Genomic DNA, 56,788 nt, shown 5'->3' with positions numbered 1-56,788 from the left:
GTCCATGGCCGGGCGGACGAGCGCCCGGTGGTAGCGCTGTTCGTCGCGGCCGCTGATGCGCAGGCGGCCGTCGAGGAAGAGGGCGAGCGGACGGCCGTCCCTGCCGCCGGTGAGGACGACCTCCTGGACGTCGGTCTGCAGCGCGACCTGTACGTCCTTGCCGTACACGGCGCGCCGGGCCGCACGCTCGAAGTCGTCGACGTGTGCGGCGGCGGTGGCCAGGAGGCCGAGGACGGCGAGATTGGCGGCCAGCAGCAGCCGGCGGTCGCGGCGGGTCAGGTCGTGGCGGAACAGTCCGAGGACGAGGGCGCCGCCGACCAGGGCGTTGACCGTGCCGGTGAGCAGGGCGCCGGTCAGCTGGCCGAGCCAGGGCAGCAGGAGGAAGGGGAAGGCCAGGCCGCCGACCAGCGCGCCCACGTAGTCAGCCGCGAAGAGGTCGGCGACCGTGCCGACGGCGTCCTGGCGGCGGATGCGCTGGATCAGCTCCATCAGCAGCGGGACCTCGGCACCGATGAGCAGGCCGATGGCCAGGGAGAACGCGACGAGGAGGTAGCGGGAGCCGCTCGCCCACATGCCGCCCCAGTCGCCGGTCCAGGCGAACGCCGCGTACAGCGCGAGGGCGCTGCAGCCGCCGACCAGGGCGAGGGCGGCCTCGATGGCGCCGAAGCCGAGGGCGGCGCGAGGGCAGAGGCGTTTGGCGGCGAGGGAGCCGATGCCCATGGCGAACACCATGACCGACAGGACCACGGAGGCCTGGGTGACCGAGTCCCCGATCAAGTACGAGGCCAGGGCGACGAGTTCCAGCTCGTACACGAGTCCGCAGGCGGCGCAGACGAAGACGCCGGCGAGGACGAGGAAGCGGCCGACTCCCGGGCGGACCGGTAACCACGCCTGGGCGCCCGGGCCTCGGTCGCCGCGCCAGGGGGGAGGGGCGCCAGGGGGTGCGGGGGCGTGCGGCTCGATCACTCCTGGCACGCTACCGTCACGGTCGCGCTCCGTCGGGTCACCCACACGGGTGGTCTACGACGCCGCGCCGGGGGCCGGATAGCGCGGGAGTTCGGGTGGTGGGTCCGGTGGGCGCCATGTTCGACCGTCGCGCGCACCCGGCGTCCACCGGACCCACCCCACCCCTCGCCGCCCCCACCGGCACCCTCGCTCACGCGCTCACGCGCTCACGCGGTCACGCGGTCACGCGGTCACCGGCACCCGGACGCCCACCCTCGTTCGTGTCGCGACCAGTTGTCCGTCCTGGGGATACGCGTGCCACGTACGCCAGTGCACCTGCCCCTCGTACCGCTGCGCGAGCATCGCCGTGAAGGCGTGCGGGCTGCCGGGGAAGACCCCCGCCAGACCGTGCGGGTGGTCGGAGACGAGGGCCAGCAGTTCCTGGGCGCGGCCGGCGAAGGAACCCGGTGACAGCACCTCGACGCGGGCGGCGAATTCGTACTCCCAGTCGTCCACCCGCTTGGCCACGCCGAGCGGAAGGGGTGTGCTGGACCCCGGAATGCAGGCGACCGTCTCCGAGCAGTGACTGCCCCGCTCCTCCTCCAGAAGCACCTGGTGGGACGCGCCGAGCAGCCGCAACTGCAGCTTCGCGCCGGTGAGTTCGAGATCGAGCGTGGCGAGCGCGGGCAGCGGCTCGCGGCCCAGGGCCCAGGCGAGGTCTGCCGCGCGCGTGTCGGTGTAGGCGGTGTTCAGGGTCGTGAGCATGGGTCGGCTCCGCAGCGACGCAACGATGAAGAGGAGTGGGTCCGGCGCACCCCGGTCCGCACCGGGAATCGTGGCCCGGTCAGCCAGGTCGGGTGAGGACGACGTCCCAGTCGGTCCGGTCAGCCGCGTCAGGCCTGCCGGGAGGGACGTCCGGGGGCTGCGTTGGCGATTTATAGGGAATCATGAACTGTGGTGCAACCACAGCGTTTTTACCCAAGTTGGCGTGCTTTCCATCCCCCCGAGGGCAGCCCAGCTCAACTGTTCAACCAGGCGTACGCCCCGTCGGTCGACACACTCCCCACGCGCCCACCGAGCCAGGCGCGCGAACACGGGGGCGCGCCCGTCGGACAACCGGGCCCACCCGGCGTACCCAGGCGTGAACAGAAGTGCTACCCGCGCGCGGGCCCACGATCAGCGTGAAGCACACCGGGCCGCCTGCCCCGTCCGCGCGGTCCTACACACGAGCGCCCGCCGGGAAGTCCGGCGGGCGCTCGTGTCGTGGAGCTCAGCTGCCCCGTGTCGGCTGCCTCCACTGCCCCCCTGTCAGCTGCCTCCCCCGCATCCGCCCCCGCCACCGCCACCGCAGGAGGACCCCCCGCCACAGGACGAGCTGCTGCTACCGCACGACGAGGAGCTGCTGCCGCACGACGAGCCCCCGGACGACGAACCCCGGTCGTCGTTCGAGGAGGAGTGGGACGAGCCACTGTCCCCGACGCCGGCCGCCCCCAGCACCCACCAGCTGTTGTCACTGCTGCTCGACGAGCCGCTGTCGCCGCGGCCGCCGTTGCGGTGGGCGCTGCGCTGGGCGCTGCCGCCCCGGCCGGACGACCTGCCGCCCCGGGCCCCCGCCCGTGCCGCGCGTGTCCTGCGGCGGCTGTCGGCCACGATGAGCGCCAGCACCGCACAGACCACCACCAGGATGATGCCGATCACCGCGATCGCGTTCATGGCGTCACCCTCCCCTCTCTCTTCCGAGTCCCCCGAAGCGGCCCCCCGTGGGCGCCTCGCTCACTTGCGTGTCGCGGGGATTCCCCCGCCGCGGACCGCTCAAAGCCGAGTTGAGCAAGTCCAGAGCTTGCCTCTCGCGAGGTCAGTCGCCGCCGCCACCGCAGGAGGAGGACGAGCTTCCCCCACAGGACGAGCCGCCGCCACCGCCGCACGAGGACGAGTCACCGTGACCATCACCGTGACCGCCACCATCGCCGGGCCCGTGCCCGTGCCCGTGACCGTGACCGGCCCAGTCGCCGTCCCCGTAGGGCCACGGGGACGGTGCGGCACCCGCCCACCGGCTGTCGTGCCGTCGCGGCGACCGGGGCACTCCGAGACCGGGCCGGCCCCCGAACCCGCCCCGCGTGACGAGTACGACGATCGGCACCACCAGCGAGGCGAGCATCGCCAGGGCGAAGAACACCAGGACGCCGAACACCAGAAATATCTCGACCATCTTTCAGTCCCCTCCGCCCCCGCAGCCACCGCCGCAGGAGCCCCCGCCCCCGCCCCCGCACGACGAACCACCCGACGAGCCCCCCGGCGCTCCCCCGCCGTCCGCCCACCAACTGCGCCGCCCGCCGCGACCCGCGCCGCGACGCCCGCCGCGCCTGCGGGCCACGACGACGATCACCGTCAAGACCACGGCGTACACGGCCCAGACCACGAGCAGCAGCCTCATGTCCTCGTCCACGGTCACGCCGCCCCCTCCTGTGTCGCGACGCCGCCGCGGTCAGCTTCCGCCGCCGCAGCCACCACCGCCGCCGCCACCGCAGGAGGACCCTCCGCCGCAGGAGGACCCGCCACCGCAGGAGGACCCTCCGCCGCACGACGAGCCCCCGCTGCGGTGGTGGGACGACCGGCCGTCCGCCCACCAGCTGTGCGAACGCCGGCGGCCCGGCCGCGAACCGCGGCCGGCACTTGAAACGACGCTGATCAGAACGACCGCGCCCACGATGACGAAGAAGACGACGTCCATCTCCGGACCTGCCTTTCACTCCCCCTGCAGGCCCCCCGTGAGTCCTGCGTGACGGGGGGATGCCCTCCCGTCTCACCGCTCAAAGCGAAGTTGAGGAACTCCAGAGGTTCGTCGCAGGATGACGGCCATGACCTCCAGCGCAAGCTCCGCCCGCACCCCTCGTCCGGCGCAGAACCGGCGGCTCGCCGAGTTCGGAACGACGATCTTCGCCGAGATGTCGGCGCTCGCCCTGCGGACCGGGTCCATCAACCTGGGCCAGGGTTTCCCGGACACCGACGGCCCCGAGGAGATCCTCGAGGCCGCCGTACGGGCGCTGCGCGACGGCCGGGGCAACCAGTACCCGCCGGGGCCGGGCGTCCCCGAGCTGCGGAGCGCGATCGTCGACCACCAGCGGCGGCGGTACGGGCTGGAGTTCGACCCGGACACGGAGGTCCTGGTCACGGCGGGTGCCACGGAGGCCATCGCGGCCGCCCTGCTGGGGCTGCTGGAGCCGGGCGACGAGGTGGTCGCCCTGGAGCCGTACTACGACTCGTACGCGGCCTGCATCGCGATGGCGGGCGGGACGCGCGTACCGGTGACGCTACGGCCGTCCGAGGGAACCGCCGACGGATCCGGTGAGGGAGACCGGGGGCGCCGCTTCCGGCTGGATCTCGACGAACTGCGGGCCGCCGTCACCGACCGGACCCGGCTGCTGCTGATCAACACGCCGCACAACCCGACCGGCACCGTCCTCACCCGTGCGGAGCTGACCGCGATCGCCGAGCTGGCCGTCGAGCGGGATCTGCTGGTCGTGACGGACGAGGTGTACGAGCACCTGGTCTTCGACGAGGCCGAGCACCTGCCGCTCGCCACGTTCCCGGGGATGCGGGAGCGGACCGTCACCATCGGGTCCGCGGGCAAGACCTTCTCCTTCACGGGGTGGAAGGTCGGCTGGGTGACGGCCGCGCCCGCGCTGGTGACCGCCGTGCGCTCGGCGAAGCAGTACCTGACCTATGTGGCGTCCGGGCCGTTCCAGTACGCCGTCGCCGAGGCCCTCGCGCTGCCGGACAGCTACTTCGAGGCGTTCCGCGCGGACATGCTCGCCAAGCGTGACGTGCTCGCGGCGGGGCTCGCGGACGCCGGCTTCGGGGTGTTCCGTACCGCCGGCACGTACTTCATCACCACCGACATCCGCCCCCTGGGCGAGACCGACGGCTTCGCCTTCTGCCGGGCCCTGCCCGAGCGGGCCGGAGTCGTCGCCATCCCCAACGCGGTCTTCTACGACCACCGTGAGGCCGGCGCGCCGTTCGTGCGGTTCGCGTTCTGCAAGCACACCGACAAGTTGCGCGCAGCGATCGAGAGGCTGTCGACCCTTAAGAAGTAGCCCCGGGAGGGCACACGGACGGGGCAGCCGACGGGCCGGAGACTCACCAGCGGATCGGCTCAGCGCTCCCACCGGCGCACACGGGGCAAGGGCTAGGTAGCCGGCGCTCAGCGTCCGCGTGAGAGCCCCGGCCACCCCTCGGGGGCGAGGGTGACCGGGGCCGGTAAGTAACCGGCGGGTCCCGCCACCAGACCCGAGCCCGCGCCAGCCACTACCGCACCCGAACAGCCCACGCTCACTCACCGTGAAACCACCGGCCGTAACACTAGTGGTGCCAAGCTCGCCCACCCGTGTTGTGGATGAACCGCTGCAACACCTTGAGGGCGGTCAGGTACTCCTCGTCGGAGATACCCGCGTGCCGTTCCGCCCAGAGCTCGTCCTGAAGGGCTGCGGCCTTGTCATAGAACGCCCTGCCCTCAGCCGTGATGCCCAGGCGTCCCTCGGCATCCTCGGTGACCCAGCCCCGGGCGATGATCGTGTCGATCTCTGACTCCATGGTTTCTGGGCCGGTGTCGAGATAGTTCCGAAGGAGGCGGGACACTTCGTCACGGGTCTTGACGGTGTCGGCGCCTGCGACCTGCGCGAGGGCCCACCACTGCGGTTGGGTGGTGCCGATCCCGGCGAGGGCGGCCCGGGTGCGGGCGATGACGGCCTTATAGGCCGCCCAACTCCAGTAGCCGATGGGCTGTTTGATCAGGTCGGTGTCGCTGTGCGAGTACTCCATGGCCGAAACCCCTGTCGTTGTCTGAGCCGGTTCGACGAGACCGACCGTAGAAACTCAACTGGACTTGAGGTCAAGGGCGTACCGGTCGACCCGTACGAGAGGTCGCCTACTTGCTGCTCACTCACCGTGAAACCACCGGCCGCAGTACTGGAGGGGGCTCAGACAGGCGCCTATTGCCTACTCGGCGCTCACCTGCGGCAGATCGACCACCCGCGTGAATCCGGCCCACGCGTAGTGGAAGCGGTCCGCCGTCACCTTTGTGCGTCCTGCCCCGAACTTCCGCCGCACGCAAACCCCGTCCAGGGCCAGCGCCAGCAACCCGCGTCGCTGCTCTTCGGTGGACCCCTTCCATGCGGCCATGATCGACTCAGCCTCGAAGAGGAAACCCGCATCGGCCCCTTGCAGTGCTGGTGAGACCCGTCAGGTAAGGCGGGTTGCCTACCATGAGCGCTGCGATTTCCAGCTGCCCATGTCTTCGACGACTGCAGCGCACGGAGGTGCTGGAGGAGGCGGCCAAGCGGCTCAAGTCGGCGTTCTGACGCGGGACGGCCGGACGGCGAGAGCCCGGCCCTGGCGCACCGCCGTGCGGCGGGCGCCCTGGCCGGGCTCTCGGAGGTCTGCGGGGCGTTCGACGGCGACTACTCCCCGTCGGCGTCGCCCTCGTCGTCCTTGGGCTTGTCGGCCTCGTCGACGCCCTCGGCCAGGCCGAGGGTCTCCACGAGCCACTTGTCGAACTCGATGGCGGCCCGCACCCAGCTGACCGTCGACGAGACGAAGTGCTCCAGGCTGACGCCGGTGCCGATCAGCATCTGGGCCTCACCGATGAGGCGGACCGTGCCGTCGTCGTGCGTGTGGCTGTAGACCTTGGGCCACAGGGTGCGGCGGTTCCAGTCGTCGATGGTCTCCAGCAGAGACGGCTTCTCGTCGATCTGGTGCGGGCGGTCGTAGAACGTGCGCACCGAGAAGACCTGCTGGTCGCCCTCGCCTCGGAACATGAAGTACGTGCGGAATTCCTCCCACGGCGCCGCGAGGTCACCCTCGTCGTCGACGACGTACTTCAGCTCCATCTGGTCCAGGAGCTGCTTCACAAGGTCCTGATCCGGAACGACGGGGCCCGCCGGCCCTTGGGGCTGCGGCTCGGGCTGGCCCCCGAAGTTCGGAATCGAGGACGGGTCGATGCTCACCGTGATTTTCCCTTCGTACGGATTCCGCCATCCTCTCCCATGCGGGGCGGGGGGTGGCAACCCCCGCCCCGCGCGGTTCGTCGCCCTTGGCCGGATCCGCCGGGGGATTCAGCTACGAGCGTGGCGGGGAACCTTTCGGGTACCCCTGATCCATCCCGGTCACGGCTTCTTCTCCATCGACGGGACCGGGCCCACGATCAGCCCTTCACCCTCGCCGAACGTGTCCACGCGGACCGTGTCGCCGTCCTTGACCTCGCCGGCGAGGATCTCCTTGGCGAGGCGGTCGCCGATGGCGGTCTGGACGAGGCGGCGCAGCGGGCGTGCCCCGTATGCCGGGTCGTTGCCCTCGTCGGCGAGCCAGGTCAGGGCCTCGGGCGTGATCTCCAGGGTGAGACGGCGTTCGGCGAGACGCTTGGACAGGCGGTCGATCTGCAGCTTGGCGATGCGCTCCAGCTCCGCCTTGTCCAGGGCGGAGAAGACGACGAGGTCGTCGAGGCGGTTGAGGAACTCCGGCTTGAAGGAGGCCCGCACCACGTCCATGACCTGCTGCTTCTTCACCGCTTCGGTGGTGACCGGGTCGACCAGGTACTGGCTGCCCAGGTTCGAGGTGAGGATCAGGATCGTGTTGCGGAAATCGACCGTTCGGCCCTGTCCGTCGGTGAGGCGGCCGTCGTCCAGCACCTGGAGGAGGATGTCGAAGACCTCGGGGTGCGCCTTCTCCACCTCGTCCAGCAGCACGACGGAGTACGGGCGGCGGCGGACGGCCTCGGTGAGCTGGCCGCCCTCCTCGTAGCCGATGTACCCGGGGGGCGCGCCGACGAGCCGGGCGACGCTGTGCTTCTCGCCGTACTCCGACATGTCGATGCGGATCATGGCCCGCTCGTCGTCGAAGAGGAAGTCGGCCAGCGCCTTCGCCAGCTCCGTCTTGCCGACGCCCGTCGGGCCGAGGAAGAGGAAGGAGCCGGTGGGGCGGTCGGGGTCGGCGATGCCCGCGCGGGACCGGCGTACGGCGTCGGACACGGCCCGTACGGCCTCGGTCTGGCCGATCAGGCGGCGGCCCAGCTCGTCCTCCATGCGGAGCAGCTTCTGGGTCTCGCCCTCCAGCAGTCGGCCGGCCGGGATGCCGGTCCAGGAGGCGACGACGTCGGCGATGTCGTCGGCGCCGACCTCGTCCTTGACCATGGTGTTCTTGGAGGCGGCGGCCTCCTCCTCGGCCTCGGACGCCTCCTCCAACGCCCGTTCCAGGGTGGGGATCTCGCCGTAGAGGAGCTTGGAGGCGGTGTCGAAGTCGCCGTCGCGCTGGGCGCGTTCGGCCTGGCCGCGCAACTCGTCGAGCTTCTCCTTGAGTTCACCGACGGCGTTGAGGGACTGCTTCTCCTTCTCCCAGCGGGCGGTGAGGCCCCGCAGGTCCTCCTCCTTGTTGGCGAGGTCGCGGCGCAGCCGCTCCAGGCGCTCGCGGGAGGCGGCGTCGGTCTCCTTGTCGAGGGCCATCTCCTCCATGCGGAGCCGGTCCACGGACCGCTGCAGCTCGTCGATCTCGACGGGCGAGGAGTCGATCTCCATCCGGAGCCGGGAGGCGGACTCGTCGACGAGGTCGATGGCCTTGTCGGGCAGGAAGCGGGAGGTGATGTACCGGTCGGAGAGGGTGGCGGCGGCGACCAGGGCCGCGTCCGCGATCACGACCTTGTGGTGGGCCTCGTACCGGCCCTTGAGGCCGCGGAGGATCGCGATGGTGTCCTCGACGGTCGGCTCGGCGACCAGCACCTGCTGGAAGCGGCGCTCCAGCGCCGGGTCCTTCTCGATGCGCTCCCGGTACTCGTCGAGGGTCGTCGCGCCGACCATGCGCAGCTCGCCGCGGGCCAGCATCGGCTTCAGCATGTTGCCGGCGTCCATGGCGGAGTCGCCGCCGGCGCCCGCGCCGACGACGGTGTGCAGCTCGTCGATGAAGGTGATGATCTGGCCGTCGGAGTCCTTGATCTCGGCGAGGACCGTCTTCAGCCGCTCCTCGAACTCACCCCGGTACTTGGCCCCGGCGACCATGGCGCCGAGGTCGAGCGAGACCAGCCGCTTGTTCTTCAGCGACTCGGGCACATCGCCCTTGACGATCCGCTGGGCGAGCCCCTCGACGACGGCGGTCTTGCCGACGCCGGGCTCACCGATGAGGACGGGGTTGTTCTTGGTCCGGCGGGAGAGCACCTGCACGACGCGCCGGATCTCCTGGTCCCGGCCGATGACGGGGTCCAGCTTCCCCTCCCTCGCGGCGGCGGTGAAGTCGGTCCCGAACTTCTCCAGGGCCTTGTACTGGCCCTCCGGATCGGCGGTGGTCACCCGGCGTCCTCCCCTTGCCTTCTGGAACGCCTCCTGCAACTTCCTGGCGTTCGCCCCCTGCCGGGAGAGTACGTCCCCGGCCTGGCCGCCCTTGTCGGCGATCCCGATCAGGAGGTGCTCGGTGGAGACGTACTCGTCGCCCAGCTCCTTCGCCTTGGCCTGGGCCTCGGCGACCACGCTCAGCAGCTCACGGTTGGGCTGGGGCGGCGACACGGTGGCGCCGGTCACGCTGGGCAGACCGGCCAGGATCTTCTCCGCGCCCGCGCGCACGGCCGCCTGATCGGCGTCGACGGCGGCGAGCAGGTCGGTGATGTTCTCGTTCTCCTGCCCCTGGAGCAGAGCCAGCAGCAGGTGGGCGGGGGTGAAGTCGGCATGTCCCTCGGACACGGCCCGGTTGCTGGCCGCGTTGATCGCGTCCCGGCTCCTGTTGGTCAGCTCGGCGTCCACGTTCGCGTTTCCCTCCTGGCGTCGGCCGTTGCGTCAGCCGTTGCGTCGGTCACGGTGACTTGGGCAACGTACATAAAGTTGAGTCTATTCCACTCAAGTGTGGCGCGGGGAGGGTTCCGGCGGCGACGGGGGCCGATGGCCCCGGGAGCCCCGGAGCCCCTGGGGACCGGGTATCCCGCATTCCCGCTAGATTCCAGGCCGTGAGTACATATCGAGTGGACCCCGGTGACCCCGATGCCGCGTACCTCGCCTTCTGGCGGGAGCGCCACCTGTGCACCCTGACCACCCTCCGCGCCGACGGCAGCCCCCATGTGGTGCCCGTCGGGGTCACATACGACCCGGAGGCCCGGATCGCTCGGGTGATCACCCGTTCGGGGAGCGCGAAGGCACGGCACGTGCGCGCTGCGGGCGCCGGGGGCGCGCGGGTCGCGGTGTGCCAGATGGAGGGGGCGCGCTGGGCCACCCTGGAAGGGCTCGGCCGGGTGTACGAGGACCGGGAGCGGGTCGCGGAGGCGGAGCGGCGGTACGCGGAACGCTACGGCAGACAGCCTCGGCCGAACCCGCTCCGGGTCGTCATCGAGATCGAACTGACCGGAGCGCTGGGGCGCGGCTGACGGTCACCGTCCCCTGCCGGTCGACCATTTTTCGGACAGATGGACGAGCGGGCGGGCCCGCACCGATACCGGCGGACATCCAGAAATGTCCCCGTAAGCCTGCAGCGGCGTCACCGTGTTCAGGTCACGGTGACGCCGCTGCTGGGGGGAAGCGCCTGAGCGATTTGAAACGACGGGGGAATCGCTTCAGGCACTGCGGGGGGTGGCTGTAACGGCCGTGGAGGCCGGGGTCTCCGGCTCGGCGAGCCGGTGGTCGCGCTGGTCGAGATTGACGAAGACCATCCCGTACCGAACGGCACACCGCACTGGCTGCGGCGCGCCGCGCGGTCGCCGCAGACATCGGTACGCCCGGATGTCCTCGTCCTCGTCCCGGGTCACCACCACCGGTTCGCCGAACACGGTCACCATCAACGAGTCACCGCTGTGGGGGATGGCGGTGGCCAGGTCGATGAAGTGCCAACCGGAGCGATAGGCGGTGGCCATCTCGCGGCGGAAGGAACGGTCGTCGGGAGGAGTGGTCACATCAGCTCACCGCACCATCATCAGCCGGAGGCACCGGCCAGCTGGTGTCCACGGCACGCGTCTGTGTTGTCGAATCCGCCCCCGCCGGCCAACTGGTGTCCGCGCGGATATCACCCTTCGCATCGGAGAAACCACTCAGCGCTCCGAAGATGAAAACGGTGGAGAAGGCGGCGACAAGCACCGAGCGAAGCATTCTCTTGCGCATAGTCGGCTTCGTCCTCACTTGAAGGTCCCCTCTTCCCCCGTCGAGTACGACGATGGCTCATTCGGGCACGTCATGGCCACATAATCAATGCATCATGTTCCTGCATGTTCAGGACCCTGGGGGGTGGAGATTAGGTGGAAAATCGGGCTAAATCGGCACATCCCCACACGGTGGCTGATCTGTGCGACGACGGAGCACGTCTCTACGCACACGCACTGCGGACGGGACGCATCGCTCGCGAGGAGGCGGGTGCCGCCCCCTGCCTCATGGAGTTCCCCCTCCTCCACCCCGATCCCGATGACGCGAACTGGCTCCGCCCCGTTCCCCCTTCGGTCGCACTGGCCCAGCGGCTCAACCCGATAGAGCGCGAGATCACCGAATTCCGGCGGCGTTCGATCGAGCTCACCGACGCTTTCGAACCGTTCATGGCGCTCAGCGCTCAGGTGTCGACCCCGACACACGCGATCACGGTCCTGGAAGGCGGCGAGCGGATCCAGGCGGCACTGAACCTCGCCACCGCCGAGTGTCAGACCGAGGTGCTCACGGTTCAGCCGAGCAACCGCATATCGGAGCGCAACCTGCTCCAGGGGCTGGAACGTGACAGACCGTTGATCGAACGTGGTGTGCGGATCCGCACTCTCTATCAACACACCGCCCGGCACAGCCCGGAGAAGCTGGCCTACGTGGCCCGGCTGTCCGACGGCAAGGTCGAGTACCGCACCATCGACGAGCTCGTGGAGCGCCTCATCATCTGCGACGACACCGTCGCCTTCATACCCACCCGTGACGACCAGCAGGTCGCCCTGGAACTCAGACACCCGGGGCTTGTGCGCTACCTGGTCAAGGTCTTCGAGTTCATGTGGGGCCGCGCCGTGCCCCTCACCGCCGGCGCCCCCTACGAGACCGCCCCCGACGGCATCACCGACATCCAGCACTCCATAGCCAAGCTGCTCGTCGAGGGCCACGTCGACGAGGCCATCGCCCGGCGCCTCGGCATGAACGTCCGCACCTGCCGCGCCCACATAGCGAAGCTGGCGACGGCCCTGGGCAGCGGCAGCCGGGCGCAGCTCGGCTACCGCATCGCGGAGTCCGGCATCCTCAAGCAGGAGGGCACGGGGCTGTAGGAGTCGCACTCGACTCGGCGGCAGCGGGGGCGGGCAGGTCGTCCGGCGAGGTCGAGCGGGGCGGGCCGTCCAGGCCGGCCGCGGCGATGCGGACGCCCAGTTGCGTGCGGCTGGCCGCGCCGAGGCGCTCGGAGAGGCGGGCGATGTGGGCCCGGCAGGTGCGGACGCTGATGCCGAGCCGCTCGGCGACCACCGCGTCCTGGTGGCCCTCCGCCAGCAGCGCCGCGATGGACCGCTCCCGGTGCGTGATGCCCGCGACGCCGGCCGAGGGGAGGGACGCGGCCAGCGGCACACCGAGGCGCCACAGCCGTTCGAAGACGGTGACCAAGTACTCCACCAGCGCCGGGTGGCGGATCTCCAGGGCCATGGTGCGGTCGGTGTTGGCGGGGATGAAGGCCACCGTCCGGTCGAAGACGATGAGGCGCTCCACGACCTCGTCCAGGGTGCGGGCCTCGGCCGACTCCCCCATCAGCTCCATGTAGTTGTGCAGGCCCTGCCCGTGCCGGGCCACATGCGTGTACAGGTCCCGCATCCGCACCCCGCGGCGGCACATCGCCAGCGCCCGGTGCAGCCCCTCGCGCAGCTCGTCCTCGCGGCGGATGCCGCCCGGCTGCACGGTCAGCACCTCGGCGGTGCAGCGGTCGGTGGCCTCGTCGATCGCCGCCCGGATCCGGGCCAGCCCGTCGAGCACCCGGATCGCCGAACTCTCCGCCGGCGTCCGCATGCGCGAACTGCCCAGTCCCGCGTACCACTCGACGGCGTCGACCGCCGCGCCCATCCGGGCCTGGCTGGCACTGACCTCGGCGTGGACGCCGCGCAGCAGCCGGGTCATGACCTCCTGCGGGGAGGTGGGCACCAGCCAGCCCATGTCGTCGGGGTCGGGATGCAGCAGGGCGAGTTCGAGAAGACAGGGCACGGCGTCGGCGTCCTCGCGCGGGACGCGTCCCCGGCGTACGGCTCGGGAGTACACGCGGTCCCCGGCCGCGCAGAGCCGGTCGGCCCCGTGCGGATGCTCCTCGGTCGCGTGCCCGGCCATCACCCACGTCACCCCCGGTTCCGACCTGTTCGCAGCGCAACTATGCGCGGCCCGCACCGACACCGCAACACAGCCCTGCCCTGTTTACGTCCGCATAACGGCAGTTACGTCCCGCTGCCTCCACCCCTCAGGTAGTGCGCTCTGCAAGAAGCTGAAGTTCGCGCCGGTGCGGGTGCGTGGCCTCGCACCTACGCGGTCCCGAACAGGCACGGCGCCGTCCGATGCCACCGGATGTCACGGATGGCACCGGATCGCGGAACCGGCGACTCCCCCGTCCGGCCGTACGTCAAACCCTCCGTTTGCGCAGGTCGCGATCGCCCCCGCAAGCCGGCGGAAACGCGCCGGTGACCGGGGTGTTACGGTGCGCGCTTACCGTCGGGCCATGGCGGACATATTTGACGCCTACGCGTTGGCCGACGCGTGGGACGAGATGTTTGAGCGGCCGGGTGAGGTCAGGACCGCCTATGAGCCGGTGCTGGCGGCACTCCGGCCCATCGAGCCGGGCGAACTGCGCTTCAGGGCCGACCAGATGGCCCGCGCGTTCACCGACCGGGGCGTGACGTACGCCTTCGCGGGCGAGGAGAGACCCTGGCCCCTGGACCTGGTGCCGAGGATCCTGGACGCCCTGGAGTGGGACCTCATCCAGCGCGGAGTGGCCCAGCGCGTAAGGGCGTTGGAGGCGTACCTCGCGGACGCGTACGGGCCGTGCCGGGCCTTCGAGGACGGTGTCGTGCCCTGGCGGCTGCTCCTCAACTCCCCCCACTTCCACCGGGCCGCGCACGGTGTGGAACCGCCGGGCGGGGTCCGTATCCATGTCGCCGGCATCGACCTCGTACGCGACGAGGCGGGTGACTTCCGGGTGCTGGAGGACAACGTCCGGGTGCCGTCCGGGGTGTCGTACGTCATCGAGAACCGGCGCGCGATGACCCGGGTGTTCCCCTCCCTCTTCGCCGAGCAGCACGTGGTGCCCGTCGACGGCTACGCGCAACGGCTGCTCGCCGCGCTGCGGGCCGCCGCGCCCGGCGGCGTCGGGGACCCGCGGGTCGTCGTCCTCACCCCCGGCCCCAGCAACGCCGCCTACTTCGAACACGCCCTGCTGGCCCGGCTGATGGGCGTGCAGCTGGTGGAGGGGCACGATCTCGTCTGCCGGGGGAACCGCGTGTGGATGCGCACGACTCGCGGGGAGATGCCCGTCCATGTCGTATACCGGCGGCTCGACGACGACTTCCTCGATCCCCTCCACTTCCGGCCCGACTCCGTGATCGGCTGCCCGGGGATCATGAGCGCGGCGACGGCGGGGAACGTCACCCTGGCGAACGCGGTGGGCAACGGCATCGCGGACGACAAGCTCCTCTACACCTACGTCCCCGACCTCATCCGCTACTACCTCCGGGAGGAACCAGTCCTCCCGAACGTGGAGTCCTTCCGGCCGGACGAACCCGGGCAGCTGGAGGCCGTCCTCGACCAGATCGACCAGCTGGTGATCAAGCCGGTCGACGGGGCGGGCGGGCAGGGCATCGTCATCGGGCCCAAGGCGGACCGGGAGACGCTGGAGCGCACCCGGGAGGCCGTACGGGCCGATCCGCGCGGCTGGATCGCGCAGCGGCCGGTGGCGCTGTCCACCTCCCCCACCCTCGCCGGCGAACGCATGGCCCCACGCCACATCGACCTGCGGCCCTTCGCCGTGAACGACGGAAGCGACGTGTGGGTCCTGCCCGGCGGGCTGACCCGGGTGGCCCTCCAGGAGGGCAACCTCATCGTCAACTCCAGCCAGGGCGGCGGCTCCAAGGACACCTGGGTGCTCGCCGAGGGGCCCGCCGCGCAGCACTTCGAGGAGTTCGAGGAGACCGGCGGACCGGGTCCGCTGCCGGAGAAGGCGCCGCGCCAGCTCGGCCCCGACGGCACCCGCACCCTCGTTCAGGAAGGGGCGCAGCAGCAGTGAACGACGTGATCCTCTCCCGGATAGCGGAGGCCCTGACCTGGACGGGCCGGTACGTGGAGCGGGCCGACGCGACGGGCCGCATCCTCGACGCCTACCTCCACCGCCTCCTCGAAGACCCCTGGCGCGACGAGGACGTGGCCTGCCGCTCGTTGTACGCGATCCTCGGCGTGGACGCGCCCGACCGGCACTGCGACATGCAGCAGGTGCTGGACCAGCTGGCCTTCGACGCCCGCTCCACGGGGTCGATCGAGGGTGCGCTCGGGGCGGCCCGGCTGAACGCCCGCAGTGCCCGCGAGGCGGTGTCGTCGGAGATGTGGGAGTGCCTGAACTCCACCTGGCACGCCCTCGCCGACCAGCGCACGGCCGCTCGCCGCACGGGCGGCCCGTACGCCTATCTGGAGCTGGTACGGCGTCGCGCCGCCCTCTTCTTCGGGCTCGCCGACTCCACGATGAGCCGCGACGACAGCTGGCGGTTCGTGGTGCTGGGCCGCAGCCTGGAGCGGGTGGACATGACGGTGCGGCTGCTGTCGGTGCGGGTGCTGGACGCGGCGCACGCGCCGGACTGGCCGACCCTGCTGAGCGCGAGCGGCGCGGACGAGGCGTACGCGCGCGTGCACGGCGGTTTCGGCGACAGCCCCAAGGTCGCCGAGTTCCTGCTGCTCGACCGGGACTTCCCGCGCTCGGCGCTGCACGCGCTGACCACGGCGGAGGAGTGCCTGGCCGCGCTCGGCCGCCCCCGCCAGGACCCGGCCCGCCGTCCGATCGGTGCCCTGCGCACCCACCTCGAGTACCTCGACTCCGAGGCCCTGGAGGCGGGCCTGCCGACGCTGCTGCGGGATCTGCAGCAGGCGTGCATGGCCTCGGCGGAGGCGGTGGCCGAGAAGTTCTTCCCGTACCAGGGGCCCGTCGAATGGGCCCAGGAAGGCGCGTGAGCGCGATGAACCTGCCTGGAGCGGCTGTACGGGCGACCCGACGCCTGCGCATCCGGCACATCACCCGCGTCGCGTACGCGCAGCCCGCGGCCTCCTCCCACAACGAGGTCCGCATGACCCCGCTGACAATGCCGGGCCAGACCACCCTGGACGCCCGGGTACTGGTGAACCCCTCGACGCCGACCTGGTCGTACTGGGACTACTGGGGCACCCAGGTCACCGGCTTCGACCTCATCGAGCCCCACTCCGATCTGACGATCACCGCGACCAGCCTGGTGGAGACGGCCCCGCCGGAGCCGCTCCCGGACGCGCCCGGGTGGGCGGAGGTCCACCGGGCGAGCGCCGGCTCCCGTCTGCTGGAGTACCTGGCTCCGACCGGCCGTACGACGCTGCCGGCCGGGCTGCTGGACCGGGCCCGGGAGGTGTCCGCCGGCCTCGACGTGCACGGGACGGCGACGGCGGTGTCGTCGATGGTCGCCGACCACGTGGCGTACGTGCCGGGCGCGACGGGGGTGCACACCAGCGCGGCGGAGGCGTGGGAGCAGAGGGCCGGCGTCTGCCAGGACATCGCGCACCTCACCCTCGGCATGCTCCGCGCCCTCGGCCTGCCCGCCCGCTATGTCTCCGGCTACCTCCACCCCGAACGCGAGGCGGAGCTCCACCGGCCCGTCGCCGGCCAGAGCCACGCCTGGATCGAGTACTGGGCGGGCGACTGGACCGGCTACGACCCCACCAACCGAGTCCCCGCCGACGAGTCCCACGTCGTCGTCGGCCGGGGCCGCGACTACGACGACGTGACCCCGCACAAGGGCGTCTACCGGGGGGTGGCCGGGGGGCCGCCGGAGGTGACGATCGAGTTCACGCGGGTGGCTTGAGAGGGCCGGGGAGGGCTCCGGGGGCCGGGGGCAGGGCCCCCGGGCCGTCCGCGGTCACTTCAGGTCGGCCGCGTCGCACCTGGCCTTGAAGGCCGAGGTGCAGATCTGCTTGATCGTGTAGATGCCGTCGGCGACGACCGTGTCCTTGATGTTCGACCTGGTCAGCGCGACCGGGGGCACCAGCTGGGCCGGGATCTTCTTGGTGGTCGGGGAGTCGACGCTGTCCTTGGCGAGGGCGTCGAACTCGATGGAGCGGCCCTGGACCTTGGCGACGGCCATCTCGGCGGCGGCCGCGGCCTGCGTCGGGAACGACTTGTACACGGTCATGTACTGGTCGCCCGTGAGGATCCGCTGCACGGCGTCCAGGTCGGCGTCCTGCCCGGTGACCGGTGGCACCTTGGCGACACCGGCGGTCTTCAGCACATCGATGACGGCGCCGGCGATGCCGTCGTTCGCGGCGTACACGGCGTCGATGTTGTCGACACCCAGCTTGGCGACGGCCTTCTCCATGTTCGCCTTCGCGACGACCGGGTCCCAGTCCTTGGTGTCGAACGTCTCGGAGATCGTCACCTTGTCCTGCAGCTCGGAGAGCGCGCCCTCCTTGAACATGGCGGCGTTCGGGTCGGTGGGCGACCCGTTCATCATGACGATCTTGTTGGCGGCGCTGTCGCCCAGGTCCTCCACCAGCGAGCGGCCCTGCACCTGCCCGACGAGCTCGTTGTCGAAGGAGACGTAGCCGTCGATCGGGCCCTGCGCCAGCCGGTCGTAGGCGATGACGGGGATGCCGGCGTCGTGCGCGGTCTGCACGGCGGGAGCGATGGCCTTGGAGTCCACGGCGTCGACGATGATGATGTCGACCTTGTCCTCGACCATCTGCTTCATCTGGCCGGTCTGGGTCTCCGGGTCCTTCTCCGCGTTGGCGTACTTGGTGACGCCCTTGTTGTCGGTGAGCTCGGCGATCTTCTTCTTGATGTTGGGGTAGTCGAACTGCTCGTACCGCTTGGTGTCCTTGTCGGGGAACAGCACGCCCACCGTGATGTCGTCGCCCTTCGTGGGGCTCGCCTCCGCGCTGTCCCCGACGTCCACGACCCCGCAGGCGGCGAGGGAGACGGCCGCCGCGGAGGCGGCGAGGGCGGTGGCGGTGCGGCGCAGGACGGTGGTGCGACGACGTATACGAGTGCCAGGGGTATTACGGGTGGTACGGGCGTTCACATCAAGGGCCTTCCGGGCGTGGGTGCAGCAACTGCGACCCATGTGGCTGAAAGCCAACGCGGTGATCACCTCAGCGTCAAGGACCAATCACTTAACGAGATGACAACAGCCTTGTGTGGTCTCGGTGTGAAGAGGGTAAAGCAAAGGGCTTCCGCTGTCGCCGCTCGACCTCCACGTGGCACGGGTCGGCGGTCGGGGGCGGAATGTCGCTGCCGATCAACGGCTTCGGTGCGGGCGGGCGTTGGGGGCTGAGAGGGTCCGCCGTGGGGCGGGCGGGGGTGGTCGGGGGAGTCGGAGGTGGGGTGGCAGGTCAGCGGGGTGGGTGAGGGCGGGCCGTGGACGGGGGCGGCTGGGCGACTGGCGACGAGGGCCGGGCCGGACCGTCGGCCCCGTTCCTGGACGGCTGCGTCCATGTCCGGCCGCGGCGCGGGGGCCGGGGGTGGCGGACCTCACGCCGGGTGAGGGTGAGGCCGACCGAGGGCAGGGGTGGCCGTGGTGGGCGGCTGCTACCTGCCGCGTCGGTTGGGGTCGGGGCCGCTCGGTCCCTGCGGTGGCGCCGCTCGGCCGAGGCCGGAGCCGGGAGCCGGGCGCGGTCCCTGGCCGCCCTGGCCCTGGCTCGGGGCCTGCGGGGTGGTGGGCGCGCCGGGGCGGGGCGTACTGCGGGAGCGAGCGGCGGCTGCCGCAGCCGAGGACGAGGGCGGGGCGGGGGAAGTCGCCGGCGGAGCAGCCGGAGCATGCGTCGGCGTCGGCGGCGGAGTGGCGGCCGTCGGTCCGGACGGCGCCGTCGGTGCGGGGAGCCGTGCCGCCGCCGGTGCGGTGAGGAGGGGGCGGGCCTGGTCCTCGATGCGGGTGAGGCGATCCGGCCACTCGGGGCCCAGCGCCCGGGCGGTCTCCCGCAGGCGCAGCTGCGTGGTGACGAACGAGTCGCTCTCCGCCGGCGTCCAGGGGCGCGCCCGTTCCGCGGCGAGCGCTCTGCGCAGCTCGGCCGGGCCGGTCCAGTTGCCGGCGCCGTCGAGCGAGTTCCCGTAGCGCGGTTTGCTCTCCCCCCGGCGGTAGACGCTCGCGAGGTCGGCGAGGGCTCCCCGGTCGACGCGGTCGGCGAGTTCGAGGATGCCGGCGTAGGACTCGTCGGCGTTGGACTGCACGGTCAGCCGCCCCTGGCCCCGGTCGGCGAGCTGCTCGAAGTACCGGTTGACGATGCCCTGGTTGCTCATCGCCTGCGGCACCCCCATGAACAGGGCCTCCACGCGCGCGCCGGAGTCCCGGTACGCCCGCATCTTCTCCTCCACGGCCGCCGCGTTCTGCGAGGTCTCCTGGATGATCGCGTGCAGGCCGTGCTCACGGACGTACGCCTCCGCCTGGGCCATCCAGGCCCGCCCGTCGGCGCGGGTGTAGGCGGCCATGAGCGTGTCGTCCTCGGCCATCAGCCGGGCGTACGCCGGGTGGTACGGCTTGTAGAGGTCGCTGTCGACGTCCGCGAAGCCGCCGTGACGGTTCAGGGCGCCGGCCACCATCTCGGTGACCCGGCTCTTCCCGGCGCCGGGCTGGCCGATCAGGAACACCACGGTGGGCGTCTCCTGCCCGACGCGGCCCGCCAGGAGGTCGGGGACGATCCGCTCGCGGAAGATCCGCCGGTTCTCGGCGTCGGACAGCCGGTACCGCTCCACCTCGGCGGGATCGATCACGCGCGCGGGCGGCTCGGGCACCCCGGCGCCCGGACGGTTCGTGCGCTCGGCCGGGTCGGTCATGCGAGGCTCGCCAGGACCTCGCGGGCGAGCCGGGCGTAACGGGCGCGGGCCTCGGCGATCTGCTCACGGTCGGCCGAGCGCAGCAGCTCACGCTCCTTCGCCAGCCGCCCCTGCGCCGCGCGCGCGGCCTCGATGACGGCGGCGTCGGGCGCGCCCTTGGCCTCCTCCGCCGCGATCTGCGCGCTGTACGCGCCGACCGCCCCGTTGACGGCCTCGATCGCCGCCTCGTACGCGGCCGTCTCCTCGTTCGACCAGTCGTGCGCCTCCAGGTCGTGGGTCACGGAGACGCCGTTGCCGCGTGCCGTGGCGTGTGCGGAGTCCCGTGGATCGCCCTGTGGTGTGTCCCGTGTGGTCATGTGTCCCTCCAGGAGTGTCCCGGTGTCCAGTAGTCATTGTGGGGGACGGCGGACGGAGGGAAACGGGTTCCCGACGACCCCCGTCCGTCCGCGGGCGGTCGGGCGCCCTACGGCTGTTCGGCGCCCAACGGTGGTTCAAAGCCCCACCCGCCGCCTCAGCCTCCGCTCCACTCCCGCAGCAGCGCCTCCCGCTCCTCGCGTCGCGGGGTGCCCTCGGCGGCGTGGGCGCGGCCCCAGCTCGCCAGGGTCTCCACCTCCGCCGTACCGGCCACGATGCGCTCCAGCAACGTGACGGAGAGGTCGTACTCGGACTGGACGTAGCCGCCGAGGGCGGCGGCGGACTGGGTGTTCAGTTCGACCGTCCTGTCGGCGGTCTCCAGGTGCACCTCGAACGTGGCCGCGGCGTCCCCGCCGCCCCCGACGGCGTTGGTGACGAGGTCGACGGCCGTCGCGGCGAGCAGCCGGGCGTTGGACCGGACCCGTACGTACCGCACGGCGGCCGACCGGATCTCCGACCAGCCCCACACCGCGCTCTGTCCGGTTCCGAGCCCCTCCACCCAGTCCCGCGTGAGCCGCACCCCGGGCCCGAACCCCTCCGGCTGCGCCCCGACGTACACCCCACCGTCCTCGGCGATCCAGAACAGCCCGACCATGGCCATGAGTGCCTCCCCTTCGGCGACCTATGTGTTTCCCCTGGTGAGACGTTGTCCCGTGCAGGATGGTTCAGCGGCCGAGGGCGGTCCGCAAGCCCCGCACGCACCGATCGGATCTTCACCGGTTCACCAAAGCGCAGTGTGAGAATGGGAGTTACTTGATCAGTCGTGAAGGAGAGCCGGGATGAGCGGCCAGATGCAACTTGCCGACGCCTACGACCTCGTGTACTCGGCGGCGGCGCGGATGATGTGGGTTGAAGAGACCCGCGTGTGGCGCCTGGACAGCCCGGGCGGCGGGTGGCCGGAGGACCGCCGGGAGGCCTGGCGGGAACTCGAGGCGGCCCTCAGCGTCTCCGAGGCGCCCGCGCCGCAGGCCGGGGAACCGTCCGATCCTGTACGTCATCTGATCTCTCGCCGGGCAGCAGGTCCGGTCGATCGACCGATCACCTTCGCCGAGGCGGTTGCCGAGTGGACGGCCCGGCTGACCGAGGATCCCGGCCCCTACGAACCGCGGACGGAGCCCTACCCGGACGACTTCATGGTTCCGGGCCGGGCCGTGGTGATCCCCGAGGGCCACATGATGGTGCTGACCCGCCCGCTCGACGAGTTGGTCCACCGACTGGCGGCGGGACGCCCCGGGGTGACCATCGGGGCGGACACGGGGGAGTTGACCCGTCTTCTGCATGAAGCGGCCGACGAACTGAGGGCGGCGATCGGCATGCCCACACCGACCCCGCACCCGGTCGGCACGGTCGACGTGGCGCGGGTGTTCCACCGGCCGTCCGACGTGGACGACCTGGAGGCGCGGTACCAGACCATGTCCCGGGCGGCCTGGCGCGCGTCGGAGAACCTGCCGTCCCTGAAGGACATGCGGGATCACGGGGACTTCTCGGTGAATCCGGCGACGACGGTCGCGGCCGACGATCTGCAGAACCTGCTCGCCGGGCGGTCGGGGCTGTACTGGCGGGAGCGGCACGAGACGATCGATCCGCGGGTGCACACGCTGCTGGGGGTGGACTGGCCCGAAGGGCAGCCGGTCCCCGATTCGATCGCGGCCGAGGCCGAGGACTTCGTGCGCAGCGCGGCCCTGGGGCGGAAGCCGAGGGCTCCGCACGCGAACGAGCGCCGCATCTTCCGGGAGAAGGGCAACCCGGAGAACGTCGCCGTCTCCGCCGTCCGTGCGGGAATCCTGGCGGAGCTCCTGGACGAGTACGCGGCGAGGATCCACCCAGGTGCCCGGTGCGGCGTCATGCACTTCTCGTCGTACGACCTGACGGACTTCATCGCCCAGGGAATCGGCCGCGAACTCAGAGAGACATACGGCTTCTGACTCGGGACGGATGACTGAGGAATACGGGGGAAACGGTGCCTGAAGCGCGTTACAACATTCTCATCGTCTCCGACAACAGCGGCAGAGGCCAGGGCGGCGCAGAGGTCTTCAACCAGGAGTTGGCCGAGGCTCTCGCCCGTCGGCACAACGTCACGCTGTTCACGGCCAATCCCGATATGCCCGCGCACCAGGGCATTCAGAGAACGCTGCATACGGAACCGCCCTTGATGGAGCCGAGACCGGGCGCGGAGGGCGAACCGCAGCCGATGGAGCGGCGAGACTGGCTGACACACCTTTCCGACCAGGACCCGAAGCAGTACGGACTGGAAGACCCGGCGACACAGCCGTACGACATCATCATCGGTCACTCGCGGTTTTCCGGGCCGGCCGCTGCCGGGCTGCGCGAGAACTGGTACCAGGACGCGCGCCTGGTGCACTTCCTGCACACGAGCCCCGAGCGGCTTCCGTTCGTGCGGGGCCTCACTCCCGAGAGGGCCGAGGCCAAGGCCGCCAAGGACTCCGCGATCGAACGTGGCCTGATGGAGCGTTCGGACGTCGTGGCCGGAGTCGGCCCACTGCTGGCGCAGGCGAGCAGAGACCTCTCCGCTGAGGGCGAGCACATTCCGCACTCCCACGAGTTCGTTCCGGGTACCAAGATCTACGATCCGGTGCGACACGACCCAGATCCGGACCGGTTGAACCTGCTGGTCATGGGGCGGGTGAACGATCCCCTCAAGGGCGTGCAGGACGCCGCGGAGGCAGTGGCTCGGCTGAATGCGGCAGGTGTTCCCGTCCATCTCACCGTCCGTGGTGTTCCCGAGGACGAAATGGAGCGCGAGGGAAAGCTGCTGCGCAGGCTCAGCGGCGGGAACGTCACGGTCAAGGGCCGTACCAGCAGCGTGGACGAGCTCAACGAGGACATCAGAGCCGCACACGCGATGATCATGCCCTCGAAGCACGAGGGTTTCGGCATGGTGGCGTCCGAGGGCTTGGGCCATGGTGTTCCGGTTCTGGTCAACGAGGAGAGCGGCGCCTCGCTGTTCCTTCAGGATGCCGACAGGTTCCCGCCGGAGATCGGCGGAGTGTGCGTGGTGAAGGAGCCGACCGACGGCACCAGCCGCGCGCAGGCATGGATGCAGGCGATCCATCAGCTCAGGCAGGACCTCCCCCAGCGCCAGGCCGGTGCCCTGCGCATTCGGGAGATCCTCCAGCAGTACTCCTGGGAGCACGCCGCCGAAGCCACCGTGCAGGCCGCGATGGAGCAGACTCCGCTGCCGCACCGGGACCCCAGGACTCGGATCACGGCTCAGGAACGGGACCTGCTTCGTACGGTGCAGGGGCCCAACGGGCAGTTGCTCAGGCCCGACGCGCCGGAACCGGCGCCTCGCGCGACGCAGGGGCCGGAACCCGGAGTGGGAGTCCTGCGGGACGGGCCGGTGCAGGAGGGCCAGGTGCCCGGCCCACCGGCGCCGGTATGGCAGACAGGTCTCCCGCCGAACGCGCAGAGCGGCCAGGGCACCCAGAACGCACAGAACGCACAGAACGCACAGCTTCAGGCGGGGGCCGAGAGTGCCCAGGGTGTCGCATCGCCCGAGAACCGGACACCCCTGTGGCAGACGGGCCTCCCCCAGGCCGGGGTCGGGGCCGGGGCCGCGAGCCCTCGCGAGACCGCTCCGGCCGAGAACGCGACGCCCCTGTGGCAGGTGGGCGTGTCCCAGGACCCGCCCGCCGCAGGGCGTAATGCCGGGGAGAGCGAACCGGGACGCTCCGCGGGTGCGCAGCAGCCTCCGCCGGATCTGTCGGGTCCCCGCGGTGGCGGAATCGAGGTGTGACGCGTGAGGCCGGGGCGGTTCGTCCGCCCCGGCCTCACCCCGGCCCGCTCAAGCGCGTGCCGGACTCGCGCTCAGCGCGCCCCGGGGTCGTACTTCCGCAGCGACGCCTGGACCTCCTTGGCGTGGGGCCCCTCCCACCACGGGATCGTCTCGACGAGGACCGGCTTGGTGCCGGAGGCGAGGACGAGGGCGCGGCCCGGGGGCATGGCGCCGAGGTCGGAGACGCCGAGAACGCGTTGGCGGCTGACCGACTCGCTCACCGTGCGATTGCCGCTCCAGCCGCCGAACTCCGACTCCCGGCTCGCCTGGTACTCGCGCTGGTCGTACTCGCCGGCCAGCTCGCTCAGGTCGCCCAGGAAGCGCGTGTCGGAGACGCCGCCGCCGTAGACCCTGATGTTCGCGGCGGACCACAGCTTCTCCATGCCGCGCTCGCCCCAGACCTCGATGCCCTGCGCCCAGGACTGGAGGATGGTCATGAGGATGATGCCGCGCGAGCCGTAGTGCGAGTACAGGTCGGGCAGGGTGCGCCAGCGGCAGACGTTGGCGGCCTCGTCGAGGACGCCGACCAGCGGCAGCGCGAGACGGCCGCCGCGCTGGGTGGTGGCGTACTCCTCGGCCGCCTCGACGACGGCGACGGTGAGCGCGGTGACGAGCGGTCCGGCGGAGTCCCGGCCCTCGCGGGACAGGGAGTACAGGGTGCCGGCGGTGCGGACGAACGCGTGCGGGTCGAACTCGGGGGCGTTCGGGTCGGCCGGCGGCGTCACCCAGCGGTTGACCTCGGGGTTGATCAGGCAGGACGCCATCTGCTGGGCGACGCCGTAGATGCCGCTGCGCTGCTTGTCGGGGGCGGTGAGGACGCCGTTGAGTCCGTCGGCCGCCATGGTGTGCCCCGCGCCGCGCAGGATCCGCTCCGGGGTGTCGTCCTTGGGGTTGGACAGCCAGGTGTAGATCTGCGTGATCGGCATCTTGCCGCAGGCGGCGGCGAGGAGCAGGTTGGCGAGCAGGTCCTGGCCCGCCGGGTCGAAGAAGGCGTCCGTGGAGGCGTTGGCGTCCCGCGAACCGCTGGCGAAGTGGTCGGCCATCTTGCGGGCCTTGGCCACATCGGTGACGTACGACAGCGGGTTCCACCACCAGCTGGGCGACTCGGCGGCGACCTGCTGCGGGTCGAAGACCCACACGGGGCCGCGCGCGGAACGGGGGCCCCGGGTGGAGTCCACGATGTCCCGCTTGTTGGAGGTGACGAGGACGGCTCCGGGCCCGTCGAGGATGGCGGGGACCGCCCGTCGGGTCGTCTTGCCGGTCCGCGGACCCCAGATGTCGACGTGCATGTCCTCGTACGAACCGAACAGCGGCTGGCGGCCCTTGACGGACCGTCCGATGAAGACGCCCGGGGTCTGCGCCTTCACGCCCAGTCGTTCGGCCGTGGCCGCCGCGCCCTTCATGGTGAGCTTGCCCAGTTCCTCGCCCTTGGCGAGGTGCTGGGCCGCCCCGTCCACCTTGGGCTTCTTCCTGAACCGACGCACCACGCGGTACACGGCTGTCCCGAGAATGCCGAGCAGGAGAGCCTCCGCGGCGGCCACCGCGCTGGCCGGGGACCCCGGCCAGCTGTAGTCGCCCTTGACCATGGCGACGAGGAACGTCAACGGGTTCGAGGCCGGGGCCGGCGCGTCCGCGAAGGGGGCACCGATCTTCGCCGCGAGCCAGGCACCGACGACCCCCAGGAGCACGATCGCGACCACGATGACGATCTCGATCGTCCAGTCGTCCTCGGCGCGGGGCTTCTTCTGCTGTTCTGCGGTCACCCGCGGGTCCGTCCTTTCTGGGGGTGGGGGCGAAGCTGGTGGAACGGCGGTCAGGCTTTCTCGGCCTCGAAGGCGAACAGGCCCTCGGAGGTGTCGACGAGTGTGTAGCCGTTGCTCGTGAACGCCGCGGGCGCCTCGGCCTCCTCGGGGACCATGCCGAGCAGTTCCTTGGTCCCGGCGTCCAGGGCCGCGGTCTCGCCCTCGTCGAGGGTCGCGTACAGGACACCGCCGGGAGTGATCACCAGCGGCTCGATGTCCTTGTCGTCCGCTTCCTGTCGCCACAGCTCGGCGCCGGTCTGCGTGTTCCAGGCCAGCGCGCCCTCGCCGAAGTTGGCGACGGCCGTCTTGCCGTCGGGCGACACGACGATCTCGGCCATGTCCGTCGAGGCCAGGCTGACCTTGACGGCCGGCCCCACGGCCAGGGTGCGCCCGGTCGGCAGGTCGACCGTGGTGATCAGATCATCGCCGCTGGTCCGCGGTGACCAGACGAGCGTCGCCTGGTCATCCCGAAGGGGGAAGAGATGCCTGTCCCCGTCCTCATACTCCCCGTCCATGTCGCGCAGTTCGTCGGGCTGCTCGACCTCGTCCCCCGTGCTCCAGACGCGCTTGCCCGTGGTCCGGTCGATCAGCCGCAGGGGGGTGTAGATCCCGTGGTCGTTGTCGACATAGCCCTGGCCGCTGCCGTAGATCTCCTTCTCGGCCAGGTACTTGTCAAGCACGAACTCCTTGCCGCCGCCGATCGGGACGAAGGTGACCCTGTCGTCGGTCTTCACATGTCCCCGGATCACCGGCAGATCGACGCTGTCCTCACCCGTGAGCGTCGAACTGCCCAGCTCGGCGCCGCTGGGGTCGTACATGGTGTAGGTGGTCTTGACGGTGGCCGCCTTCAGGCCGCTCGCCTTCGTGTTCGCGCACGTGCGGACGAGGAAGGCCGGGGAGCCGTCCTGCCACTGCCCGACCTGGACGTGGGCGCTGAGGGAGGGACCGTCACCGTCGGCCGGGTCGTAGTCGCACTTCACGGTGAAGGTCTTGCGCTCCTTCCCGGTCGCCGCGTCGTAGAGGTGGGCGACGAAGTGCGCCGTCCGCGTCTCCGCCCCGGACTCGTCCTCCGGCGCGGTCAGGTTCTGGACCAGCAGGAAGGCGTCCCCCACCTGGCAGATCCGGTCGGGGTCCGTGCCATAGAGGTGGTCGGCCCTGTCGTAGGCGGTGTCGCCGCCGCACTCGTAGGCCTTGCCGTCCTTCCGGGCCAGGCTCCAGGCCGGCTTCGCCGCCAGTCCCGGGACCGGCTCACCCTTGTAGACGGGCTGCCCGGCCCCGGAGGCCGACGCGGACGCCTTCGGGCGGCCGGTGGCCTTCGTACCCGACTCGCTGTCGCCGTCCCCGCCGCCGCAGCCGGTCACGAGTCCCAGGGACAGGACGGTTCCGACGACGAGACCGGTGCGTATCTTCATCAACTTCCTTGCTCCGTGAGGTGATGGGGAGAATCGGGCGGAATGCACGGGCTGCCCCGGGCCCTATGCCTCGGCCTTGCCGTCGCCCTCGACCGCGTTCGTGCCCGCCGGGATCGGCACGCGGTAGACGCCCGTGATCTTGTCCTGGACGTCCCAGGTGCTGAAGGAGACGTTCTTGCCCGGGCGCGGGGCGTGGATGATCTTCTTGCTCTTGGGGTCCCAGACGATGCCGACGTGCCCGGACAGTCCGTCGCCCTCGGGCCGGAAGAAGATCAGGTCACCGGGCTGGGCCTCGGAGAGCGACACCTCGTACTTCTCCAGGCGGGGCTCCTGCACATGGGTGGTGGCACCGATGTCGATCTTCCCGTCACTGGCCATGTAGTACGCCCACTGCGTGAAGCTGGAGCAGTCGAAGCTGCGCGGGTTCTGGCCCTGGAGCCGCGGCGCGCCGTACACGTACGGCACGCCGACGCCGCGCTGCGCCCAGCCGAGGACCGCGCGGATCACCGGGTCGTCGGAGTCGGGGAGGACACCGGAGGCGCCCGCGCCGTCGGGTGCCACGGCTGCTCCGCTGCCGCCCTTCGCGCAGTCCGCGTACTCGGCGTCCTTGGACCTGTCGTCGGAGTCGGAGCCGGGAACCGTGCCGTAGTCGGGGTTGGCGGTGACACGGCCCTCCATCCACTCAGCGGGGTCGACCATGCCGGGGCCCTGGTCCTGACCGCCGACGAAGGGGTTGTCGACGCCGGGGACGAGGACCTCCCAGTGCAGGTGAGGGCCGGTGACGTTGCCGGTCGCGCCGACCGTGCCGATCTGCTGGCCGCGCTTGACGGAGTCGCCGACGGACACGTTGAACGAGGTCTGGTGGGCGTAGAGCGTGATGACGCCGTCGGCGTGCCGCAGCTTCGTCATGTTGCCGTACGAGCCGCCGGGGCCGGCGGCCACCACCTTGCCGTCGGCGGGGGCGTAGATCGGCGTGCCGCTGGTGGCGACCAGGTCGAGACCGGTGTGGTAGCCGAGGCTCCACATGTTGCCGTTCTTGTGGTAAGGCGTGCCCACCTGGTAGGTGCCCCGTTTCATGGGCCACTGCCAGTCCTTGCCGGTGGTGGCGGGCGGCTTGGCGCCGGGGAAGGAGACCGGCGTCATGTCCGTGCCGCCCATGACCGTGTGCGCGACCGGCGCCATGGCGGAGACGACTTCCTCGCTCTCCCCCTTCAGAGGCTGGGTCGACCAGGACCGGGGCGAGGTGGCGGCGATGCTGAGAGCCTTGTCGGGCTGGGCGTCGTTGCCGACCGGTTCCGGGATGTCCGACTGCTTGCCCAAGGTGGGGAAGTCGGGGTTCTTCTCGATGGTCTCCTTCAGATGCACGTACCAGCGCTTGATGAGGTCCTTGTCGCCGGTGAGCGCGCCCCGGTAGCGAGCCGCCTGGGTGAGGACGACGCGAGGGTAGATGGTGTTGGAGGCGACCGAACCCGAGTAGATCTGCAGCGCCTTGAAGGGCTGGGTCTCCGCCTTCTTCGCGTGCAGGAAGTTGGCCGCGGCGTAGGCCGCGTCGTCGATGTTGTACAGGTCCTTCTCGCGGTCGCCGTTGCCGTCGTCCCCGTAGTCCGTCCAGGCCGGCTTGCCGAACTGCAGGATGCCCATGTAGCCGAGGGAGTTGGCGCCGCCCGGCGCGGCCGAAGGGTCCTGGCCGTACTTGGTCTCCTGGTACATCTGCCCGGCGATGAGCGTCCAGTCGAGACCGTCGTAGCGGGCGGCGGCGCGCATCGAGGCGAGGATCATCTTCGGCGGTATCTCGTTGCGCGCGGTCTCGCTCGGCATGTACATCTTGCCGGCCGGCATGACCGGGTTGGTGGCCGCGGCGTCGCCCGTGTTACCGGCTTCGGCGTTGTCGGCGTAGTCGCCGCAGGCGGCGTTCGTGGCACCGTTGCCGACGCCGCCGATCATGCTGCCGATGAGCAGCAGGACGAGACAGATGCCCGCGACGGCGAGGCCTCCGCCGCCGCCGAGGAAGATCCACCACTTGAAGGTGCTCTTCTTCTTGCCCCCGCCGCCTCCGCCGCCGCCCTTGGAGCCGCGGGCACCGGCGGCCAGCTGACCGGCTGCCTTGGCGGTCTTGGCGACCTTCGCGGCCTTCGCCGCGGCCGCCAGTACGGCAGGTGCCACCATGGCAGGCTCACTCCCCCGATTCGTCGGAGGCGCCGACGTCACCGAGGCCGAAGATGTCGAACCCGGAGACGACCCACCTGCCGCCCTCCTCCTGCACCGTGACGAGCCATTCGTTGGACTCCGTGGTCGACTTCCCGCCGGAGGTGACCGTGGAGGTCGCCTTGACCAGGCTGGAGATCGTGCGGCCGCTGTCACGCACCAGGTCGTCGGAGATCACCGCGTCCCTTACGACGACGGCCGTGCCCTTGGACTCGCACTGCTCCGCCTGGCAGGTCGCCCACGTCTTGCCGGAGGGCAACGTGGTCAGCTGCTTCATCCGGGTGTCGTCGGTGGTGAGTTCGAGCAGCGGGGGAAGCCACGTGACCGCGCTGCTGCGGTAGTCGTACGTGTTGATACCGGCCATGTACGTCGCCATGACCTTGTGGGCGTCGGCCACTTCGGTGAGCGCGACGATGGGGGTCGCGGCGCCGCCGCCCGGTTCGTCCGAGCCGGAGTCCGCGTTCTTGCCGCCGGGTCCCGGCTTCCCCTCGGTGGGCGTCTCCGATGCCGCGTTCCCCCCGCCCGCGTCCGCGTCTTCTCCGTCTCCGTCGAAGACGACGAACACCGTCAGCGCGGCGGCCAGCAGAGCGCCCAGCACCGCCAGAGCCAGCAGTGCCGTGCGCTTGTTCTCGGCAGGCAACTCCACGGTTCCCGCGTCTCCCTCGTGCTGTGCCGGTACGGCGGTCGGGCGCTGACCGGGACACGGTAGGGGGAGGTGAGGCGCTGGAAGACAGGGGATTCCCGACGGGAAAGACCGGGCGCCCCTCTCGGGAAAAGGCGGGGAATCCCGGCATCGGGTCCTGCGGCGACCGACATCGCGGGCGACAGGACGACGGCGACCGGGGTGCGTCCCCGTTCCGGCCCTCCTCCTGGGAGGTTCCTGACGATCAGGTCGCCGGCCGCGGATCCACGGGCAGCGGGTCGAACGGGTACGCCGTGTGCCCGTCCTTGGGCGAACAGGCCGCGAAGGGGCCCGAGTCGGGGTCCATCAGCACCCGCAGATGCGGGTCGGCATGGTGCAGCCACCACGTCGACATGCCGAGCGCCGGATCCTGCCGCAGGTGTTCCCAGGCCAGCCAGAGAGCGGAGAGCCGGGCACCTGCCTCGGGGTGCTCCCACCACGTGGGGCACCAGGTGGCCGACGAACCGTTGACGCGGCGGCGGACCATCTGGGCGAGGTAGTCGGAGACGAAGAGATAGACGTCCGCGAAGTAGAACTCCGGCTCTTCGGCGGCGCCTTGCGTGCCCGTCATCGCTCTGCTCCTGTGGGTCGGTCCGCGGGGCGGGGGACGGCGGGAGGGTGAGGTCCGACGCCGGATCGGGGGCCGTGTCCCCGGGTAGGGCCTCGTACCGTTCTCATCGCACGCGGAACTCGCGTGAGCCACCCCGAGGGGGAACCCTCCCACACCATGGCCGGTACGTGTCCCCGAGGGACGCCGGCTCGACGGCGGGATCCAGTGGTGTACGGCCTGAGGCCCTCTTCGTCGGGCGGCCCTGGTGTCAGCGGATCAGGACAGGACGATACCGAGCAGCAACAGCACCACGACGATCGCGCCCATCACGATCCGCGCCTTCGGATCCTCGCGTTCCCACAGGTCGTGGACGAGGGCCCAGCCGGTCAGCCGCGCGGCGCGGCCACCGTGGAGATTGCCGGGCTGGTCCTGCTCGTCCTCGTCGGTGCCCTTGAGGTTCGCCGGGGCCGTTGCGGGCTCGGCCTCGGGGTCGGCGTCGAAACCGACCGGCAGGCCCTGCTGTTCCTGGGCCACCAGCACCATCTGCTCGAGGAGTTCGGGAATCGTGTGGGGGGTGAGGGGGTAGGCGAAGGTGCCGTACGGCGTCTCGACGCACAGCCGTGCCTGCCAGGGGTTGCCGGGCTCGTAGCCGTCGACCCAGGCACGGTCGGCCTGGAAGACCTGAGGCACCGGTACGGCGGCTGCAGCGGGAACAGGTGCCTGCTGGACCTGCGGATTCTGCTGGGCAGCACTCCAGGTCTGCGGGTCGGGCCGCGGCGGCTGCGGGTGCCCGTTGTGGTCGGTCAACTGTCGTCCTTCGCCGGTCCGTCGGGTCCAGGTGGTGCCGGGAACGTCATGCGTACGGCGGACGCGCCCAGCGCATTGTGGGCCCAGTGCGGTTCGGGGCGGCCGGACGGCTTCCCGACGTGCCCCTGACACTTCTCCCGAGCACTTTCCCGGACTCCGCCCTCACGGGAATTCCCGTTTCCCGGCGAGGAAATCGACGGCGGCCCAGTGACGGGTCTTTGTCACACTGCCTGCGCACCTGGCTGGGCCAGGGCCCGTCGTGCGGTGCGGTCGTGCCCGCCGAGGCGGACGGGGAACCGACTCGCTGGAGTAACCGACTCGATGACAGACCACAACAGCCCTGCTGGCGGGGTCGGCGGAGGCCAGCCTTCCGGCCCGCCCGGGTCCTTCGGTCCTCCCCAGCAGCCGCAACAGCAGGCGTGGCAGACCCAGGGTCACGGTCAGCCCCCGGCCCCGCACCAGGCCCAGCCCTCCGCCCCGCAGCCCTCCCACCCTCAGCCGCAGCAGCTGCCCTCCGACGCGGCCCGCGCCCAGGTCGCCGCCGCCTGGGTGCGCAACACACCCCAGGCCGGGCAGGCCGCCGTACCGGCGCTGCCGCCCCGTGAGACGCGCCCCGCGAGCGAGTCGAAGAAGGAGAAGCGCGAACGGGAACGCGCTGCCCGCAAGGCCGCGTACGAGCAGAAGAAGGCGGTCAAGGAGCAGCGCAGAAGGGGTGGTCCGGCGACGGCGCCCGTCGCGACAGCGGCGGCGACAACCGCCCCGCCCGCCGCAACGGCGCCCCAGGCGTCCCCCGCCGGCACCCGGACCCCCGCCCTCGGGAGCCGACCCGGCACCCCGGCCGGAGCTCCCGCTCCCACGCGGGACGCCGCCACGGGCACCGCACCCGCCCCCACGGCCTCCGGGGCCCGGCCCGCCCACGACTTCGATGTCCCCAAGCCCGGCGGCAGGGCGCCCACCGGAGGTCGTCGCACCCATGTCGCGCTGCGCGCGACCCTGCTGATCACCACGTGCGTGTTCGCGCTGGGCTCGTGCGGGGTGATGGGGATGGTGGTCGGCGCGTCCTCGGGTTCCGTCACGGCGGGTCTCGACGCCGACGACGCGGCCAAGTACCGCCTGACCGACTTCCCGACACGGCAGGCGGCGACCTTCGCCGAGCAGTACGCGCTGCTGTGCATGACGTACTCGCCGGAGAAGGAGGCGGACCGCCGGGAGAACCTGGCCCGCTACGCCTCCGCCGGTGTCGACTCCGAGTGCGGCTGGAGCGGCGAGGGGACCAGTACCGCCCTGTCCGCCGTCTGGGACGGCACCCTGGAGGAGCTTCCCGAGTACGGCGACCGCGGCCGCTACCTCGGGATCCAGGTCCGCAGCGACGACGGCTCGCTGACCACGCTCACGGTGCCCGTGTACGTGAAGGATCTCGCGACCGGCGAGGGCATGCGCGTCGCCGGCGACGTCGGCCAGATGCCGCTGCCCGCCCGCGCGGACGTGCCCGAGATCGACCAGGACGAGGTCGTCGACGACGCCCTCGCGGCGCAGCTCCAGGAGAAGGTGCTGCCGGGGTACTTCGAGGCATGGGGGGCGTCGGACTCCACCGCCATGGCCCGCTTCGCCGCGCCCGGCGCCACCCAGGTGGCGACCGCCGGCCTGGCCGGTCGGCTGACGGACCCGACGGTCGACGACGTGGTCGCGCTGGTGCCCAAGAACCTCCAGGGCGCCGACACCTACACCTACGGCAACGGCCAGGCCGTACAGCTCCGGGTGAGCGTCACCTGGGGCGGGCCCAAGGGCGCGACCGTGAGCCGCTCGTACCGGATGACCGTCGTGAACACGGCACAGGGCTGGTTCATCAAGGACATCCGCGGCGGTGTGCTGGACCCGGAGGGCGGCAGGGCCGACTCCGACGAGGAGACCGTGCCCGAGGGGACCGACGGCGCGTCGGCCTCCCCCTCCGACTCGGCGTCCCCCTCCCCCACCACGTCCAAGGCGTCCGGCGGCGACAAGCCCAAGAAGCCCTGACGTCCACGCCCCCACCCTCACCGCTCGCTCTTTCCCACCCGAGAGGAACCCTTATGTACCTGGCCGCCGACGGCGACGGAACCAACAAGATGGAGGAGATGTTCGGCGAGATCCAGAGCATCCTCACCAACGCCGGCACGCTGGTCGCCGTCATCGCCCTCCTCGTCCTCGGCATCCGCATGCTGCTGTCGATGAAGCGCGGGGACGGCATGCGCGAGGCCTTCCAGGGCTTCGGAATGATCGCGCTCGCCGCCCTGGTCATCGGTGGTGCCAGTGGCCTCGCCGGCCTGCTGATCTCCCTCGGTGACCAGATCGGCAACGGCAGCTGACGGCTCACCGACAACAGGCTCGACACAGAGAGGTTGGTCACGATGACGCAGGAGGCTCCCGAGCCGCTGGTCGCCTACGACCACACCGACCTGGTCAACCGGCCGAAGCGGATCTGGAACTGGGGCAACATCCCCCTGCCGGGTCTGCTGCTGCCGGCGCTGGGCGCGGCCTTCGGCTTCGGTCTGGTGTGGCTCGTCCTCATGTTCACCCTCTCCGCGTTCCTTCCCTTCCTCGGCATGTCGATGCTCACGTCGGTCCTCTACTTCGGGCCGCCGTTCGCCGTCTACTTCGTCTGGGGCCGACCGCTGCCCTCCGCTCTCACGCTGAGCCAGCAGCTGGTGGTGTGGACCGACTGGTGGTTCCAGCCCAAACGGCTGCAGGGGCTCTCCGCCGACCAGGAGCCGGAGGAGCTGCGCTGGCGGGTCATCCTCTGGGCCCCGGAGGCGCCGCGCTGGCAGGCACGCTACGAAGCCGCCCGCAGAACCGCCGCCGAACGCGGGACGGCCTTCTCGGCCCCCCGCTGAACAGACCGGTTTCCGCTGCTCCACCCCCGTACCAAGCCGACTACCGCAGGATGACTCCTCCATGTTCATGTTGATCCTTCTGGGCGGGGCGGCCACCTTCTTCGTGGTCGCCATGATCATGGCCGCCACGTCGAGCAAGAAGCCGGGCCAGGGTGGCGGCGGCGGTCGGGGACGGTCGTCGTCCGGCCGTGCCAAGTCGCCCTCCGGGGCGGGGGCGTCGGCCCGGCGCGAGGACCTCCGGCTGCCGTACCGCTACGCCGACGACATGATCTTCGTCCACGGCGACTCGGTGTGGACCGGTCTCGTCCTGCCCAACGCCATCGACGAGTACCTGAACGCCCAGGAACTCCAGGCGATGGCCGAGGGTCCGCCGCGCGGTCTGCTCAACCTCGCCCGAGGTGACCGCAACGTGGAGTGCCACTACCGCAAGGTCTACCAGCCGATCACCGCGCTGACCTGGGCGGAGGACCTGAACGCGATCGCCTGGGACCCGACCGACAACTACCGGGCGTACAACCTCCGCAAGGCCGAGTACCAGGAGCGCATCGGTGCCAACCGGGAGCGCAACGTCCTGCTGGTGAAGCTGGGTTCGCTCAAGCGCAACAGCGGCGGTTCCGGGGTGATGGCCGAGGACGACGAACCGTACGACGAGCCGGGCCTGCTCCAGGGCGTACGCGGTGCCGCCGACCAGGTGGCCGCCACCGCGACCGGGGTCGCCGACGAGTACCTGTCCCCCTACGTCATCGCGGAATGGACCCAGGTCGCGACCGAGGTCCACGAGAGCCTGGAGACCCTCCGGGGCACCCCCCTCACCCGCGAAGAACTCGTCTGGCTGATCCGCAAGCCGCTCCACGGCGACCTGCCCGTCCCGCCCGAGCCGGTGCTCGGCTCGCGTGCCTGGGGCCCCAACGCCTTCGACCTAGTCGTCGACTTCTCCGGCGAGAACCGCAAGACGCACATCGTCCTGAACCAGTACGACGAGGTCACCGGCGAACAGCAGACCAGCTACACCACCACTCTGGTGGCGGCCAACTGGCCCGCGGAGACCCGCTTCCGCCAGTCGACGGCGTGGGCGCGCTACGCGGCCCAGCACGTGGACTTCCCCGTCGAGATCGACATGCGCTTCACCCTCATCCCGTACCTGAAGTTCAAGGACCGGGCCGACAAGATCCGCGGCAACCTCGTCGACGAGATGAACGACATGGCCAACTCCGGCCGTACCCCGGACACCAAGCTGGCCCATCAGGTCACCCGCGCACAGGAGCTCGTCGACGACATCGAGGAGCACAAGATGCCGGGGATGGAGGCGCAGATCCGCTTCACGATCTCGGCTCCGAGCGTGAAGGAACTGGAGCGCCGCCGCCGGGTCCTGGAGATGCAGTTCAAGCAGGACTTGAAGGTCACCCTGCTGCGCCCGACGCGCCAGCAGTGGCGTCTGCTCCAGTCCCAGCTCCCGGGTGACGCGCCGAAGCTCCCCATCGCCCCCTACCTGCGACTGCAGGAGGTCGAGCAACTCGGTGCCGGACTGCCCACCGCCGGAACGGAGTTGGGTGACAACCCCGAGCAGCGCTCCGGCAAGCGCCTCGGCTGGGTGGGCAACCTGGTCGGCTGGGCGGGCAAGATGCCGGTCCACTACTCGCTGCACGTGGGCCCGGCCCGCAACGACGGCGGTGGCCTCGCCATCGTCGGCGCGTCCGGCGGTGGCAAGTCCTCCCTCGCGCTCCAGAAGTTCTACGAGGAGTCCGAGTCGGGCGTCCGCTGCCTGGTCATCGACCCCAAGACCGACTTCGCCCAGCTCTGCTACTACCTGGCCTTCGGCTCCCAGGTGAACGACCCGGCGTTCTCCGCCGACGCGGAGGCGGGCCTCCTCGGCACCGCACAGAGCCGGTTCCAGCCGGTGAACCCGGAGTTCTGGGCGGAGACGGAGGTCGTCGACCTCCTCAAGGGCCAGGCCGGCGTCCTGGACCCCTGGGTCATCGCCCGTGACGTCCCGGCCGGCCGCCTGCTCGCCGAGTCCATGCTGCGCGGCTTCCTCGGCGACGAGGACTACCAGCGCGTACGCCTTCCCGTCATCGAGGCGATGGCCACGGTGGTCGGCCGCTACAACTCGGCGATCCGTCAGGCGGTCGACCAAGGTTTGACGGCCCGCGACGCCGAGGCCCAGGTGCCGCGCCCGACGCTGTGGCAGGTGGTCGAGGAGGTCGTGACCGCGTACGAGCACGCGCTGACCACGGGCGACCGTGAGGCGGCAAAGGACCTGAAGCTGGCGCAGATGCTCCTCACCGAGCTACGCACGCTCCCCTACGCACGGCTCGCCTTCTCCGAGCAGCCGCAGCCGCTGTCGGCGATGCGCAAGCGCCGTACGGTCATCACCCTGCGCGGCTTCCAGTCGCCCGCGGCCTCCGACCCGCGCAGCTGGAACCCGGCGGAGCGCCTGGCGGCGACGGCCCTGATGGCGGTCGTGGAGCTGGGCAGCCAGATGCTGGACGTCGGTTACGAGAAGAACCCGGTAACAGGCGAGATCGGTCTGCGTCCGAAGGCACTGTTCGTGGACGAGGCGTACGTCGTGACGGCCACGGAGTCGGGCCGCGACCTGATGCGCCGCGCCCTGAAGCAGGGCCGCTCGTACATGGCCGTGACCGTCCTGATCACCCAGCAGGCCATCGACCTGGTCCAGATCGAGGACTCCGAGGCCCGCAGCGGTGGCGCGAACCAGATCCACACGGTCTTCGCCTTCAAGCAGAAGTCCGCCCAGGAGGCGTCCCTGGTCGCCCCGCTCCTCGGCCGCCCCGAGAACGACCAGAAGGTCGTCAACGCCCTCCAGGAACTCCGCACCGGTGTCTGCCTCCAGCGCGACGCCGACAAGCGCGTCGGCACGGTAGCCGTCGACCTGGTCTTCAAGGAGATCCTCGCGGCCACGGACACCAACGGCACGACCCGCCCGGCCCGCCAGGGCGTCAATCCGCCGCTGAGTGTGTGGGACTGGACGTTCCTGCAGGAGGCGGAGGAGGACCCGGCGACGGCGGCGCGGTCGGCCACGCCGGAACCGTCTGCCGCATGACGCCGTCCCGAACCACCGTCCCCCCAGGAGGCCACCCCTTCATGTTCCGTTCCAAGACCCTGACCACGGGCGCCCTGACCCTTGCCCTGCTCACCTCGCTCACCGCGTGCGGATCCGACTCCGGGGACGACGACGGCGGTTCGCCCCGCTCCCGCGCCGGCGGTTCACCCTCGCCCGAGGCCGAGACCGAGACCGAGACCGAGAAAGCGAGCCGCCCCAGCGCCAAGACGCTGCGGGAGGTCCAGGAGTTCATCACCGGGGCGGGGCTGCCTTGCGACAACCTCACCGAGGACGGGGACGCCAAGGAACTACCGCTCGAGGGGTTCCTCGGCCCTGCGGAACAGACCTACCACGAACCGGATGAGGCCGATGCTTGGGCCATCCGCAAAGCCGGCTTCTGCGGGGACAGTGACTCCGACATGGGCGGCTGGGTCATCTACCTGCCCAAGGACATGAAGTCGTTCCAAGAAAATTACCGAAAGGCGGCCCGCGAGGAGGACAAAAGGGTCGGCTGGATGGAGCTGGAGCGCGGAAGGTTCCTGTTCGGCGCCGACTTCATTGTCGACCCCACGAACTACCTGGCCAGCAAGACCTTGTTCGAAACGGGACTGTTGATGGAGAACTGCAACCCCGGCTTCAAGGCTCCGGAGGGTTTTCGCACGGAGGATGCACTGGCCAGTGGCTGCGTGCTGACGAACTATCTCCTCGACCCCTTGGACCAGTAGGCAGACTGATGCGAATCAAGCGAGCACGTACAGCAGGCATCGCCGCCCTCACCGCGCTGGTCATCCTCACCGGTTGCGGCGAGGACGATCCCATGGCGGACCTCGGGCTGCCGTCCGCCTCGGACATGGCGTCCCTGGCCGACCTCATCAATGAACACGCGGCCTGCCGGGACCTGGAGGCAGACCCTGCGGACGGGGACTACATGAAGGACGAGTCCAAGGATCCCGCGTGGGGCATCAAGGAACTTGCCTACTGCAAGGACGAACACGGCGACGACATCACGCTTCTTCTCATCGACGACATGCAGAAGTTCCAACAGCGGAGCGCCAAGGCCGAGGATTCCTGGCAGATCGGCCGGGACTTCGCCATCGCCGCGGTGAACGACGAGACGGTCCACCAGCTCGCCGACAGCAAGATGTTGGCTCTGTCCTGCACACCTGATCTCACCGTGCCCAGCGGCTACAAGAAAATCGACGGTCTTGTCGACGGATGCGTCATGACCGACTACCTCTCGGACTCCTGACGCCCGCGGAACGTTGCCCTGCGCCCCTCTTCCCTCACCATCTCCGTTAGGACCTCAGATGCCTTCGCGTAACGCGCTGAGCCGCCGCATCCGAAAAGCCGGCGCAGCCGTCCGTGCCGGCCTCTTCCTGGTGCTGGCGCTGATCGCCCTCACCCTGGCCGCGCCGACGTCGGCGTCCGCGGACTTCACCTGCGATTTCACCGGGGACGAGACCTACCACAGGGACTCCCCGGGCAGTAACGGCGAGGCATTCATACCCACGGTCGTACAGTGGGGTTCACCGCCTGTCATCGGCGACCTTTTGGTCGACGACGAATACGTCACTGACGACCTGTTCAAGCCGAAGGACGCGGGCAGCTACACCCTGTACGAACTGAACGGCATGCGCGGTCTCAACTGGTCCATGACCTTCAAGGACAGGGATGAGGCCCAGAAAAGCAACGGCACCTGGTTCAGTGGGGCAGATGACTGTGAACTCATGACCTGGGTCAACAACGGCATGGCGAACATCATCTTCAACGGCACCAAGGTCCTGACCCGATTCTCCATCTCGATCAAGGAGATGGCCTCCAACCCGAGTCCGTTCGCCGGCCTTTACTCGGGGCGGGACAACGTCGTCAAAACGCTCAAGTCCCACGTCCTCCAGCCCGCCGTCCCGGTGATGATCGCGCTGGTCGGCTTCTGGGTGTTCGCCAAGTGGCGCAAGGGCGACATGCGCGAGGTCTGGGCCGGGATCTCCTGGACCGCGTTGACCACGATCGCGGTCATGGCCGTTCTGTACGACACCAACTACGACAAGTTCGTGTCGGGTGCGGACAAATGGATCGCGGAGGCCAACTCGACACTCACCTCGACCGCGCTGTCCAGCGTGTCGGGTACGCCGCAGCCACCGTGCGACCTGAACGACAAGCGAGGGAATGAAGGGCTTCGTCTCTCCAGTTGCGCAATGTACGACACGCTGGCGTTCCGCCCGTGGGCGCTGGGCCAGTTCGGAGAGCCGGGTAACACCTGCATCTTCAGGAAGAAGAGCGACGGATCTGCCGTCGGGAACGGTTACTGCCCGCCCAAGGTCCCGGACGGGGTCTCGATGGGAGTCCCGAAGCACACTGGCTGTTACTGGGGAGCCCAGGGCAGCACCCGCTGCGCGGATCTCCGCGTGCGCCAAGTCGTCACACAGTCCACGACCGATATCGACACGAGCAAGGTCAACAACGGGAATCCCGACCAGTTCCACGACTGGCAGCTGATCCGTGGGGATATCGCCAAGGGCACGTTCTACCCGGTGGAATACCCCGACTGGGCAGGCATGAACGCCTCCGACCGAGTGGGCATCGCCTTCTATTCCGTGATCGCCGCCTTCATCGTCGGTGTGATGGTCATCGTCCTCAGCGCGCTCACCCTCCTCTGGCACGCGGTCACGCTGATCCTGATCATCATGTTGCCATTGGTCGCCACACTCGGTATTCACCCCTCACAGCAGAAGCTGCTCAAGGGCTGGCTGGAGACATTCATCCACAGCTTCGTGCTGCGGGCGGGCTTCGGAGTGATCCTGACCGTCCTGCTCGTCCTCTACCAGATAATCCTTCCGGCCCAGGTCGCCCTGGGTACACAGCTGTTGATGCTGGTCCTGGTCACCACAGCCGTGGTGATGATGCTGAAGAAGCTCCTCGCCGGGAACTTCAGCCCCGAGTTCGCCGGGGGTGCCGGTGACGCGATGGGTATCCGGGAGGCGGCGAGCGCCGGGAGCGACAAGGTGGTCGCCAAGGGCAATACCGCCATGGCGAACACGGCCAAGGCGGGCGGGCGGGTCGTGGGCAAGACCGCTGCAGGGGCAGCCAACTTGCTCACCGGACGCAAGGGCCGTAAGGCGCTCCAGGAGCAGGGGTGGCTCGGCCAGTCCAAGCGCGAGCAAAATCAGTCCGCCTACTGGGCAAAGGAGGACGCGCGGGCGGCCCGAGAGGACAGGGCAGCAGCCCGCGTGGGGAACAACGGCAACAGGCCGGCACCCCATCCGGAGCAGGAGCAGGAGCCGGAAGTGCAGGAATCCCCCGACTCTAGGCGCAGCGGACGCGTCAGCGGTTCGAGCGGCGCGCAGACCCAGCAGCCGTCGCCCCCCGCACCGAGCCCCGCGCCCACGACCCCCGCACCGCGCCAGGAGCCGGAGCCCCAGCCGTCACCGCGCCGGGTCGCGCCAGCCGATCCGACTCCGCCCGCACCGCGGCCGGCCCCACGGGACCCGCGTGACCCGAGCGGTCGCGTCTAGCCGACCGTCGTCCGCCAACACTCGGCGCACCGCCCCACTCCGAGGAGCCAGCCCATGCCTGCCTTGACCGCCGACCGCACCCCCGACCAGCTGGTCGGGGAGATGCGGCGCCTCACCGGCGTGGACTGGCCCACGGTCTGGGCGGGCGTCCCCGCGGACGTGGAGAAGCGCGCGCACTGGTGCGCGGGCTTCGGCTGGCACCCTCTGTGGTTCCAGTCCGGCCTGCGCGTCCGCACCTCGCTGGGCGGCCGCCTGCACCTCGTCTCACCCGGCCCGGCCCTCCCCGTGACCCGCGCCGAGTACACGCTGTGGGCAGCCCGGTCCCGAGACCTGTCCGAGAACGTCCAGGTCACAGATCTCTCCGAGATCCGCTGGCAGGTCCACCTCGACGCACTGCGCGGCTACCTGGGCAACCCGTCCCACCACAGCACGTGGGACAGCCCGGGCTTCCCGGAACTGCCCGGCCCACAGCCCTGGCCGGACACGCGCTGGCGCGGGGAGCATCAGGACCCGTACCGAGTGGCGGTGTGGCGCTTCCTTCCACCGCACGCGCCCCTCGTGGAGTTGCGGATGACGCTCGGCGCGGTCACCCCGCGCGGCCCGGTACCGGCCGATGCGAGGATCGTGCTCGCCTGCCACGACCCCGCCCACGCGGACGCGGAGCGACAGGCACGGCACGGATGAACCGGAGCTACCCGAGAAGACGAGGAAGACACCATACGATGACAACCCTCAGGATCGACCGCAGCCCTGATCAGCTGGCAGAGGAGCTCAAGGGCCTGGAGCACGTGGACTGGCCCGCGGTCTGGGCAGGACCTCCGAACCCGGGTCAGGCATTGGACGACTGGTGCGCGCTGTTCGGCTGGAAGCCGACCTCGGCGGAGAGGGTGCTGACGGTACGCAGCGCCACAGGGCAGAGCTTCGTTCTCGACCCCGTGCGCGAGGCCGGCTGGGCTCCGGTCAAGCAACTCGGCTGGACCAGTTGGCAGCAGTCGGCCGACGAAGTCTCCGAGAACGACGAGGTCCTCACGCAGGCATCCGAGAAGTGGGCCGCATACGTGGCTGCCGCGCGCCCTGTGCTCGGTGAACCTGCCTTCGCCGGGGCCTGGAACGACCCCGCCTTCCCGGAACCGCCGCACGACCGGCACTGGCTCATGCCCCGCGACATCCGCCTGGAGGACATGGACCCGTATCGCATGGCTGTGTGGCGCGAGAGCGGCCCGGAAGGGCGCATCACGGTGCTTACCGTCAGCCTGGGCGCCGACCTGGAACCCGGCGAGCTTCGGCGCGCACTCATCAATGTCGACTGCTATCCGCCGGAGGCCGTGTGATCCAGGTACACGTGTCGGACCAAGTCCTCGACGACGCCCGGGGCCGACAGCACACCGGCGAGGCCGCACCGACCCCTGACGAGGTCAAGAGAATCTCGAAGCGGTTGCGTGCAGGCATCGCCCACCTTCCGGACAAGGAATACACAGAGCAACTCCGTAAACGGCTGCGGGAGTTCGCTGCTGAGCAGGACATGGAACTTCCCGCCCCCGACACCCGATCGTCGTTCTGGTCCTACCGGTTGGAGGACCACCCGGCAGTCGACGTGCAAGCTGGGGAACAGCTTCAGAGCATGCACGTAGCGGCGGCGTACACCGAGGCTCAGAACTCCATAGTCGAGAACACCCTGCGCTATCTGGAAGGCACACCCGGCGGACAGGCACTGGGCGAGCTCCACCTGTGGGATGCAAACGTCCAGAGGGCGCTGAGGCTGGACCGGGAGACGGGTACGGCCCTTGCCTACGACGCCTGGGGCGCCCTCTCCCAGAGGTATGCGGCCACGACCGAGACCGAAGCTCTCTTCTTCATGGCCGAGCTCAACCCGGGAGCTGTCGCCTACCAGACGGAAGCCCCGCAGCTCCGCCGGGACGGCAAGCTCGACCTCATCAACTTCATGTATCCGCCCCCGATGGACAAGTACGCGGACCTCGCGCCGGAGACCCAGGAGCTGCTGGCCTCCCAGGCCGTACGCGCCCAGATCCACACCTTCGGCTACGACGAGAACGACCCCAAGTACACGCCGCTCACCAAGGCTGGCCACCTCGACCTGGAGCACCTGAAGTCGCTCCCCACCCCGGAGGCCCAACGCGCTGCCGTCCTTGAGGTCTGCGCCCGCGTGGCGGCCATGGACGGCCCCGCCCGCACGGCCGACGTCGAGAAGTACGTCGAGGAGATCAAGGTCCTGCGCCCGGACCACGAGGTAGTGCTCCCCAGCTCCACCGACCTGGCATGGGCGTACGATTCCCGCGCCCAGAGCGCCCCTGTGGTCAGCACTCACGGCGCCTTCCTCCCCGGCGTAGAAGTGAACGCAAGGACCGGCCTTCAGCCGATCCAGCCGCTCAACGCCACGCAGCACGCCGTCCCCGGCGCGCACTTCATGCCCGGAGTCACCCTGAAACCCGTCCCGGCCCCAGCCTCTCCCACCCCCACAACTCCCGCTTCCGTACAAGCCCCGCCCGCCCCCGAGCAGGCGCAGGGCACCGGCATGGGAGGGTGACCGATCCATGAGCCGCACCCCTGGCACCCGCACCGGCGGCAAGGACAGCAGCGCCGGCGGCCGCACCCCGAACCGTCTCCGCCGCCTCCTCCACCAGGACAAGACCGACACCTGGGCCGTCCGCCTCCTCCCCCGCCTCGTCCTCGGCCTCGCCGCCGCCTATACCCTCTTCACGATCGCCTCGCAGAGCGGCTCGTCCTTCGTGATGGTCTGCGTCGTGCTGCTCCTCGGCGGAGCCGTCTGGCTGCTCCGCCGCCGCACCCAGCTCCTCCTCGCCCTCGCCTCGACGATCCTCGCCGCCGCCTTCAGCGGTTACTTCTCCGCGGCCGGCGACTCGGCCCGGATGAACACGAGCGCCGCCGTCACCGGAACGGCCGCCTTCGGCTACTGGGCGCTGGCCGGAATGGCATTGCTGGGCGCGTGGATGGTGAAGGAGCACCCGGGGCGGCGCGGGATCACGGTCGTGATCGCCGATGTGATCCTGGTCATGGGATCGATCGTCGCCATGTTCGTGGCGGAGGCCGGGGTGCCGATCGGTTTCGTGGGCGTGCTCGGAGTGCTCGCCGTACGCGGCGCAACCGCGAAGACCCTGACGGCCCGGGGCAGAAAGGCCTTGCAGGTCATCGGGCGACCGCGTCGGCGTGACACCCGTGAAACGGCGGACAGTTGAGGTTCTTGTGAATGGTTCGTCGCGTCACTGTTCGTTTCTGGCCAGTACTTTGCACATGCGTTGCACGAGTTTGACAACTTGTTCTAGAGTCCCCCGCGATCACAGATCATCACGGGGGCTATTACTCATGCGTATGGCGAGCCATACGACGCTGGCCAGGCTGCCCGCGCGACCCGCCCGCAAGGCAGTCGCACGGGAGGCCCACATACCCGACGCGGCTCTGCCCTGTCGGCGTCGGCCGGACGTCTTCCAACACCCACTGCTGGACGACTCGGAGCACCCGAACGGCCACCACGGCCCCGACGGCATGCCGACAGCGACGGCGACGGCGACACCCGGCGTCGCACCCGATCAGCGCCGCCAGCACCTCGTCCTCCTCCGCACCGCGCGTGATCTGTGCGCATCCTGCCCACTCTGGGCGGAATGCCTCCAGGACGCCGTCGCGTACGCGGAGCCGTACGGCTACACGGCGGCCACCACCCGGGAGGACCGGCGCGCACTGCGTCGCGCACTCGGCATCGGCGATGAGCACGGGGACCTCCCCGCCCACGCCGCGGTCCCCTTCGACTCCGGCTCCGTCCCCCGCCGGCTGACCCGTCTCCGGTCCCGCGCGGACGACTCCGCGGCGCAGCCCGGAACGCGTCGTACGCCCGCCCCGGACCTTCCCGAACTGGAGCGGATCCTCGACGCGTTCGACCTGCTCCAAGGGCAACTGACCCATGATCAGAGCCTGTTGAGGGAACATCCTCAGCGCGCCGCTTTGACCTCCCTGTTGCACTCGCACACCACCGCACAGACAACGCACAGACAGCCGCCCGCACCGGGCGCGCCGCCGCACCCGCCCGGACCGGCGAACGACAGGAGCGAGGAACCCATGGCAGCGGCCGAGGCCGGGCAACGGATCACCTTCTCGTACGAGGATCCGGCCCTGGCCGTACGGCAGGCCGTGCTCGGCCCGCTGGTGCGCTCCGCACTCCCCGCGCTCACCAGCCTCGAACAGCTCGTCACCATGCTGGCGTGCATGCCCGGCGGCGTCGCCGATCCGGCCACGGAAGCCCCGCGGGACCTGTCCGCCGTACGGGAAGCCGTCGAGTCGCTGCTGCCGGACGGCGCCGACGCCCCCGAGGACGCCGCAGGCACACCTCTCCCGCCCCGTCGCCCCCTCACCGGCTCGGTCTCCGTCGAACTCGCCACCACCGACCCGGTGACCGCACTCCGCCGCGACTTCCTGGAACCGCTGCAGCGCGAACTCGCCGCCACCCTCGCGAACATAGAGAAGGTCGCCACCATGCTGGCCGCCGCCTCGGACGACACCGGCGACACCCGCCTGCAGACCATCCGCACCGCCGTCCGCGAGATCCACGACCGCCTCCCGCACCCGGCCGCGCCCACGGCCCACCCGGCGGCACACCCCCTGCACGGCGGCCACCCGCGCGTCGCGCCCGCGGCGGGAGGGGGAGCGGGACAGACCCGCCGCACCCCTTCAACCCCCAGCATCCGCGCGGCCGTCGAGAAGGCCGTCGCAGGCTTCCCCGGCGCCTTCTCCGCCCGCGACGTCCTGCGCGCCCTCCCCTCCGGGGTCTACGGCGACCCGTCGAAGACGATCAGCAACGTCCTGTCCGCCCTGGTGAAGTCGGGCCGTCTGCAACGCCTCTCGCGCGGCACGTACGCTCGCGTTCTGGACGTCCTGCGTGTCGAGGACGTCCAGGACGCCGACGACAGCCTCCTCCCCGAACGGGGAGAGGCGAAAAGCGCCTGACCCGAGCCGGAAGGAACCCCAGCCTCCGATGACCGAACCGTTCCCGAGCCAGGGCCCGGCGCCCGCCGCCGTGCCCGACGCCCAGGTCCACGTCTTCTCCCCCAACGCCGGCCTCATCGACGGCGTCCCGGTCACCGCGCCGCCCTACGGAGACATCCAGGACGTCGTCCTGTCGATCCTGCAGCAACGCGCCCAGCAACTCGGCGCCCCCACCCCGGCGACGATCACCGACAACCGCTACGGCGGCGCCATCCGCCTCCTGATCCACCCGGACGGGACCACGGAACAGCTGGACTGAGCCAAGGCCGGCGACAGCCCTAACGGGCAAGCGAGGACCGCAAGTTCATCCCGTACTGCGTGCGCAGACGTCGTATCTCCCACACCGACAACGCCGTCACCGACAGCGGCCCGCCGAGCAGGAAGGCGTACAGCACCTCCGGCGGAGCCGAGACGTCGGGACCGTCGGAGAGGCTGATGAAGAACAACGACCAGAACAGCAGAGGCGAGAGAAGTCCGGGCAGCAGCTCGTGCACATCGCCGACGCGGAAGCATGAGTTCAGCGCCGAGTAGGTGGTCACCAGAATGAGCACCGCGGAGCCGAGCATCAGCAGGAAATAGGCGATGGGGGCCAAGAGGGCCAGCAGGCCCACCACCAGGCCGAGGAGCACGGTACCGGCCCCCGCCTCCGAGTCGTCGGAATCGGACAACCACGCGTTGAGGCCGTCGGGAGACAGCACGTTGCCCCGCACCGCCTGGAGCATGAGCCAGAACATGCCCATCTCCAGGGCGAGGACGCCGAGCACCGTCAGCGGACTCACGAGACGGCGCGCGTACAGGCGGCGCAGCGGCGGGCGCGCGGCGACGATGAAGACCGTGATGCCCACGGCTCCGGCGGCCACCAGGACGGCGCAGCCGATCATCAGGTTCTCCACCTTGCCCAGGACGAAGTCCTCCCGCCCCTTGCGCATCGGGTAGGCCAACACCAGCCAGACGCCGGCCAGGAGCCCCAACACCGTCCGGGCCCGCTGGAGCCGGTCGATGACCGGGTCCGATATCCGGTCGGGACGGATCGGAACGGCTCGCACCACCGGGCCGGCGAACGCCAGGCGGACGAATCCCCGCAGCCCCGTTCCAGTGTCCACGTGCGTTCTCCCCCGAGTCGGCCCACGTTTCGCGCGCGTGCGCGCGACCAGACCCTATTCGATCATGGTCACGTCATCCATATCCCTCAGGGGTGCTGCCGCGGGGCACCTGACGACAGGTGGGTGCCCAGGGAATTCCCCGACCACCCACCGCCGCTACGCCCGAGGGTCGGCGTCCTCCGTCACCGCCCGTCCGCCGCCATGATGCCGACGCACTCATCGAGAGCCGCGCACAACGCCGGCACGAAGGCCGCGAGTTCGGCGTCCGACGCCTTCCCTGCCTCCAGTACGGCACCCACGACCGTCACCAGGACGGCGGCGGCCTTCAGTGCGTGCTTATCGGCGAGCGCTTCGAGAAGACCGCCGGGATGCGTGTCCGCGAGGGCCTCCCTGCCGGTCGCCGGGTCCACGCCGAGGCTGCGCAGACGCGGCCCGCTCATACGGCGGCCTCCCACGGGCAGTAGTCCTGACCCAACGTCGCCAGAACGGCCGCCCGGCGCCGCGCCCGCTGCAGGCGCCTGCGATCGAGCTCGTCCCGCTCGCGCTCCCACACGACGACGTAGGGCCGGACGAGGGGCGACCCGTCGACCCTGATGATGTCGCCGAGGAATGGACACGTAGGTGCGGGCCGGGATGCGGCAACGGGCGGGCAGGAGGGTGCAGGCGTCCCGGGCGCGGCTCGGTGTACCCCGCGAGCAGGCAGGAAAAGGCTCAGGATCGCGGCCAGTAGGCTGCGCATAGGTCGACTCCTGTGTAGTCGGCTGAGCCCCGGCACGGAAGCTCTCACCCTTCCCGCCGGGGCGCTTTCGTGCCCAGGATAAGCACAATCTGCTCCCTGTGCACAGTGTGCTTTGTCTGCACAGTCCGCACAGTGTGTTACCCAGTGCGCGGGATGCACTGCACGCGCAGATGATCGGAGCATGGTTGAGTACGAGTGGGTACGCATCGCACGGGACTTGGAGCGCCGGATCCGCAGCGGGGAGATTCCGCCCGGCGGTCGGCTTGAGAACGAGCGCGCGCTGGCCGATGTGCACCAGGTCAGCCCTGGAACAGTACGACGGGCTGTGCGTGACCTGCGCGAACGAGGGCTGGTCGAGACGCTGGCGGCCAAGGGGACGTATGTTGTCGACCCGCTGCCGCCCGTCTCCGGGGAAGCGTCTACTCGGTGATCCTTGACCGTACGCGCCCGCTGTGGCGACAGATCGCAGCGGAGATCATCCGGCGCATCGAGGACGGCACATACCCGCCGGGAAGCCGCGTGCCGTCCACTCTGGAGATCGCCCAGGAGTTCGACGTGGTGAACGCGACGGCGGCGAAGGCCATGCGACATGTGCGCGAGCAGGGCTGGACGCGAGGCGAAGTCGGGCTGGGGACGTTCGTGGCGGACACGCTGCCGCCCTCCTCCGAAGACCCCCGACCCCCGGCGTAGCCGAGCACTGACCGGCTCGCGGGCGACCCCGGCGCATTACGGCGACCTCTTTGGACATCGCCCCCGCCGGTCCTCCCGCAAGGGCCCGAGCTGGACCATCCGGAGAGAGAGCGACTGATCAGCCGCTGGTGGTGTTGCCGCCGCGCGGGGGGCTGACCTCGCCGATGTCGTCGAGGACCGCGCGAGCGTCCCTGACGTTCATCTCCAAGATGTCGCGGTCGAAGTTGCCAGGGTCGCGCCGATATCGCCCCCTGCCCACTTCCGACACAAATGCACTGGCTGGGATGGCGTCCTGGCCCGGAGGAAGAAACTTGAGCATCTCCTCGTACGCCGCGACGACATAGGCCATCGCTCCCCGAAGCTTGTGGTGTTCGGACTCGGGGGTATTGAGGAGCTGAATTCCAGTGGATTCGGCGAGCCGACCCGCGACCGCCTCGAACTCTCCTGGATCAATGATCTGAGACGGCTCAGCGCCACCGAATGCCGGCGGGGGCGGCGGAATCTCTTCCGTCATACGGAACTCGAAACGGCGGGTTCGTCCACACTGCCGACAGGCACCCTCGTACACCGCGACCAGGTCGTCGCCGTGCAGTTCCAGCCGGTGTTGGCGGTCGAAGTCGCCCGACCCGCACTCACACCTATGCAGGTCCATGTACAGGTGTGCTTCGGCCGATGAGCGCGCTGTCAACATGACATGATCCTAAGGGCTGTTCAGCGCTTGCGTCGGCGCGGATACAGGGGGAGGAACATCACGTGGACACGACGGTCACCGATGCGCGGTTGCGGGCCCAGCAAGCGGCGCTGATCGCGACGGTGAAACGTGAGATGCGCACAGTGACGTCCGTCGTTCTCGGAGAGCGGTTCAGGTCGATCGAAGAGCGGATATCCGAGGACGGCAGGGAGTACTTCGCCCTGGAGGACACGCAGGGCGGTTCGGCCGACCTCTGGCTGGACGCCATTCCCATGGTCTCGGGAATGATCGCCAATACGATGACGAACACGACGACGGATCAGTACGTCGTGCAGATATCCGACCGTCTGCCCAGCGAACTCCTGACCCGTGTCCTCGCCCACGAGGTGGGTGAACTCATCGCCGCCCGCGACCGGTCGAGTCAGGGTCTGGCTCCGGTGGGCAGGGACCTCCTGAACCAGGAGGCCGATCTCGGCGACCGACACGAACTGTCGAGCAGGGACCACGGACGCGTCGCCGAACTGAACTGGCTCGCCGCCCGCGCCTCCAACGCGGAACTCCCGGCGCCACAGCGGGCCGAGGCACGTGCCGACCTCTCGGCCCTGATCGACCGATGCGGTATGCGACCAGTGGCAGCCATAGCCGACGGAGAGCCGTACGCGGACGAGTCTCGTGCCGCCCGTAGGCGGCGCACCCTCTCCAAGGATTTCCTCTCCTCCCGAGCCAAACGCCTGATCGCCACCCTCGCCCACCCCATAGAACACCTCGACCCCACCGACGCCGCCGCCCTCCAAGCCTCCCGCGACGCGGCCCTCCGCGCCGAACGTCAGGTCGAGGCCTTCATCGGCCGCCGCGAAGTCACCATGCCCATGCCCGGCTACGACCAGAACGGACTGCCCCTCCCCCGCGACCAGTTGGAGGCAGCGTCCGTTCAATGGGCCGAATACCGCGCCCAGATCAGCGCACGCACCGAGCAGGCGATCGAAGGGCAGTTGGCGCAGAGGGAGTTCCCGACCCGCCGCGTGGTGATCGGCGGCGGCGCGAGCCTGACCGGACGGGACCCGGACGCGCTGCTGATCGACGGAAACGGCCGGTGGCACCTGGACCCCGGCCGGGGCATCGTGCAGTCGGCGGATCAGGACCGGGACCTCGCCCAGTGGATGGGAGTCGACCCGCACTCCACGGTCGAGCACCCCGGGCACCGCCTGCCCATCGAAGCCGTACGGATCTGGGAGGACCAGCTCGCCACCCGGGGAGACGTGGTGAACGGCCACGCCCGCCTGCGGCTCGGCCGTGACGGCGAACTCCTCGCCGAGATCCAGAGACCGGCTGTGGACGGCAAGGAGGCCCCACCCCCGCTCTGGGTGGCCTGCGACGGCGTCCCGAGCATCGCCACCGGTCTGACTCCCGAGGTCGTCCCCGGCATGCCTCGTGGGGACCACCCGGTGGAAAGCCGCAGCGAGGCCGTGCGGCTGATCGGTGACCGGCTGCGGGAGCTGGAGGACGAGGGCCTGCCGTACTCGGGCGAGCTGCGGGCCTGGCTGACCCAGGCCGAGCGGGGCGGCACGGACGCTCGTACGGTGCTCGACGTCCTGAAGTCCTCACCGCTGATGGAGGCCCTCACCGCCGGCCTCAGCCCCGGCAAGGCCCGCATCGACAACTGCTTCGGCGCCCTCGCCGCGACGGGCAAGTGGGAGACGGCACGCGAGGAGGCACCGGGCCGTGCGCTGCTCGGCGACGAGGTCGCCGAGAACCGCTTCGATGCGCGGGAGGCCAAGGACTGGGTCGTCGCGGGCTCCGGCGGCACCGGGGTAGCCAACGCCGAGATCATCCTCACGCAGAACCCGGACGCCCACGTCACGATCATCGGCGCGCCTCCACCGCTGGCCCTGCGGCACCAGGTCCAGTTCCCGGCGATGGAGAAGGCGTACAGCGGGCCCGACCGGCCACGGCTGACCTTCATCACGGCGCGGCTGGGTGCCGTCGAGACCTACTGGGACGAGGAGGCCGAGGAGACCCGCTTCCAGATCCCCTACGAGGAAGGGGAAGGAGAGAACAGCCAGCGGAAGGTGCTGCGGGCCGGCGGCTACGTCACCAGCCTCGGCCGTACCAACCCGCTCCCGCCCGCCCTCCAGGTCCTCGCGAACGAGGTCCGGGACCGGGGCGGTGAGATCTCCGGCGATCTGCAGTTCGACAAGGACGACCAGTACATCGGCTACGGCCTCACCTTCACCGTCGACGGCAAGGAACACCGGGTCGACGTGGACGGCGCGGCCTCCTGGCAGCTGCCGCGCGAGATCTTCGCCCCGGAGTCGGGCCTCCAGCAGCAGTTGAACGAGATGGGCGCCCGGGGCCTTCCCGCCGAGACCGGCAACGCCGCTCCCGGCTTCGCCCCCGTCGCCCGCCAGAGCGCCCTGCGCGCACGCGCCGTGGCAGCGGTCCAGGCAGGCGATGAGAGCGCTGTGCAACACCGGTCGACCATCCCGGAACGCTGGCGCCGCCCGGGCCTGGCCACCGAATCAGCCGCAGAGACGGAGACACCGGGCGGGGGCCCCGCGAGCGCCACCCCGCCGCAGAAGGAGGCACAGCCGCGGCAGAAACCCCCCACCGCCGAGCGGTCTCCGAGCGCTCCCACCCCCGCCCGACCGGCACCCGGCACGCCCGCCGCCGATCGAGCCGCACCCGACACCCCCCTCTGGGAAGTCGGCATGCCTCCGCGCGGCACCTCCGGCGCGCCCCGCCCCACTACCCAACAGCCACAGCAACTACCGCCCGGCCACGAGCGCCCCCATCCGGGGCTCGGCATGGGCGACTGACCCAGCCGACCGGAGACACCGCAGGGGGCCCGGGAATCAGCCCCGCTCGGGCACCGGCGCCTTCCGACGACCGAACTGGCCACCGAGAGCTGACGCCCGACGCGGAAGGGCCCGGAGGTTCGTGCGAACCTCCGGGCCCTTCCGCGTACTTGGGATGGTCAGTCCGACTGTGCCTGCCGCCCCTTCGGCCGCCACACCACCAACGCGCTGCTCTGCTGCATCTCCTGATACGGCACCAGGTCGCGCCGGTACGAGGCGTGGACCGCGGCCTCGCGCTGGCGCATGGTCGCGGCGGCTCCGTCGAGGGCGGCCTCCATCTCGGCGACCCTCGACTGGAGGGCGGCGACCTGGTTCTCCAGCTCGATGATGCGCTTGATGCCGGCCAGGTTGATGCCCTCGTCCTGCGACAACTGCTGGACGGTGCGCAGCAGTTCGATGTCACGGGCCGAGTAGCGGCGGCCGCGCCCGGCGGTGCGGTCCGGGGAGACCAGGCCGAGACGGTCGTACTGGCGCAGGGTCTGCGGGTGCAGACCGGACAGCTGGGCGGCCACCGAGATGACGTACACCGGTGTCTCTTCCGTCAGCTCGTACGCCCTGCCCAACGGATTCTGCCTACGGCGGCCGTCCATCACATTCAAGCTCCCTTCGCGGCCTGGAACAGCTCCGCCCGCGGGTCCTCGTCCGCGGTCGCCTCGCGATACGCCTCCAGGGCGTCACGAGCCTTCCCCGACAGGTCCTTCGGAACACTCACCTCGACGGTGATCAGCAGGTCCCCGCGAGTCCCGTCCTTGCGGAAGGCGCCCTTGCCCCGGGCCCGCATCGTACGGCCGTTGGGGGTGCCCGGAGGCAGTTTCAGGGTGACCGGCGGTCCGCCCAGGGTCGGGACCCGGACCTCACCGCCCAGTGCCGCCTCGGGGTAGGTCACCGGGACGGTCACCGTGAGGTTGTCGTCCTTGCGGCCGAACACCGGGTGCGGATCGACGTGCACGACGACGTACAGGTCGCCCGCCGGTCCGCCCCGTTCCCCGGGCGCGCCCTTGCCCCGCAGCCGGATCCGCTGGCCGTCGGAGACGCCCGCCGGGATCCTGACCTGCATGGTGCGGGAGGACTTGGCGCGGCCCGACCCCTTGCAGATGTCGCAGGGGTCCTCGGCGATCAGGCCCCGGCCCTTGCAGTCCGGGCACGGGTCGGTCAGGGAGAAGCCGCCGCCCGAGCCCCGCGCGACCTGGCCGGTGCCGACGCACGTCGGGCACACACGGGGTGTGCCGTTGGCGTCGCCGGTGCCGGAACATGCCTTGCAGGGCGACTGCGAGGACATCCTGAGCGGTACGGTCGCACCCTCGATGGCCTCGGTGAAGCTCAGCGTGACCTCGGACTCGATGTCCTGGCCGCGCCGGGGCTGCACCCGCGTGGTGCCGGAGCTGCCCCGGTTGAACAGGCCCCCGAAGACATCGCCGATGCCCCCGCCGAAGCCGCCCGCCTGCCCCCCGCCCTGGGCGCCGCCTCCGAAGAGGTCGCCCAGGTCGAAGTTGAACGAGCCGCCGCCGGCGCCCGGCCCCGGGCGGAACCCGCCGTTGCCGAAGAGGGCGCGGGCCTCGTCGTACTCCTTGCGCTTCTTGGGGTCACCGAGGATGTCGTTGGCCTCGGAGATCTCCTTGAAGCGCTCCTCGGCCCTGACGTTCCCCTTGTTGGCGTCCGGGTGGAACTCGCGGGCGAGTTTGCGGTACGCCTTCTTGATCTCGGCCTCGGTGGCGTCCTTGGGGACGCCGAGGACCTTGTAGTAGTCCTTCTCGATGAAGTCCTTGGTACTCATCCGCGACGTCCCTCCTTCCGCTCATCCTGCATGCCGCCTGCGTCAGCCCTCGTCCGGGCCACCGCTCTCCTTGTCGTCGGCACCGGAGGCACCCTCGGCCTCCTCGGCCTTCGCGGTCTGCGCACCGGGCTGCGGTTCGGCCACGGCCACCCGCGCGGGGCGGATGGTGCGCTCGCCGATGCGATACCCCGGCTGGAGAATCGCCACGCACGTCGTCTCGGTCACGTCGGGCGCGTAACTGTGCATCAGGGCCTCGTGGATCGTCGGGTCGAAGGGCTCGCCCTCCTTGCCGAACTGCTGCAGGCCCATCTTCGCCGCGACCGTCTCCAGCGATTCGGCGACGGACTTGAAGCCGCCGACGAGTTCGCCGTGCTCCCGCGCCCGGCCGATGTCGTCGAGCACGGGCAGGAGTTCGGTCAGGAGGTTCGCGACGGCGATCTCCTTGACCGTGATCCGGTCGCGCTCGACCCGTCGGCGGTAGTTCTGGTACTCGGCCTGGAGCCGCTGGAGGTCCGTCGTGCGCTCACCGAGCGCCGTACGCACCTGGTCCAGCTGTGCCGTCAGACCGGCCACCTGGGCCGTCGCCGCCGCGTCCCCGGCCGGGGCCGCCCCCTCCTGGGGGGCGGCCTTCGGCTCGGCGTCGTCAGAGCCGGAGGGGACATCAGGCTGCTGCGGCTGAGCCGACTGCGGCTGCTGCTCGTCGAAGCCCGGGGTCTCCTCCGTCACGCGGCACCGTCCTTGCGCTCACGGTCCTCGTCGACGATCTCGGCGTCGACGACGTCGTCGTCGGCCTTGGCGTCACCGGCGCCGGCGCCGGCCTCGCCGCCCGCGGCCTGCGCGGCCTGGGCGTCGGCGTACAGGGCCTGGCCGAGCTTCTGCGAGACGGCGGCGACCTTCTCGGTGGCCGTGCGGATCTCGGCGGTGTCCTCACCCTTGAGGACTTCCTTCAGCTCGGCGACGGCGGCCTCGACCTCGGTCTTGATGTCGCCCGGGACCTTGTCCTCGTTGTCCTTGAGGAACTTCTCGGTCTGGTAGACGAGCTGCTCGCCCTGGTTGCGGCTCTCGGCGGCCTCGCGGCGGGCGTGGTCCTCCTCCGCGTACTTCTCGGCCTCCTGGCGCATCCGGTCGACCTCGTCCTTCGGCAGCGAGGAGCCGCCGGTGACGGTCATCTTCTGCTCCTTGCCCGTGCCCAGGTCCTTCGCGGTCACGTGCATGATGCCGTTGGCGTCGATGTCGAAGGCGACCTCGATCTGCGGGACACCGCGCGGGGCGGGCGGCAGACCGGTCAGCTCGAACATCCCGAGCTTCTTGTTGTACGCCGCGATCTCGCGCTCGCCCTGGTAGACCTGGATCTGCACGGACGGCTGGTTGTCCTCGGCGGTGGTGAAGATCTCGGACCGCTTGGTCGGGATCGTCGTGTTCCGCTCGATGAGCTTGGTCATGATGCCGCCCTTGGTCTCGATACCGAGGGACAGCGGGGTCACGTCGAGGAGCAGGACGTCCTTGACCTCGCCCTTGAGGACACCGGCCTGCAGGGCGGCGCCGATGGCGACGACCTCGTCCGGGTTCACACCCTTGTTGGCCTCGTTGCCGCCGGTCAGCTCCTTGACGAGCTCGGCGACGGCGGGCATACGGGTGGAGCCGCCGACGAGAACGACGTGGTCGATCTCGGAGAGGGCGATGCCGGCGTCCTTGATGACGTTGTGGAACGGCGTCTTGCAGCGCTCCAGCAGGTCGGCCGTCAGCTGCTGGAACTGGGCCCGGGTGAGCTTCTCGTCCAGGTGCAGCGGGCCCTCGGCGGAGGCGGTGATGTAGGGCAGGTTGATCGAGGTCTCCGTGGAGGAGGACAGCTCGATCTTCGCCTTCTCGGCGGCCTCGCGCAGACGCTGCAGGGCCATCTTGTCCTTGGCGAGGTCCACGCCGTGGCCGGCGCGGAACTGCTGCACCAGGTAGTCGACGACACGCTGGTCCCAGTCGTCACCACCGAGGTGGTTGTCACCGTTGGTGGCCTTCACCTCGACGACGCCGTCACCGATCTCCAGGAGCGACACGTCGAAGGTGCCGCCACCGAGGTCGAAGACGAGGATCGTCTGGTCGTCCTTGTCGAGGCCGTAGGCGAGGGCGGCGGCGGTCGGCTCGTTGACGATACGGAGCACGTTCAGCCCCGCGATCTCACCGGCCTCCTTCGTCGCCTGGCGCTCGGAGTCGTTGAAGTACGCCGGGACGGTGATGACCGCGTCCGCGACCTTCTCGCCCAGGTACGCCTCGGCGTCGCGCTTCAGCTTCTGCAGGATGAAGGCGCTCATCTGCTGCGGGTTGAAGTGCTTCCCGTCGAGCTCGATCTTCCAGTCCGTGCCCATGTGACGCTTGACGGACCGGATCGTCCGGTCCACGTTCGTGACCGCCTGGCGCTTGGCGACCTCGCCGACGAGCACCTCACCGTTCTTGGCGAAGGCGACGACGGACGGCGTGGTCCTGGCGCCCTCTGCGTTGGTGATGACGGTGGGCTCGCCGCCTTCAAGAACGCTGACGACGGAGTTAGTCGTGCCCAGGTCGATGCCGACCGCACGTGCCATTTCAATTCCTCCAACAATGACTTGAGTGGAACGGACTCAAGTGTGCACGACGGCCCCCGATGGGTCAACAGAGCTGAGTCGAGGGGGCTCAACTCTTATGTTTTCCTTATACGCAACCGGCCGCTGACCTGCGAATACAGGACGCCGAGGGCCGCGTGCACATGACTGACGGCCGCTGGGCGGGGGCGCGATCGAGGGCTGAAGGCCGGAGATCAAGGAGGCCGAGGACCGGGGGAGCAGCCGGTGTCGGCCGGTCGGTGGCCGACGGCCGACGGTCGGAGACCGGTGGTCGGAGACCGGAGAC

At 70.3% G+C, this 56,788-nt stretch carries 53 protein-coding genes (1 of these 53 only partly in view); 24 read left to right on the top strand and 29 right to left on the bottom strand.

Going from position 1 to position 56,788, the window contains the following annotated elements; genetic code table 11:
* From ACZ6BB_RS19765 to ACZ6BB_RS19745, 5 genes are all read right to left on the bottom strand, one after another.
* Positions 1–966 carry the 5' portion of a polyamine aminopropyltransferase gene (locus tag ACZ6BB_RS19765; protein WP_471616454.1) on the bottom strand. 669 nt of this gene lie to the left of the window's left edge, so 966 of the gene's 1,635 nt are visible here — the first part of the coding sequence; the start codon lies at positions 964–966; its stop codon lies off the left edge, out of view.
* A 222-nt stretch (positions 967–1,188) separates the two neighbouring features.
* Complete coding sequence (locus tag ACZ6BB_RS19760) at positions 1,189–1,710, bottom strand: DUF2617 family protein (RefSeq protein ID WP_471616453.1); 522 nt, start codon at positions 1,708–1,710, stop codon at positions 1,189–1,191.
* Between the two features lie 543 nt (positions 1,711–2,253).
* Complete coding sequence (locus tag ACZ6BB_RS19755) at positions 2,254–2,658, bottom strand: hypothetical protein (protein ID WP_471616452.1); 405 nt, start codon at positions 2,656–2,658, stop codon at positions 2,254–2,256.
* A 142-nt stretch (positions 2,659–2,800) separates the two neighbouring features.
* Positions 2,801–3,154, bottom strand: a complete 354-nt coding sequence (locus ACZ6BB_RS19750; protein ID WP_471616451.1) for a hypothetical protein — start codon at positions 3,152–3,154, stop codon at positions 2,801–2,803.
* Between the two features lie 3 nt (positions 3,155–3,157).
* Positions 3,158–3,397, bottom strand: a complete 240-nt coding sequence (locus ACZ6BB_RS19745; protein WP_471616450.1) for a hypothetical protein — start codon at positions 3,395–3,397, stop codon at positions 3,158–3,160.
* A 397-nt stretch (positions 3,398–3,794) separates the two neighbouring features.
* On the opposite strand from ACZ6BB_RS19745, the gene ACZ6BB_RS19740 reads away from it, so the two are divergent.
* Complete coding sequence (locus ACZ6BB_RS19740) at positions 3,795–5,039, top strand: pyridoxal phosphate-dependent aminotransferase (protein WP_471616449.1); 1,245 nt, start codon at positions 3,795–3,797, stop codon at positions 5,037–5,039.
* Between the two features lie 265 nt (positions 5,040–5,304).
* On the opposite strand, the gene ACZ6BB_RS19735 is transcribed toward ACZ6BB_RS19740, so the two are convergent.
* The 4 genes from ACZ6BB_RS19735 to clpB form a co-directional block, all read right to left on the bottom strand.
* Positions 5,305–5,763, bottom strand: a complete 459-nt coding sequence (locus ACZ6BB_RS19735; RefSeq protein WP_471616448.1) for a MarR family winged helix-turn-helix transcriptional regulator — start codon at positions 5,761–5,763, stop codon at positions 5,305–5,307.
* A 177-nt stretch (positions 5,764–5,940) separates the two neighbouring features.
* Positions 5,941–6,123 (bottom strand): hypothetical protein, encoded by a 183-nt coding sequence (locus ACZ6BB_RS19730; protein WP_471616447.1) that lies wholly within the window; start codon positions 6,121–6,123, stop codon positions 5,941–5,943.
* A 278-nt stretch (positions 6,124–6,401) separates the two neighbouring features.
* Positions 6,402–6,947 (bottom strand): YbjN domain-containing protein, encoded by a 546-nt coding sequence (locus ACZ6BB_RS19725; RefSeq protein WP_471616446.1) that lies wholly within the window; start codon positions 6,945–6,947, stop codon positions 6,402–6,404.
* Between the two features lie 159 nt (positions 6,948–7,106).
* The gene (clpB, locus tag ACZ6BB_RS19720) at positions 7,107–9,722 is read right to left on the bottom strand and encodes an ATP-dependent chaperone ClpB (protein WP_471616445.1); all 2,616 of its coding nucleotides are present in this window, start codon (positions 9,720–9,722) and stop codon (positions 7,107–7,109) included.
* Between the two features lie 200 nt (positions 9,723–9,922).
* On the opposite strand from clpB, the gene ACZ6BB_RS19715 reads away from it, so the two are divergent.
* A complete protein-coding gene (locus tag ACZ6BB_RS19715) occupies positions 9,923–10,336 on the top strand; it encodes a pyridoxamine 5'-phosphate oxidase family protein (protein WP_471616444.1) in 414 nt (137 codons plus the stop codon).
* 186 nt (positions 10,337–10,522) lie between these two features.
* Here the strand turns inward: ACZ6BB_RS19715 and ACZ6BB_RS19710 are convergent, their stop codons facing one another.
* Both ACZ6BB_RS19710 and ACZ6BB_RS19705 read right to left on the bottom strand, forming a co-directional pair.
* A complete protein-coding gene (locus ACZ6BB_RS19710) occupies positions 10,523–10,858 on the bottom strand; it encodes a Rieske (2Fe-2S) protein (protein WP_013001918.1) in 336 nt (111 codons plus the stop codon).
* A gap of 1 nt (position 10,859) precedes the next feature.
* Positions 10,860–11,063 carry a hypothetical protein gene (locus ACZ6BB_RS19705; RefSeq protein WP_471616443.1) on the bottom strand — a complete coding sequence of 68 codons (204 nt, stop codon included), beginning with the start codon at positions 11,061–11,063 and terminating at the stop codon, positions 10,860–10,862.
* Between the two features lie 170 nt (positions 11,064–11,233).
* On the opposite strand from ACZ6BB_RS19705, the gene ACZ6BB_RS19700 reads away from it, so the two are divergent.
* On the top strand, positions 11,234–12,187 hold the full coding sequence (locus ACZ6BB_RS19700) for a helix-turn-helix transcriptional regulator (RefSeq protein ID WP_471616442.1): 954 nt from the start codon (positions 11,234–11,236) through the stop codon (positions 12,185–12,187).
* Here the strand turns inward: ACZ6BB_RS19700 and ACZ6BB_RS19695 are convergent.
* A complete protein-coding gene (locus ACZ6BB_RS19695) occupies positions 12,162–13,223 on the bottom strand; it encodes a helix-turn-helix transcriptional regulator (protein ID WP_471616441.1) in 1,062 nt (353 codons plus the stop codon). The genes ACZ6BB_RS19700 and ACZ6BB_RS19695 overlap by 26 nt on opposite strands.
* A 382-nt stretch (positions 13,224–13,605) precedes the next feature.
* Between ACZ6BB_RS19695 and ACZ6BB_RS19690 the strand changes: the two genes are divergently transcribed.
* Genes ACZ6BB_RS19690 through ACZ6BB_RS19680 form a run of 3 tightly spaced genes read left to right on the top strand, consistent with a single transcriptional unit; the run spans position 13,606 to position 16,972 of the window.
* On the top strand, positions 13,606–15,165 hold the full coding sequence (locus ACZ6BB_RS19690; protein WP_471616440.1) for a circularly permuted type 2 ATP-grasp protein: 1,560 nt from the start codon (positions 13,606–13,608) through the stop codon (positions 15,163–15,165).
* The gene (locus ACZ6BB_RS19685; RefSeq protein WP_471616439.1) at positions 15,162–16,097 is read left to right on the top strand and encodes an alpha-E domain-containing protein; all 936 of its coding nucleotides are present in this window, start codon (positions 15,162–15,164) and stop codon (positions 16,095–16,097) included. The genes ACZ6BB_RS19690 and ACZ6BB_RS19685 overlap by 4 nt, the downstream gene beginning before the upstream one ends.
* 5 nt (positions 16,098–16,102) lie before the next feature.
* Entirely contained in the window at positions 16,103–16,972 is an 870-nt protein-coding gene (locus ACZ6BB_RS19680; protein ID WP_471616594.1) for a transglutaminase family protein, read from the top strand.
* A 54-nt stretch (positions 16,973–17,026) separates the two neighbouring features.
* On the opposite strand, the gene ACZ6BB_RS19675 is transcribed toward ACZ6BB_RS19680, so the two are convergent.
* The 4 genes from ACZ6BB_RS19675 to ACZ6BB_RS19660 form a co-directional block, all read right to left on the bottom strand.
* Entirely contained in the window at positions 17,027–18,184 is a 1,158-nt protein-coding gene (locus ACZ6BB_RS19675) for a sugar ABC transporter substrate-binding protein (protein WP_471616438.1), read from the bottom strand.
* Positions 18,185–18,690: 506 nt separating this feature from the next.
* Entirely contained in the window at positions 18,691–19,932 is a 1,242-nt protein-coding gene (locus ACZ6BB_RS19670) for a zeta toxin family protein (RefSeq protein ID WP_471616437.1), read from the bottom strand.
* On the bottom strand, positions 19,929–20,288 hold the full coding sequence (locus ACZ6BB_RS19665) for a hypothetical protein (RefSeq protein ID WP_471616436.1): 360 nt from the start codon (positions 20,286–20,288) through the stop codon (positions 19,929–19,931). The genes ACZ6BB_RS19670 and ACZ6BB_RS19665 overlap by 4 nt, the downstream gene beginning before the upstream one ends.
* Positions 20,289–20,443: 155 nt before the next feature.
* The gene (locus ACZ6BB_RS19660) at positions 20,444–20,947 is read right to left on the bottom strand and encodes a hypothetical protein (RefSeq protein ID WP_471616435.1); all 504 of its coding nucleotides are present in this window, start codon (positions 20,945–20,947) and stop codon (positions 20,444–20,446) included.
* Between the two features lie 178 nt (positions 20,948–21,125).
* Here ACZ6BB_RS19660 and ACZ6BB_RS19655 point away from each other — a divergent pair, with 178 nt between their 5' ends.
* Together ACZ6BB_RS19655 and ACZ6BB_RS19650 are read left to right on the top strand one after the other, a co-directional pair.
* On the top strand, positions 21,126–22,271 hold the full coding sequence (locus tag ACZ6BB_RS19655) for a hypothetical protein (RefSeq protein WP_471616434.1): 1,146 nt from the start codon (positions 21,126–21,128) through the stop codon (positions 22,269–22,271).
* A gap of 35 nt (positions 22,272–22,306) precedes the next feature.
* The gene (locus tag ACZ6BB_RS19650; protein ID WP_471616433.1) at positions 22,307–24,103 is read left to right on the top strand and encodes a glycosyltransferase family 4 protein; all 1,797 of its coding nucleotides are present in this window, start codon (positions 22,307–22,309) and stop codon (positions 24,101–24,103) included.
* A gap of 71 nt (positions 24,104–24,174) precedes the next feature.
* Here the strand turns inward: ACZ6BB_RS19650 and ACZ6BB_RS19645 are convergent, their stop codons facing one another.
* From ACZ6BB_RS19645 to ACZ6BB_RS19620, 6 genes are all read right to left on the bottom strand, one after another.
* Entirely contained in the window at positions 24,175–25,905 is a 1,731-nt protein-coding gene (locus tag ACZ6BB_RS19645; RefSeq protein WP_471616432.1) for a type IV secretory system conjugative DNA transfer family protein, read from the bottom strand.
* Between the two features lie 50 nt (positions 25,906–25,955).
* Positions 25,956–27,356, bottom strand: a complete 1,401-nt coding sequence (locus ACZ6BB_RS19640) for an outer membrane protein assembly factor BamB family protein (RefSeq protein WP_471616431.1) — start codon at positions 27,354–27,356, stop codon at positions 25,956–25,958.
* A gap of 63 nt (positions 27,357–27,419) precedes the next feature.
* Positions 27,420–29,522 carry a peptidoglycan DD-metalloendopeptidase family protein gene (locus ACZ6BB_RS19635; RefSeq protein ID WP_471616430.1) on the bottom strand — a complete coding sequence of 701 codons (2,103 nt, stop codon included), beginning with the start codon at positions 29,520–29,522 and terminating at the stop codon, positions 27,420–27,422.
* A gap of 7 nt (positions 29,523–29,529) precedes the next feature.
* Positions 29,530–30,207 (bottom strand): hypothetical protein, encoded by a 678-nt coding sequence (locus tag ACZ6BB_RS19630; protein ID WP_471616429.1) that lies wholly within the window; start codon positions 30,205–30,207, stop codon positions 29,530–29,532.
* 241 nt (positions 30,208–30,448) lie between these two features.
* Positions 30,449–30,814 (bottom strand): DUF4913 domain-containing protein, encoded by a 366-nt coding sequence (locus tag ACZ6BB_RS19625; protein WP_471616428.1) that lies wholly within the window; start codon positions 30,812–30,814, stop codon positions 30,449–30,451.
* Positions 30,815–31,069: 255 nt separating this feature from the next.
* Positions 31,070–31,600 (bottom strand): hypothetical protein, encoded by a 531-nt coding sequence (locus tag ACZ6BB_RS19620; RefSeq protein WP_471616427.1) that lies wholly within the window; start codon positions 31,598–31,600, stop codon positions 31,070–31,072.
* 321 nt (positions 31,601–31,921) lie between these two features.
* On the opposite strand from ACZ6BB_RS19620, the gene ACZ6BB_RS19615 reads away from it, so the two are divergent.
* From ACZ6BB_RS19615 to ACZ6BB_RS19555, 13 genes are all read left to right on the top strand, one after another.
* Complete coding sequence (locus ACZ6BB_RS19615) at positions 31,922–33,616, top strand: conjugal transfer protein (protein WP_471616426.1); 1,695 nt, start codon at positions 31,922–31,924, stop codon at positions 33,614–33,616.
* 53 nt (positions 33,617–33,669) lie between these two features.
* A complete protein-coding gene (locus ACZ6BB_RS19610; protein WP_275457013.1) occupies positions 33,670–33,945 on the top strand; it encodes a TrbC/VirB2 family protein in 276 nt (91 codons plus the stop codon).
* Positions 33,946–33,987: 42 nt separating this feature from the next.
* On the top strand, positions 33,988–34,470 hold the full coding sequence (locus tag ACZ6BB_RS19605; protein WP_471616425.1) for a hypothetical protein: 483 nt from the start codon (positions 33,988–33,990) through the stop codon (positions 34,468–34,470).
* Positions 34,471–34,531: 61 nt separating this feature from the next.
* Positions 34,532–37,531, top strand: a complete 3,000-nt coding sequence (locus ACZ6BB_RS19600) for an ATP-binding protein (RefSeq protein WP_471616424.1) — start codon at positions 34,532–34,534, stop codon at positions 37,529–37,531.
* Positions 37,532–37,572: 41 nt separating this feature from the next.
* The gene (locus tag ACZ6BB_RS19595; protein ID WP_471616423.1) at positions 37,573–38,256 is read left to right on the top strand and encodes a hypothetical protein; all 684 of its coding nucleotides are present in this window, start codon (positions 37,573–37,575) and stop codon (positions 38,254–38,256) included.
* 8 nt (positions 38,257–38,264) lie between these two features.
* The gene (locus tag ACZ6BB_RS19590; RefSeq protein ID WP_471616422.1) at positions 38,265–38,780 is read left to right on the top strand and encodes a hypothetical protein; all 516 of its coding nucleotides are present in this window, start codon (positions 38,265–38,267) and stop codon (positions 38,778–38,780) included.
* A 58-nt stretch (positions 38,781–38,838) separates the two neighbouring features.
* Positions 38,839–41,043 (top strand): hypothetical protein, encoded by a 2,205-nt coding sequence (locus tag ACZ6BB_RS19585; RefSeq protein ID WP_471616421.1) that lies wholly within the window; start codon positions 38,839–38,841, stop codon positions 41,041–41,043.
* 54 nt (positions 41,044–41,097) lie between these two features.
* Positions 41,098–41,727: a hypothetical protein gene (locus ACZ6BB_RS19580; RefSeq protein ID WP_471616420.1), complete on the top strand. Its 630-nt coding sequence runs from the start codon at positions 41,098–41,100 to the stop codon at positions 41,725–41,727.
* Positions 41,728–41,765: 38 nt separating this feature from the next.
* On the top strand, positions 41,766–42,374 hold the full coding sequence (locus tag ACZ6BB_RS19575) for a hypothetical protein (protein ID WP_471616419.1): 609 nt from the start codon (positions 41,766–41,768) through the stop codon (positions 42,372–42,374).
* Between the two features lie 290 nt (positions 42,375–42,664).
* The gene (locus ACZ6BB_RS19570; RefSeq protein ID WP_471616418.1) at positions 42,665–43,588 is read left to right on the top strand and encodes a hypothetical protein; all 924 of its coding nucleotides are present in this window, start codon (positions 42,665–42,667) and stop codon (positions 43,586–43,588) included.
* A gap of 7 nt (positions 43,589–43,595) precedes the next feature.
* Positions 43,596–44,258, top strand: coding sequence for a hypothetical protein (locus ACZ6BB_RS19565; RefSeq protein WP_471616417.1), 663 nt, complete (start codon positions 43,596–43,598; stop codon positions 44,256–44,258).
* Positions 44,259–44,391: 133 nt separating this feature from the next.
* Positions 44,392–46,017, top strand: coding sequence for a WhiB family transcriptional regulator (locus ACZ6BB_RS19560; RefSeq protein ID WP_471616416.1), 1,626 nt, complete (start codon positions 44,392–44,394; stop codon positions 46,015–46,017).
* Between the two features lie 28 nt (positions 46,018–46,045).
* The gene (locus tag ACZ6BB_RS19555) at positions 46,046–46,315 is read left to right on the top strand and encodes a hypothetical protein (RefSeq protein WP_275457027.1); all 270 of its coding nucleotides are present in this window, start codon (positions 46,046–46,048) and stop codon (positions 46,313–46,315) included.
* Between the two features lie 19 nt (positions 46,316–46,334).
* On the opposite strand, the gene ACZ6BB_RS19550 is transcribed toward ACZ6BB_RS19555, so the two are convergent.
* Positions 46,335–47,159, bottom strand: coding sequence for a hypothetical protein (locus tag ACZ6BB_RS19550; protein WP_471616415.1), 825 nt, complete (start codon positions 47,157–47,159; stop codon positions 46,335–46,337).
* A gap of 182 nt (positions 47,160–47,341) precedes the next feature.
* Positions 47,342–47,599, bottom strand: coding sequence for a hypothetical protein (locus ACZ6BB_RS19545; protein ID WP_471616414.1), 258 nt, complete (start codon positions 47,597–47,599; stop codon positions 47,342–47,344).
* Between the two features lie 480 nt (positions 47,600–48,079).
* Between ACZ6BB_RS19545 and ACZ6BB_RS19540 the strand changes: the two genes are divergently transcribed.
* Together ACZ6BB_RS19540 and ACZ6BB_RS19535 are read left to right on the top strand one after the other, a co-directional pair.
* Positions 48,080–48,328 (top strand): GntR family transcriptional regulator, encoded by a 249-nt coding sequence (locus ACZ6BB_RS19540; RefSeq protein ID WP_471616413.1) that lies wholly within the window; start codon positions 48,080–48,082, stop codon positions 48,326–48,328.
* On the top strand, positions 48,325–48,588 hold the full coding sequence (locus ACZ6BB_RS19535) for a GntR family transcriptional regulator (RefSeq protein ID WP_471616412.1): 264 nt from the start codon (positions 48,325–48,327) through the stop codon (positions 48,586–48,588). Before ACZ6BB_RS19540 ends, ACZ6BB_RS19535 begins: the two co-directional genes overlap by 4 nt.
* 118 nt (positions 48,589–48,706) lie before the next feature.
* Here ACZ6BB_RS19535 and ACZ6BB_RS19530 read toward each other — a convergent pair whose 3' ends face one another.
* Complete coding sequence (locus ACZ6BB_RS19530; RefSeq protein WP_471616411.1) at positions 48,707–49,279, bottom strand: hypothetical protein; 573 nt, start codon at positions 49,277–49,279, stop codon at positions 48,707–48,709.
* Between the two features lie 62 nt (positions 49,280–49,341).
* On the opposite strand from ACZ6BB_RS19530, the gene ACZ6BB_RS19525 reads away from it, so the two are divergent.
* Entirely contained in the window at positions 49,342–52,095 is a 2,754-nt protein-coding gene (locus tag ACZ6BB_RS19525; RefSeq protein WP_471616410.1) for a hypothetical protein, read from the top strand.
* A gap of 158 nt (positions 52,096–52,253) precedes the next feature.
* Here ACZ6BB_RS19525 and ACZ6BB_RS19520 read toward each other — a convergent pair whose 3' ends face one another.
* Genes ACZ6BB_RS19520 through dnaK form a run of 4 tightly spaced genes read right to left on the bottom strand, consistent with a single transcriptional unit; the run spans position 52,254 to position 56,484 of the window.
* Positions 52,254–52,724 carry a heat shock protein transcriptional repressor HspR gene (locus tag ACZ6BB_RS19520; RefSeq protein ID WP_471616409.1) on the bottom strand — a complete coding sequence of 157 codons (471 nt, stop codon included), beginning with the start codon at positions 52,722–52,724 and terminating at the stop codon, positions 52,254–52,256.
* Positions 52,725–52,729: 5 nt separating this feature from the next.
* The gene (dnaJ, locus tag ACZ6BB_RS19515) at positions 52,730–53,908 is read right to left on the bottom strand and encodes a molecular chaperone DnaJ (RefSeq protein WP_471616408.1); all 1,179 of its coding nucleotides are present in this window, start codon (positions 53,906–53,908) and stop codon (positions 52,730–52,732) included.
* Between the two features lie 42 nt (positions 53,909–53,950).
* Positions 53,951–54,634 (bottom strand): nucleotide exchange factor GrpE, encoded by a 684-nt coding sequence (gene grpE / locus ACZ6BB_RS19510; RefSeq protein WP_318814573.1) that lies wholly within the window; start codon positions 54,632–54,634, stop codon positions 53,951–53,953.
* Complete coding sequence (dnaK, locus tag ACZ6BB_RS19505) at positions 54,631–56,484, bottom strand: molecular chaperone DnaK (RefSeq protein WP_005483619.1); 1,854 nt, start codon at positions 56,482–56,484, stop codon at positions 54,631–54,633. The genes grpE and dnaK overlap by 4 nt, the downstream gene beginning before the upstream one ends.
* Positions 56,485–56,788 lie beyond the last annotated feature (304 nt).

Source organism: Streptomyces sp. NPDC041108, assembly GCF_055592645.1.
The sequence above is the reverse complement of the archived record's forward strand: the minus strand, read 5'-3'. Positions and strand labels throughout refer to the sequence as shown.

Bases quoted from the DNA above. Each gene is read 5' to 3' on its own strand.
- ACZ6BB_RS19760 (WP_471616453.1), bottom strand. From the start codon at position 1,710: ATGCTCACGACCCTGAACACCGCCTACACCGACACGCGCGCGGCAGAC.
- ACZ6BB_RS19755 (WP_471616452.1), bottom strand. From the start codon at position 2,658: ATGAACGCGATCGCGGTGATCGGCATCATCCTGGTGGTGGTCTGTGCG.
- ACZ6BB_RS19750 (WP_471616451.1), bottom strand. From the start codon at position 3,154: ATGGTCGAGATATTTCTGGTGTTCGGCGTCCTGGTGTTCTTCGCCCTG.
- ACZ6BB_RS19740 (WP_471616449.1), top strand. From the start codon at position 3,795: ATGACGGCCATGACCTCCAGCGCAAGCTCCGCCCGCACCCCTCGTCCG.
- ACZ6BB_RS19735 (WP_471616448.1), bottom strand. From the start codon at position 5,763: ATGGAGTACTCGCACAGCGACACCGACCTGATCAAACAGCCCATCGGC.
- ACZ6BB_RS19730 (WP_471616447.1), bottom strand. From the start codon at position 6,123: ATGGCCGCATGGAAGGGGTCCACCGAAGAGCAGCGACGCGGGTTGCTG.
- ACZ6BB_RS19705 (WP_471616443.1), bottom strand. From the start codon at position 11,063: ATGCGCAAGAGAATGCTTCGCTCGGTGCTTGTCGCCGCCTTCTCCACC.
- ACZ6BB_RS19695 (WP_471616441.1), bottom strand. From the start codon at position 13,223: ATGGCCGGGCACGCGACCGAGGAGCATCCGCACGGGGCCGACCGGCTC.
- ACZ6BB_RS19690 (WP_471616440.1), top strand. From the start codon at position 13,606: ATGGCGGACATATTTGACGCCTACGCGTTGGCCGACGCGTGGGACGAG.
- ACZ6BB_RS19680 (WP_471616594.1), top strand. From the start codon at position 16,103: ATGAACCTGCCTGGAGCGGCTGTACGGGCGACCCGACGCCTGCGCATC.
- ACZ6BB_RS19670 (WP_471616437.1), bottom strand. From the start codon at position 19,932: ATGACCGACCCGGCCGAGCGCACGAACCGTCCGGGCGCCGGGGTGCCC.
- ACZ6BB_RS19665 (WP_471616436.1), bottom strand. From the start codon at position 20,288: ATGACCACACGGGACACACCACAGGGCGATCCACGGGACTCCGCACAC.
- ACZ6BB_RS19660 (WP_471616435.1), bottom strand. From the start codon at position 20,947: ATGGCCATGGTCGGGCTGTTCTGGATCGCCGAGGACGGTGGGGTGTAC.
- ACZ6BB_RS19655 (WP_471616434.1), top strand. From the start codon at position 21,126: ATGAGCGGCCAGATGCAACTTGCCGACGCCTACGACCTCGTGTACTCG.
- ACZ6BB_RS19640 (WP_471616431.1), bottom strand. From the start codon at position 27,356: ATGAAGATACGCACCGGTCTCGTCGTCGGAACCGTCCTGTCCCTGGGA.
- ACZ6BB_RS19635 (WP_471616430.1), bottom strand. From the start codon at position 29,522: ATGGTGGCACCTGCCGTACTGGCGGCCGCGGCGAAGGCCGCGAAGGTC.
- ACZ6BB_RS19625 (WP_471616428.1), bottom strand. From the start codon at position 30,814: ATGACGGGCACGCAAGGCGCCGCCGAAGAGCCGGAGTTCTACTTCGCG.
- ACZ6BB_RS19615 (WP_471616426.1), top strand. From the start codon at position 31,922: ATGACAGACCACAACAGCCCTGCTGGCGGGGTCGGCGGAGGCCAGCCT.
- ACZ6BB_RS19610 (WP_275457013.1), top strand. From the start codon at position 33,670: ATGTACCTGGCCGCCGACGGCGACGGAACCAACAAGATGGAGGAGATG.
- ACZ6BB_RS19605 (WP_471616425.1), top strand. From the start codon at position 33,988: ATGACGCAGGAGGCTCCCGAGCCGCTGGTCGCCTACGACCACACCGAC.
- ACZ6BB_RS19600 (WP_471616424.1), top strand. From the start codon at position 34,532: ATGTTCATGTTGATCCTTCTGGGCGGGGCGGCCACCTTCTTCGTGGTC.
- ACZ6BB_RS19595 (WP_471616423.1), top strand. From the start codon at position 37,573: ATGTTCCGTTCCAAGACCCTGACCACGGGCGCCCTGACCCTTGCCCTG.
- ACZ6BB_RS19590 (WP_471616422.1), top strand. From the start codon at position 38,265: ATGCGAATCAAGCGAGCACGTACAGCAGGCATCGCCGCCCTCACCGCG.
- ACZ6BB_RS19585 (WP_471616421.1), top strand. From the start codon at position 38,839: ATGCCTTCGCGTAACGCGCTGAGCCGCCGCATCCGAAAAGCCGGCGCA.
- ACZ6BB_RS19580 (WP_471616420.1), top strand. From the start codon at position 41,098: ATGCCTGCCTTGACCGCCGACCGCACCCCCGACCAGCTGGTCGGGGAG.
- ACZ6BB_RS19575 (WP_471616419.1), top strand. From the start codon at position 41,766: ATGACAACCCTCAGGATCGACCGCAGCCCTGATCAGCTGGCAGAGGAG.
- ACZ6BB_RS19570 (WP_471616418.1), top strand. From the start codon at position 42,665: ATGCACGTAGCGGCGGCGTACACCGAGGCTCAGAACTCCATAGTCGAG.
- ACZ6BB_RS19565 (WP_471616417.1), top strand. From the start codon at position 43,596: ATGAGCCGCACCCCTGGCACCCGCACCGGCGGCAAGGACAGCAGCGCC.
- ACZ6BB_RS19560 (WP_471616416.1), top strand. From the start codon at position 44,392: ATGGCGAGCCATACGACGCTGGCCAGGCTGCCCGCGCGACCCGCCCGC.
- ACZ6BB_RS19555 (WP_275457027.1), top strand. From the start codon at position 46,046: ATGACCGAACCGTTCCCGAGCCAGGGCCCGGCGCCCGCCGCCGTGCCC.
- ACZ6BB_RS19545 (WP_471616414.1), bottom strand. From the start codon at position 47,599: ATGAGCGGGCCGCGTCTGCGCAGCCTCGGCGTGGACCCGGCGACCGGC.
- ACZ6BB_RS19540 (WP_471616413.1), top strand. From the start codon at position 48,080: ATGGTTGAGTACGAGTGGGTACGCATCGCACGGGACTTGGAGCGCCGG.
- ACZ6BB_RS19530 (WP_471616411.1), bottom strand. From the start codon at position 49,279: ATGTTGACAGCGCGCTCATCGGCCGAAGCACACCTGTACATGGACCTG.
- ACZ6BB_RS19520 (WP_471616409.1), bottom strand. From the start codon at position 52,724: ATGGACGGCCGCCGTAGGCAGAATCCGTTGGGCAGGGCGTACGAGCTG.
- dnaJ (WP_471616408.1), bottom strand. From the start codon at position 53,908: ATGAGTACCAAGGACTTCATCGAGAAGGACTACTACAAGGTCCTCGGC.
- dnaK (WP_005483619.1), bottom strand. From the start codon at position 56,484: ATGGCACGTGCGGTCGGCATCGACCTGGGCACGACTAACTCCGTCGTC.